The sequence below is a fragment of the Limosilactobacillus balticus genome, assembly GCF_014145615.1.
Classification (GTDB): Bacteria; Bacillota; Bacilli; order Lactobacillales; family Lactobacillaceae; genus Limosilactobacillus; species Limosilactobacillus balticus.
This window is the reverse complement of record NZ_JACIVH010000065.1, coordinates 62,672-120,342: the sequence shown is the minus strand read 5'-3', so window position 1 is coordinate 120,342 and position 57,671 is coordinate 62,672. Positions and strand designations below refer to the sequence as shown.

The following is a 57,671-nucleotide window of genomic DNA, read 5'->3' as shown; positions in this document are numbered from 1 at the left end:
TATGCTTCATTAATCTTCTTAAACTTTTCTTCTGCACCAGGCTCGTGGTTAACATCTGGGTGGTATTTTGCCGCAAGCCGACGATATGCACGCTTGATGTCTTTTTCGGATGCATCCTTAGAGACACCTAAAATGTCATAATAATCTTGTTCTGCCATATAATAAATACCTCATTACTTTATTGCTTGTTTAGTTATACCACAGCCAGCAAACGAAAGTAAAAGCCAAAGTCCTTTTTTCTGGCCTTTGGCTTTTACACTAACATTTTAAGACTGTTTACCGTAGGCTATTTCTTGTCGTCTGGTGTAACATCCTTAAAATCACCATCAACAGTATTGTCATCATTACCGTTGTCATTACCATTTTGTTGGTTATCACCAGGTTGACCATTAGTAGCGCCACCTTGTGCACCTTGAGCTTGTTGGTAAAGCTTTACGCTAAGGTCTTGAATAACTTTATTCAAAGCATCCTTCTTAGCTTTCATTTCATCAAGGTTGCCACTTTCTTTAGCCTTCTTTAATTCGTCACGAGCACTTTCAGCCTTCTTGATATCATCTTCAGGAACTTTACCCTTAACTTCCTTCAAAGTCTTATCAACTTGGAAGAGTTCTTGGTCAACTTCATTCTTCAAGTCAACTTCTTCCTTCTTCTTCTTGTCGGCTTCAGCATGCTCTTCAGCATCCTTCTTCATCCGTTCAATTTCTTCATCACTTAAGCCGGAGTTAGACTTGATAGTGATGTTTTGCTTCTTGTGAGTTCCTTGATCTTCAGCAGAAACATTAACAATACCGTTCTTATCGATATCAAATGTAACTTTGATTTGAGGAACACCACGAGGAGCAGCAGGAATATCAGTTAGTTGGAAGTTACCTAAAGTCTTATTATCTGCTGCCATTGGACGTTCACCTTGAAGAACGTGAATGTCAACAGCTGGTTGGTTATCAGCAGCAGTTGAGAAGATTTGGCTCTTTGAAGTAGGAATAGTTGTGTTACGGTCAATCAACTTAGTGAAGACACCACCCATGGTTTCAATACCAAGTGAAAGTGGAGTAACATCAAGTAATACGACATCCTTAACATCACCAGTAAGAACCCCACCTTGAATAGCTGCACCAAGAGCAACGGCTTCGTCAGGATTAATTGAGTGGTTAGGTTCCTTACCAGTTAATTCCTTAACCATTTCTTGAACGGCAGGAATACGAGTAGATCCACCATTTAAGATAACTTCATCAATGTCATCAAAAGTAAGATCAGCATCTTTCAAAGCATTCAATACTGGTTGCTTTGTCCGTTCAACTAAGTCATTAGTTAATTGGTTAAATTGTGCCCGACTTAATGTCTTTTCCAAGTGTAATGGGCCGTTTTCGCCGGCTGAAATAAATGGTAAGCTGATTTGAGCTTCTTGAACACCTGACAAGTCTTTCTTAGCCTTTTCAGCAGCATCCTTCAAGCGTTGAAGAGCCATCTTATCTTGAGAAAGATCAACACCATGTTCTTCCTTAAAGTCATCAATTAACCAATCCATAATCTTTTGGTCAAAGTCATCCCCACCTAAATGAGTATCACCATTCGTAGAGAGAACTTGGAAGACACCGTCACCTAATTCAAGGATGGAAACATCGAATGTACCACCACCAAGGTCATAAACAAGGATCTTTTCATCTTTGTCCTTCTTGTCAAGACCGTACGCTAGTGATGAAGCAGTAGGTTCGTTAATAATCCGCTTAACATCAAGGCCCGCAATTTTACCGGCATCCTTAGTAGCTTGACGTTGAGCATCGTTAAAGTATGCAGGAACAGTAATAACTGCTTGAGTAACAGTATCACCAATGTAGTCTTCAGCATATTTCTTAAGGTATTGCAAAATCATTGCTGAAATTTCTTGTGGAGTATATTTCTTGCCATCAACTTCAACAGTGTATCCTGCTTCACCCATGTGACTCTTAATTGATGAAATAGTGTTGGGATTAGTAATTGCTTGACGCTTTGCTACTTCTCCAACTTGAGTTTCACCATTCTTAAATGAAACAACAGATGGTGTTGTCCGACTTCCTTCTGGGTTGGTGATAATTTTAGGTTCATTACCTTCCATAACAGCAACCGCAGAGTTAGTAGTACCTAAATCAATACCAATAATCTTATTACTTGCCATAATTTATTTCCTTCTCTCACAAATTTATTGAGCTACAACAACCATTGCTGGGCGTAATACCCGGTCTTTAAGTTGATATCCTGCTTGAAGAACATTAACAACAGTTTCAGGCTTCTGACCTTCTTCGACCGGAACAGTTTGAACTGCCTGGTGAAGAGTAGGATCAAATGTTTCACCATCAGCTTTGATTTCAGTAATGCCATGATCATTCAATGCCTTGACAAGGTGATCATGGACCATTTGAATACCCTTTTTAAGTTGTTTACCATGATCGTCTACAACCTCAATTGCTAATGCCCGCTTAAGGTTGTCAAGCACGGGTAAAATTGACTTTGCTAAATCCTGACCATCATATTTAAGGATTTGAGCCCGTTCTTTATTAAAACGATTAGTCATATTTTGAATTTCTGCTTCTGCTCGCAAATATTTGTCATCTTTATCAGCGAGCTGCTTCTTTAAGTCAGCGATCTCTTCTTTTAATTTAGAAGTTTGATCATCTTTCTTATCTGAAGCCTCTTTTTTTATATCTTTTTTAGGTGCCTTTTCATTTTCAGGCGCAGTTTGTTTTTGTTGATCTTCTTGTTTTTCCTTGGCCAATTAACTCGCCTCCTATGAATCATAATAGTGACGGTAGAAATCTAATAGCCGTTTTGCTAATTCTTGGCGAAAGGCATTTACAATTCCAATCGTCCGTGAATAAGGCATCCTTGTTGGACCAAGAACTGCAATAATTCCTCGTCCATATTGTTCAACATTATAACTTGCAGTAATCAAGCTATAATCATCAAGAAGCTTATTCTTAGAGATTTCTTGACCGATTTTAACATTAACTCCATTATCCGAGGTAAGTGTCGAATCCAAGATATTTGATAAGTTGTCATTCTTATCTAACAAGCCATATAATGATTGGATTGCGTGGGGATCATGAGTACTTGCAAAATCTAGTAAGTTCAATCGACCACCAACGAAAAACCGCTCACGGGCTGCTTGAGATAAGACATTATCAAAAATATCAAGGAAGCCATCAGGACTATGCATATAATGCAGAACCTGAAGTGGAATATCATCCTTCAGTCGCTTTATCACCTCTGATAGTGGCAAGCCAACTAATTGATCATTAATCATTCTAATTACTGCCTGCATTGCATCTGTGTCAATGTCAGGTGGCAAAGTGAACGACTGATTTTCAACCTCACCGCTATCGGTAACCAAGATCGCAATAACCTTATGATTTCCCAACGGTACAACTCGAAAGCCACTTAAACGAACACTTTCTTGCTCAGGCTTTAATGTAAAAGCAGTATATGAAGTTAAGTTTGATAAGATATCTGCAGAGTGTGAAATAATCTCGTCAATTTTTTGAAAGCCGGTTCCAAGTGAGTTTTGAATCACTACCAAGTCATTATCAGTAACTGCTTGTGGATCAAGCAAATTATCAACATAATAACGGTAACCTCGTTTCGATGGAATCCGGCCTGATGAAGAGTGCTCTTTTAAGATCAAATCATTGTCCTCTAAAACCGCCATCTCATTACGGACAGTTGCTGAACTGACCTTAAAAGGCAACTTTTCTGCTAAATGTTTTGATCCAACCGGTTGACCAGTTGATGTGTATTGACGTACAATCGCTTGCAGAATCTTTTTCTGTCGTTGTGTTAGCATCGTATATCACTTCCCCTTTTAGCACTCATTAGGGTCAAGTGCTAAACACACTGTATAATATACCAATTACTACCCTAAAAGTCAAGAAACGTCAAACAATTTTTTAAAGGAGCTTTATTCATGAAACATAAAGAACATCGCTATATTCAACCCCAGAATACTCAAGAAGCAATGTTACTAATTCAGAAGTTATTTAATAAATACCGTAATGCACCCCTAACGAATGAACTACTAGAATACCATAATAACCTAATCTATCGCTTACAGTCAGATATTAAAGACGAAGCCATTAAGGAGAATAATCCTAATCAGCTTAAGGCACTTGCTTCCATGACCGAAATTATGCGTAACTGGACAGCTGTGCGCTTAAACGGCCAGCCTTTTAATGGGAAAATGCGGCATTTCAAATTAGTAACTGATGGCGGATTCAAATTTGAACGAAACATTCATAAGATTAACCAGACTACCAGTCATCGTGGAAGTCGGCATTAAAAAAGAGGTTTGATGAATCTTGACGGCGCAAATGCCACAAAAGATCAATCCAAACCTCTTTTATTTATATTTTTCTAAAATACGACGGGAATTTTGTTCATCTTGTTTCATCTGTGCAACTAATGCATCCGCTCCCGTGAACTTTTCTTCGCCACGAAGGTACTGATACCAACGAACAACTACTTCCTCGCCATACACCATTTGTTGAAAATCAAATAAGTTAATTTCAACCGTTAATTGATTAGCATCCCCAAATGTTATGTTGTGTCCAACACTTGCCATCCCGTCATACCACTTCTTACCGAGTTTAACTTTGACAGCATAGACCCCAATCCCAGGAATTCGCTCCTCTTCCGGATGCTCAACATTGATCGTAGGAAAACCAAGCGTTCGTCCACGAGCTAAGCCATGAACTACTAAGCCAGTTGTTTGATAAGGATACCCTAACGCCTGGTTGGCTGCTTCCACATTACCAGTATCGATTAATTTCCGAATTTCTCGAGAACCGACCTTTTCTTGACTTCCATTCTCAGTAAATTTGGGCACAGTTATAACTTCAAACCGTCCCGCTGCATACTTAGGAAGCAACTTCATTGATGCAATATCTTCTTTTCCATAAGTATGATCAAACCCTGCTACGACCGTTTGAGCATGAAAACCTACCAAATACTCATCAACAAATTGCTGAGGAGAAAGGCTTGCAAATGACGATGTAAAACTTATTAGGTAAACCCGATCGACATCAAGGTCATTTAATAATTCGAGCTTTCTATCGACCGTTGATAAATATTTAAAGCCACCCTTATATTGACGATAAACAATTCCAGGAGCATGATCATATGTCAAAACGACTAACGGCAATCCTTTTTCACAGGCAATTTCGCGGGCACATTTGATTACTGCCTGATGTCCCCGATGAACACCATCAAAAAAACCCATTGCAAGTACAATTGGCCCCGCAGGAATTAGTCTTTTTTCCAAAGGATGGTGAATTTTTATAACTTGCAACTCCTACACTCCTCAATTAACTGCAAACATTTTAGTTGGCTTATACATTTTATTTTTCGGATCAAAATGATATAGTGCTTTTACTTGTTCATCAAATGATAACACAATTTCCTTCTCACTAGTATTAAGTTCACTTGGAGAAAGCCATCCTCCATTTTGAACCTTTTTCCATTGAGCCTCTTGAATCGTTAATTGCGGATAGTCCTTCAAGGCATAATCTAAAGGATACAAGTATTGCTGGAGAGTTTGGGTCGCAACAGCATCGCGAACGTCGTCTAAACTTAGAGTCTGATCAAGCGTAAAGCCTCCACTCTTCAACCGTGTTAACAAACTCATTACTCCTGGATATCCTAGTTTACGTGCAAGGTCAACAACAAGTGTCCGAATGTAAGTACCCTTACTACATTCAACATTAAAGCGGATTCGTTGCTGTTTATTTTCCTCATCATACTTTGAGCTTAGTAATTCAAATTTACTAATAGTTACTTGTCGTTTGGGCCGCTCAACAGTTTCACCAGCTCTTGCATATTCATAAAGTTTTTTTCCATTTACTTTTACCGCCGAATACATCGGTGGGATTTGTATTATTGTCCCCGTTAATAAATTCATGGCTGATAGTATTTCACTAGTAGGGATTTCATTTGCAACTACTCTTTCCTCAATTTTGTCTCCATCAAGGTCTTGAGTAGTAGTCGCAAACCCAATTAAAAGCTCACCTTGATATTGTTTCCCCGATTGCATCAAATAATCAACAACCTTGGTAGCATTTCCAACACAAATTGGCAGAACACCCGCTACACCTGGATCAAGTGTTCCTGAATGACCAATCTTTTTAGTTTTTAAAATTTGTCGTAGTCGACTAACACAGGCAAAACTAGTCATCCCACGTTCTTTATATAAGGGTATTATTCCATCCATCGTTATTCCTCCAAGGGGCTATGATATAAGTCAAGTTACTTTCACAAAAGACAAATAGTGCAGTACAACAATGGCCTCCATCGCTCGAACCGAACGTTGGAGGCCTATATTGTTGCTTGCGGGGGGCTCACAGAGGCTAGCTTCGCGTCGAAAAACGAAGTCACAAGTGGCTTCTGTCTCGCTCCCTTTTGCTAATTATTTTTCTTTTTTGTGTAAGTCGTTAATGAGTTGATCAATTCGACTACCGTAAGCAACTGATGGGTCTCTTACAAATTTGATTTCTGGAGTCTTAAAAATATTAAGACGTGCGCCTAATTCACTCCGAATTAACCCAGTCGCCTTATCTAATCCAGCCTGTGCCTTCTCCGCATCAGAAGCAAGATCTGACAAGATACTGTAATAGATAGTTGCTTGCTGGAGATCACCAGTAACATCCACACCCGTAATTGTAACATTTTGTACACGTGGATCACGAACACGTTTTAACAAGATTTCATCAACATCTTTTTGAATTTCTTGAGCTAAACGATCTACTCGATATTGTTTACTTGGCATCTTTATCTCTCCTCAGCTTTTACTTAACTGGAACTTCCTTCATCTTGTAGGCTTCAATAACATCCATTTCCTTGATGTCATTGTAGTTCTCAATTGTCAAACCACATTCGTAACCTTGCTTAACTTCTTTGACATCATCTTTGAAGCGCTTAAGACTCCCTAATTCACCTTCATAAATAACAACGCCATCACGAACTAAACGGACCTTTGCATCACGGGTGATCTTACCAGAAGTAACCATTCCCCCGGCAATTGTACCAACTTTTGATGCCTTATAGATTTGACGAACTTCTACTTGACCAATTGTTTCTTCTTTGTATACCGGTTCAAGCATCCCCTTCATCGCATCTTCAACTTCTTCAATTGCATCGTAAATAACACGGTGAAGACGGATATCAATACTATTAGAATCAGCTAATGTCTTAGCTACGGCGGTTGGACGAACATTAAATCCAATGATAACCGCATTAGATGCTTCAGCTAAGGTAACATCACTTTGATTAATGGCACCAACGGCTTGGTGAATAATATCAACACGAACACCGTCAACTTTAATCTTTTGAAGGCTTTGACTTAAAGCTTCAACCGATCCCTGAACATCGGCTTTAATAATAATTGGCAAGGTCTTCATTTGCCCCTTCTTCATAGTAGCAAAAAGGTTGTCTAATGTAACGTGAGAAGTCTTTTGGCGTTCCTTGTCCATTGCACGTTTAGCCCGTTCTTCACCTGCTGCACGGGCAGTCTTTTCATCATCAAAGACAACAAACCGGTCCCCGGCTTCTGGTACTTCATTTAGCCCAGTAATCTCAACAGGAGTAGATGGGGTGGCTTCTTTAATCCGACGCCCATTTTCATTGGTCATTGTTCGTACACGACCAAACGTGTTACCAACAACAATTGGGTCCCCCACATGAAGAGTTCCTTGTTGCACTAAAACAGTAGCAACTGATCCGCGACCTTGGTCAAGACGAGCTTCAACAACTGACCCAGCCGCATTTTGTTCTGGATTAGCCTTCAATTCTAGCATTTCAGCTTGAAGTAGAATCATATCAAGTAATTCATCAAGATTCTTACCAAATTTGGCAGAAATCTTAACAAAGATTGTATCTCCACCCCAGTCTTCAGGAATTAAATTGTACTTTGCTAATTCTTCAGTTACACGATCTGGATTTGCACCTGGTTTATCAATCTTGTTAACTGCAACAATAATTGGTGTCTGAGCAGCTTGCGCGTGGTGAATAGCTTCAACCGTCTGAGGCATAACCCCATCATCAGCTGCAACAACGAGGACCGTGATATCAGTAATATTAGCTCCTCGGGCACGCATTTCAGTAAAGGCAGCGTGTCCTGGCGTATCAAGGAACGTAATTAATTGATCATTATAATGAACTTGGTAAGCACCAATTTCCTGGGTAATTCCTCCCGCTTCATGTTCAGTAACATGAGAGTGACGTAACTTATCAAGCAAGGTTGTCTTACCATGATCAACATGTCCCATAACGGTAACAACAGCAGGCCGCGTTACTTGATGTTCAGTATTATTTTGTTCATCTTCAAACATCTTATCAATATCTGAAACATCAACTTGAACCTTTTCCTTAGCTTCAATTCCGTAATCAGTTGCTAATAATTCAATTGTATCCTTATCAAGTGACTGATTTTGGTTGATCATTACACCAAGCATAAATAATTTTTTAACGATTTCTGCTGGTGAGCGGTGTAAGATCTTTCCTAAGTCTTGGGCATTCATTCCATCAGTATATTCTAATACTTCTGGAAGCGGCTTATCTTTTCGTTGGGTTGGTTGCTTATGAGCTACCTCACGTAACCGCTTATTCTTATTATGTTTCTTATTCTTCTTGTTTTTCTTATTAAAGCGTTTACCATTGCGGCCTTGATCGTTATTCAAGCTGCCGCCAAACCGACCACCGTTGTTTTGGTGTTGATTATGATCTTTTTGTCCATTATTTTGCCGGTTATTGTTTTTCTTTTGTGCTTTATCATGATCGTGGTGTTGATTATGATTTTGTGCTTGATGGTTATTTTGTTTATTATGACCATCATTTTTCTTTACTGGTTGGTGTTGATTATTAGTTATTTTTTGTCCACCCTTTGCAAGTTGACGTAATTGTTGTGCTTGATCTGGGGTAACAGAAGACATGTGACTTTTAACTCCCATTCCTTGCCGATTGGCCATATTAACTAAGTCTTTGCTAGGCATTTTTAATTCCTTAGCTAATTCATAAATTCGTTCTTTGGCCATATGCTCACACTCCTTATCTCATAGTTAGTAGTTCCTCAAACTTTCTTGCAAAACCTGATTGCATTACACAAAAAACAGTTCGTGCTTGCCCTGTTGCCTGGCTAAGCTGTTCTCTAGTGAAATCTGTTGAAAAAGGAATGCCATAAAATTTACATTTATCAGTAATCTTTTTTGCACTAGCCTTTCCAGCATCTGAAGCTAGGAACACAAACTTTGCCTTCTTAGTTTGAATATTTTTTAAGACAATCTCTTCCCCGCTTTGAAGTTGCCGGGCGCGCCGAGCGATTCCAAGGAGGTTTAAGACTTGTTCTTTATTTTTGATCATTACCAAATAACTCTTGTCGTGCCTGTAGGTGGTCTGCATACTTGATTAATTCATCATAAAATGATTCATCAAGTTGAACGTGAAAAGCTTTTTCAAAAGTTTTTTCTTTCTTAGCGCGCTTTGCAATATCCACATCTACTGCAACATATGCTCCACGACCAGGCTTCTTACCGGTTGGGTCTAAGGATACCTCATTTTCCTTATTCTTAACTACCCGAATTAATTGCCGTTTGGGCATCATTTCACCGGTAACAATGTCTTTACGCATCGGTATTTTTCTCTTTTTCATTATTTTCACCCCGCTGCTTAATTTTTAGTTATTCTTCGTTATTGTCAGTATTTTCTTCTGAATCAGCTACTTCTTCAGATTCTTGATCATTTTCAGCCATTTCAGATTCAGACTTGATATCAATCTTGTACTTAGTCAAACGAGCAGCGAGACGAGCATTTTGTCCCCGCTTACCGATGGCTAAAGATAATTGATTATCTGGAACAACGACAGTACATGAACGTTCTGTTTGTCCTTCAGTCGTTTCTTCACCTTCGCTCTCCTCGGTTTCGCTTGCTGGCTTGTCTTCGTTAAAGATTACATCAAGTACTTCTGCTGGGTTCAAGGCATTAGCGATAAACTTAGCGGGATCCTTAACGTACTCTACAATATCCATATTCTCGCCATCAAGTTCATTAACGATTGCTTGGACACGAGAACCTCGTGGACCAACGCAAGTCCCAACTGGATCAACATTAGGATCATTTGAGTATACTGCAACCTTAGCACGATCGCCTGCTTCACGAGCAATATTTTCGATTAAGACAGTTCCATCTTTGATTTCAGGCACTTCTCGTTCAAATAATCGTTTCAAAAGTTCTGGAGCAGTCCGGCTAACAAAGATTTGTGGCCCCCGACGATCGTCATTTACTTTCGTTACGTATACTTGAATCCGATCATGGACATGGTAGTGCTCATTAGGCATCTTATCTCTAAAGCCCATGGCACCTTCTACACCATCTCCTAAATCAACATATGTAAAACGCTTATCTTCTCGTGAAACTTCACCAGTGATAATCTCGTTTTCATAAGTTTTATACTTGTCATAAATGATTTTCCGTTCTTCTTCACGAAGACGTTGCATTACCACTTGTTTAGCAGTTTGGGCAGCAATCCGACCAAAATCACGAGGGGTAACCTCTTCGCGAATTTCATCACCAATATCATAACCTTGGCCATGAGGGAGCTTCCGCGCATCAGCTAAACTCATAAATTCGTTGCTATCTGCTTCGACTGCTTCTTCATCATCAGTAATTGTTTTTACAGCGTAGACTTTAATATTACCAGTTAATGAATTGAATTCTACTTCAACATTCTTATCGCCATAGTTTTGCTTGTAGGCTGATTCAAGTGCTTGTTCTAACGCTTCAATAACAATCTCTTTCTTGATACCCTTTTCTTTTTCAAGATAATCAAGGGCGCCAATCATTTCAGTGTTAATTTTTGGCTTACTCACCTTTCGACACTCCTTTAATACTAGAATTTAATTGCTAATCGGGCTTGGGCAATTTTCTGACGATCAATCGTAATTTGCCGATGACGAGTCTTATCTAAATAATCCAATGTAATTTCCTTATCAGATAATTGCGTTAATGTACCCTCATAAACCTTTTGACCATTAATCTGTTGGTAAAGAGAGATGTGAATATAATGGTCAATTGCTCGTTGATAATCTTCCTCTTTCTTTAGTGGGCGTTCAGCACCTGGTGAGGAAACCTCTAAAAAGTAAGCCTGTGGAATTGGATCAGGTTCGACATTATCTAATGCTTCGCTTAATTCATCACTGACAAGTGCGCAATCCTCTAGCGTAATCCCACCGTCTTTATCAATATAAACGCGGAGGTACCAGCTTTTACCTTCTTTTACAAATTCTAAGTCATATAAGTAAAAATCATGGTCCTGTAAAATCGGCGTTACAAGATCTGTTACAGTTTCTACAACACTGCTCAAACGTGTCACCTCCATTATTTGCAATAAAAAGAGCGAGCATCTCTGCTCACTCCCACGAGTTATTTACCATAATCTATTGTAGCATGTAACATGGCCACTGGCAAGCAATGAAGCATGTTTTCGTTAAAACAAGCTAAGCTGATTTTCATCAGGCAACTTATCTAATACGTGATTATCCGTTAAGAAGTCAATTAGCGTTTGCGAAACCTTTCCGCGCTCTGCTAAATCTTCTTTAGAAAGGAATGGTCGTTCTTCACGTGCAGCAACAATTTGCTTAGCAACGTTTAGTCCTAATCCAGGAACTGCTCGGAATGGTGCAATTAATGAATCACCATCAATTAACCAATCGGAGGCATCTGATTTTTCAATATCAACCATCTTAAATTTAAAGCCCCGTTCCAGCATCTCATTAGCTAGTTCAAGAATGGTTAAGAGATTCTTCTCTTTTGCACTAGCATCATTTCCCTTATCATTGATTTCTTTCATCCGTTGCTTAACCGCATCTTTACCATGAGACATCGCTACTACATCAAAGTCATCTGCGCGCACAGAGAAGAATGCACAATAATAAACTAATGGGAAGTAAACCTTAAAGTAAGCAATTCGTAGGGCCATCAAAACATAAGCAGCCGCGTGCGCCCGTGGGAACATGTACTTAATCTTCAAACATGAGTCCATGTACCATTGAGGAACATTAGCTTCGTGCATTTTTTCCTGCCACTCGTCTGGAATTCCGCGTCCTTTCCGTACGTGTTCCATAATTTGGAAAGAAATTTCTGAATCCATCCCATAGTGGATTAAGTCGGTCATGATGTTATCACGGCAACCAATCACATTAGCGATAGTAGCAATTCCCTGTTTGATTAGTTCCTGGGCATTATCTAGCCACACACCAGTCCCATGTGAAAGACCAGAAATTTGTAATAATTGCGAGTAGTTTTTCGGATGAGTATCCTCCAGCATCCCCCGGACAAACCGCGTCCCGAATTCCGGTAATCCTAGCGTACCAGTTTTACTTTGAATTTGTTCTTCAGTTACTCCTAATACCTTAGGACTAGAGAATAGGGCCATCACCCCTGGATCATCCATTGGAATCGACTGAGGATCAATTCCTGATAAATCTTGCAAGGCACGAATCATCGTTGGGTCATCATGTCCCAAAATATCCATTTTAAGAATGTTATCGTGAATCGAGTGGAAATCAAAGTGGGTTGTTTCCCAGGCAGCTGTTTGGTCATCAGCAGGATACTGAACGGGTGTAAAGTCATAAATGTCCATATCATCAGGGACGATAATAATGCCTGCTGGGTGCTGACCAGTAGTTCGCTTAACACCAGTAGCTCCCTTTGCTAAGCGATCCTCTTCTGCCTTTCTAAATTCCTTTTCTGTATCTCGTTCGTAAGCCTTCACATACCCATATGCCGTCTTATCGGCAACCGTACCAATCGTCCCGGCACGGAATACGTTCTTTTCACCGAACAAAACTTTCATATAGTTATGGGCAATTGGCTGGTAGTCACCAGAGAAGTTTAAATCAATATCCGGCACCTTATTACCCTTAAACCCAAGGAAGGTTTGGAATGGAATATCATGACCGTCTTTTACCATTAACGTGCCACACTTTGGACATTTTTTATCTGGTAAATCGAAACCTGAACTATATTCTCCTTGCGTATAGAAGTGGGTAAATTGACAGTTTGGGCAACGATAATGTGGTGGCAAGGGGTTAACTTCTGTAATTCCCGAAAGAGTTGCAACTACACTTGAGCCAACAGATCCCCGTGAACCTACTAAGTATCCATCTTTGTTAGACTTAGCTACTAGTCGTTGAGCAATTAAATAGTGAACAGAGAAACCGTTCTTAACAATACTGTTTAACTCTAATTCAATCCGGTCTTGCACTAGTTGTGGCAAAGGATCACCATACCATTTTCTAGCGGTATTCCATGTCCGATCTTGAATTTCCTGTTCGGCCCCTTTCATATGTGGCGGATAAAGTTTATCTTTTACTGGTCGAATATTGTCATCGATCTCGGCGGCAATCTTATTACTATTCTCCACAACTAATTCGTGAGCCTTTTCTTCACCGAGAAAAGCAAATTCATTTAACATTTCATCAGTCGTTCTAAAGTGAACTTCTGGACGCTCAGTTCGATTTAACGGGTTTGCGCCACCTTGCGAATTAATCAAGATCTTACGGTAAATGCCATCATGCGGATCAAGGTAATGAACATCCCCAGTGGCAACCACTGTTTTTTCCAACTCATCCCCTAGTTTGACCATATTTTTGAGGATATCTTCAAGATGCTCTTCATCTGCAATCACGTGTTGTTCAAGCAACGGTGCATAGTTTGGCTTGGGCTGAACCTCAATAAAATCATAATAACGGGCCTTTTCTAATGCTTGATCGTAACCTTTTTCCATCATCGCGGTAAATACTTCCCCCGATGAACAAGCAGTTCCCAAAAGCAGTCCTTCACGATATTTCGTTAACACCGTCCGCGGGATCCGGGGTACCCGGTAAAAATATTCAACGTTTGATAACGATACTAACTTAAATAAGTTTTTCAAGCCTGCCTGGGTCTGAGCAAAAATCGTTACATGAAAAGGTCGAGCATGACGATAAGCATTATTTTCTTCCATATGCTTGTTTAAATCATCCACATATTTCACATCATAACGGGCTTCAGCATCTTTCAGGAACTTATAAAGTAAGTGTCCTGTAGCTTCCGAATCATAATTAGCACGGTGGTGGTGTTCCAACGCGACTTTGAACTTTTTACTAAGCGTGTTTAATCGATAACCTCGCATGTCAGGATATAAGAATCGCGCCAGTGGTAATGTATCGATTACCGGTTCCGTGATTTTTCCCATTTGATGACGTTCATAGCCAGTATTCATAAAGCCCATATCAAATGAAACGTTATGACCAGCAATAATACAGCCCTTACAAAAGTCCTTGAACATCTGAAAAACTTCTTCTTCAGTTTTGGAACCCTGAACCATTTCAGTAGTGATACTAGTTAAATTAGTTGTTTGTTCTGATAATGGGAAACCAGGATCGATGAATTCATCAAAACGTTCTAAGACATTCCCATCTTGCATTTTAACCGCAGATAATTCAATTACCTTATCGTAAATTGCTGATAACCCTGTCGTTTCCACGTCAAAAATGACATAGGTCTGATGAGCAAGTTCTTCATGATTCTCGTTATATACCAATGGAATTCCATCATCAACAACATTAGCTTCCATCCCATATAGCATTTTAATGCCCGTTTTTTGAGCCACACTAAATGCTTCTGGGAACGCCTGGACATTTCCATGATCGGTTACTGCAATTGCTGGATGTCCCCACTTATGAGCACGAGTTGCAAGCTCAGTAATCGAATTAGTGGCATCCATCTGACTCATTGTTGTATGCGTATGAAGTTCAACTCGTTTATCATCTTGAGGAGCTTTATCTTGACGCGCTGTATGAGTTACTTCATTAACATCATAAGCCGTGATTACTAAGTCTCGCATCCAGGTATCTTCTTGCACCGGTCCGCGAACTTTCAACCACATTCCTGCTTTGATATTGGCAAATTGTGCTTCTTCATCACTGTTACGTGAGAATTTTTTTACAGCAAAAGAAGAAGTATAGTCCGTAATTTCAAACGTTAATAATTGACGACCTGAGCGCAGTTCCCGAATTTCTGCATTAAATACATATCCTTCAACAACCACAGACCGCTCTTCACCCTCAATGTCTTTCATTTGAATAACATTCTGCTTACTATCAATCATTCGGCCAAGTTGGACTGGACCATCGGCAGGTGCGACTGGTGCACTTTTCTTTGCTGTCTTCTTTGCGGCCTCATTTTTCTTGATACGGGCAGCCGCCTTGGCAGCAAGCGCAGCATCCGCCTTCTCATGTTTAGCCTTTAATTCTTCAATTTTTGCTTGCGAGGCTGACTGGTCAACAAATGGGTGAATCCTAAATTTAGGAAAACCTAGCTCTTGGTATGATTTTTCAATCTTATCTAATGCTTTCTGTGCTAGTAAGTCTTTAAGTACCTCATTTTCGACAACCAGCGTCACACGGCCATCCTTAACTTCGGGAGCTGTTTGTAAGCAAGCTTGTTGGAGCATTGGTGTATCACTAATTGCTTTATTAATTATGAACTGCCAATAATTAGCTATCTGTGATTCATCAAGTTCTGTCATGGGAGTACTAATCTTTAAACTAACTTTAGCAATATCTTTGAACCCGAGTTGTAAGCTCTGATTGAACTGTGTAAATAGGTCATACGGCAAAGCTTTATTAAAGATTAAGTGAAACTCCCACTGCCGAGACTTTTTATGAACAATAACTGATTGAACTGCGGCATTTCTGAATGCAGAATTGTCTTTTTCCGGAAAGTGAATTTGTTCTAATAGTTTTCCAAATAATTCTTGGCGACTTAATCCCACGTTCTAATCCTCCTACTTAAAAATGTGGTGCGAGTAACGTTACCTATCTTAACATCGCAGCCACATTAGTTTAAATTATTTGTTTTTTTCTTCGTTCAATTGCTTGAGTAAAATCCCCACCGTATTTACTAATTCTTCCTGTTTAACTTCAACAGTTTCACCAGTTTTACGGATCTTAATTTCAACGATACCATCTTGAGCTTTCTTACCCACAGTAACTCGAATTGGAATACCAATCAAGTCTGAATCAGCAAATTTAACCCCTGCTCGTTCTTTCCGGTCATCTACCAATACCTCATAACCAGCTTCAGTTAATTGTTGATCAATCTTATCAGCCATGGCCATTTGGTCTTCCTTCTTGGCATTAACCGGAATTACGTGAACATCAAATGGAGCGATGCTATCAGGCCAGACAAGACCATTTTCATCAGCATTTTGTTCTGCAACAGCTGATAATAAACGGGTTACACCAATACCGTAGCTTCCCATGATTACGTCTGTCAAACGACCATTGCTATCAAGAACTTGGGCACCAAGTTTGCTTGAGTAATGAGTACCCAACTTAAAGATATGACCAATTTCAATTCCGGGAGTAAATTTAAGTGGTTTACCATCAGGAGCAATTTCTCCTTCTTTAACGTTCCGGAAATCACCAAATTGGTCAACTCGGAAGTCACGATCAATATTGGCATTAACATAGTGATAACCATCTTCATTGGCACCACATGCCATATTAACTAAGACCTTAACGTAATTATCAGCAAGAATCTTAACTTCTTCACCTACTCCTACAGGTCCAAGTGATCCTGGATGAGCATTGAGGTACTTTTCAGCATCTTCTTCTGTAGCTAATTCAAGTTCTTCACAATCAATAGCATTCGTTACCTTTGCTTCATTAACTTCATCGTCACCACGCATCAATACTAAGACTGGTTGGTATTCATCTTCACTCATTTTAGCAATGTAAAGCATAGATTTGATAACTTGATTAGGATCAAGATCTAAACTTTCCGCAGCTTCATCCACCGTATGAGCACCTGGAGTAGCCTTTTTCTCAATTGGTGCAGGAGCAGCTGTTTGTTGTACACCAACAAATTTGCTTTCAGCTTTCTCAATATTGGCAGCATAATCACCATCAGTATAAGCGATTATGTCTTCCCCTACTTCAGCAGGTGCAGAGAATTCTTGTGAGTTCTTACCACCCATTGTTCCCGAATCTGCGAGAATAACTTTATAGTTTAAACCAATCCGATCAAAAATATTCCGGTAGGCCTTTGCTTGATTATTGTAGGCTTCATCTAATCCTTCTTGATCCGCTGAGAAAGAGTAACCGTCAAGCATTTCAAATTCTTTCCCACGAAGAATTCCATAACGAGGGCGATCTTCATCACGGAACTTATCTTGTAATTGATAAACTACTAATGGAAGCTTCTTGTAAGACTTAATACTATCGCGCAATACTTCAGTAAAAGTTTCTTCATGAGTTGGGCCTAAAATAAAGTCACGGTCACGCCGATCTTTAAGTTTGAAAAGATTATCACCATAGCTTTCGTAACGACCTGATTCCTTCCATAAATCAGCTGGAAGAAGACCCGGCATAAGCATTTCAACTGCTCCCGCCTTGTCCATTTCATCACGAATAATATTTTCTACTTTTCGAATAACCCGGTAAGCTAATGGCAAATATGACCACACCCCCGCAGATACTTGGTAAATGTATCCGGCACGAATCATCATTTTGTGACTTAAGGCTTCCGCATCACTTGGGGCCTCTTTTTTTGTTGGAATTAATACCTTTGACTGTTTCATTAAAAAATATACTCCTTTGTTTTATTAAATTACCGAATAAAATATCTTTGAATATCGTTCCATGTTACTAGAACCATAAGTGTTAGTAAGATTAGGAAACCAATCATTGTGATAATTCCTTCAGCTTTTTCAGGAATTGGTCGCCGAATGATCACTTCAACAATATTCAATAATAATTTCCCACCATCCAATGCTGGAATTGGTAATAAGTTAACAATTCCTAAATTAATTGATAAGAGGGCTAAGAAATTTAAAACTCCATTGATTCCCAATGAGGTGGCTTGTGATGTTCCAGCATAAATTGCTACCGGTCCACCAAGGTCATTTAAGCTAAATCCATGAGTAAACATGTGACCAAGAACACTGAAAATTAATGTTCCCGCTTGGATAAATTGCTGCCAGCCAAACTTCAATCGAGCAGCTAAACTCTTTTCTTGCTTTTCAACAATTCCAATTTGCCCAACTTTTTGATGACCTCGTTCAACTGCTTTTGGTGTTAACTTAGTATGAAATGTCTTGTTACCACGCTCATACGTTATTGACACTGTCTTATTAGGCTTATTTGAAATGTTAGTTGAAAGGTCAGTCCAATTATTGATCTTTTGGTTGTTAACCTTAACAATCCGATCGTTTGCTTTTAAGCCCGCTTTGGCAGCTACGGAACCTGTATTAACTTGCCCTAACTGATTGCTATTAGTTGGTACGCCCGTTAAGGTGAAACCAAGGATAATAAATACTACTAAGGACAAAATAAAATTATTCATTGGACCAGCAAAATTGGTCATCATTCGGGCAGGAAGACTTGCTGAACGAAATTGAACATCACGTGGGGCAATCTGTACCTCGGTTCCGTCTCGTTCAATAATCATTGCATCATGGTCAACACTATATACCTTTAGCTGATCTTCGTCCCCATTGACATATCCTTTTATCCATAAGCCATCTTCTAAATCACAAGCAACTAATTGAAGAGGGATCCCCTGAAACAAGGTTGTTTTATCACTAGCATTAATGCTAATAACTTTATCTTGATCATTTAGTTGAATTGTTAGGGGGGTACCTGGCTTTAGCTCATCTTGGTCCTCATCATCAGCCCCTGCTAATCGAACATATCCACCGAGGGGCAAAATTCGAATAGTATAGGTAGTACCATTTTTTCGTTTCCACCAAATTTTTGGACCCATTCCTATTGAAAATTCACGAACCAAAATTCCTGCTCGTTTAGCAAAATAATAATGACCATATTCATGAACAAGGACAAGGATTCCAAAAACAATAATAAATGTAATAATTGTTATTATCAAAAAATCTCTTCCTTACGTTTGATTAAATGATCCCTAATAAATGAAGCATTGGCATAACAATTAACATGCTATCAAACCGATCTAAAATCCCACCATGGCCTGGAAGAATTTTTCCTGAATCCTTCACACCATAGTAGCGTTTTAATGATGATTCAATTAAATCACCAAATTGACCGAAGATTGAAAGAATCAATGTAACGAATATCATTGTTACCCAACCTGCACCAACAGGGATAAAGTAGCAATAAATAGCCAAAATAATAACAGCAGCTAATGTACCGCCAATTGAACCTTCCCAAGTTTTATTAGGACTAATCTTAGGAGCAAGTTTATTTTTACCGAGTTTTCGGCCAATTAAATATGCTCCACTATCTGTAATCCAAACGATTAGCATTCCATATAATAGCGTTTGAAAATTGATTGCCCGAGCAGCAATAAAATAGCGAAATCCCATTCCGATATAGAGCATTGCTAATGTTAAAACCCCGGCGTCGTCGAAAGTAAAGCGTTGTTTTCGAATAACTGTATGTAATAGAAGTAAAACAACTAAAATATAGAAGCCGAACCATCGAGTTGCAACGCTAGGTAAGAAGTCAAGCCAACTATCCGGTAATATTAATAAAGCAACCCCCAGATAACTAATCAAAGCTTCAAATGAAATTACAAACATTTTTTTCATTACCAATACTTCTGACATTGCAACGATTCCTAATGCAACTGCTGCAATTGTTAATGGCCAATGACCATATATAATAAGCGGTATAAAGATTGCAAGTGCAATTACCGCGGTCGTTATTCTTGTTTTCAAAACAAAATCTCCTTATTATTATTGATTTTTTAATCCACCGAACCGCCGATGACGTCCTTGATAGGTAATTATTGCTGATCGCAATGAGTCTTCATCAAAGTCTGGCCAGTGCTCTGGAACAAACTCCAATTCACTGTAAGCAATTTGCCACAGCATAAAGTTACTAATTCGCTCTTCGCCACTTGTTCTGATTAACAGATCAGGGTCTGCAAATTGACCTAGTTGTGCTGACATTAAGTACTTACCAAATGCTGCTTCATCAATATCCGCGATTGCCAAGTTCTCATTTTGAACGTCTTCTGCAATCTTTTTAGCAGCCTGAGTGATCTCATCTCGACTCCCATAGTTCAAAGCAAAGTTGAGAATCATTCCTGTACAGTGGGCTGTATCAGCCATTGCATCTTTAACAGCTTTTTGCGTAGCTTCAGGTAACTGCGTAATATCTCCCATCACTGTTACCTTAACATTATGTTTGACAAGGTCTGGAACAAATGTTGAGAAGAAACGGACAGGCAATTGCATTAAATAACTTACCTCTGAAGAAGGACGTTTCCAGTTTTCGGTTGAAAAAGCATATAATGATAAGACTTTTACACCTAATTCACTGGCAGCAATTGTAATCTTTTTTACCGTTTGCATTCCCTGCTTATGGCCAGCGACCCGTGGAAGGTGCCGTTTCTGCGCCCACCGGCCATTACCATCCATAATAATTGCAATATGTTTAGGAATACGATCCATATCAAGTCGCTGATTTATTTCATCATGTTTACTTTTGGAAAACACTAATTGTTCCTCCATTTTTATCATGTACTTAGGATTAATTACAGACATTTATTAAAAATTCACGTCTGCCAATTAATTATAGCTTTTATTATACCAGAGGCAAATTTCGATTTGTCAATCCGTAATAAATTGTTACATAGTTTTATCATAACAATTCAATTTTAGCCAAAAGAAAAAGGTTGTGGACTTACGCAAAGTTCACAACCTTTTTAATTCTGAAAACTAGCCTTCCATTAATTCCTTTTCTTTTGCACTTGCAATATCTTCAAGGTTCTTAATTCCAGCATCTGTTTCGTTTTGAACTTTCTTTTCAAGATCATGGAATTCATCATCATTAAAGTCGCCGTTCTTGTTACCCTTCTTTAAGTCATCCATCGCTTCACGACGAACGTTTCGAACTGCAACTTTAGCCTTTTCTAACTCAGCCTTAACGTCTTTTACTAATTCTTTCCGCCGATCTTCAGTTAATTGTGGGATGATTAAGCGAATTGAACTTCCGTCGTTTTGAGGAGTTAATCCTAAATTAGATGCATAGATTGCTTTTTCAATTTCTTCAAGCACGCTCTCATCATAAGGAGTAATTAATAATTGCCGTGCTTCTGGAATTGTGATTGATGCAACTTGATTTAATGGAGTTGGTGCTCCGTAATATTCAACTTTAACAGAATTTAATAAACTTGCATTGGCTTGACCAGCACGAATATCAGCAAGTGTCCGTTGAAGTGCATCACCTGATTTTGCCATTTTTTGTTTGGCATCATTTAAAATTTCTTTTCCTGTAGCCATATTATCAGTCTCCTTCAATTGTTGTACCAACTTCTTGACCAGTTACTACTTTCAGAATATTGCCTGATGTGTTCAAGTTGAAGACTACCAATGGAATATGATTGTCCATCGATAGTGAACTAGCAGTAGTATCCATTACATGTAAATTCTTTTCAATGATATCCATATGGGTTAAATGATCAAACTTAGTAGCATCCTTAACTTTATTTGGATCAGCTGAGTAAACACCGTCAACCCCATTTTTACCCATTAAAATGGCATCAGCGTTGATTTCTGCTGCTCGTAATGCAGCAGTAGTATCAGTTGAGAAGTAAGGACTTCCTGTTCCCCCAGCAAAAATAACGATTCGATCTTTCTCTAAATGACGAATAGCTTTCCGCCGAATATATGGTTCAGCAATTTGGCGCATTTCAATTGAAGTTTGTACTCGGGTAGGAACCCCAATTGATTCAAGCGCATCCTGAAGTGACAAGGCATTCATAATGGTTGCTAACATTCCAATATAGTCAGCTTGTGCACGTTCCATCCCTAATTCAGCACCAGTAACACCACGCCACATGTTACCACCACCAACAACAATGGCAATTTGAACGCCCAAATCATGAACTTCTTTTAATTCCTTGGCTACATCTTTTAAAACGGGAGGGTTAATCCCAAAACCCTTGTCGCCAGCTAATGCTTCTCCACTGAGCTTTAAAATTACTCGCTTATATTTAATATCTGCCATATGATATCCTCCTTGAATTTGCAAGTTAATTTTTAAAAAAGGACGCACTACATTGAGTACGTCCTCCTTTTGACCGAACGCTTAGTTCATTTGGTCCTTAACTTCTTGAGCAAAGTCATCTTGCTTTTTTTCGATTCCTTCACCGACTTCGTAACGAATGAAGGACTTCAATTTACCATTCTTACTTGAAACATATTGTTCAACAGTTTGGTCAGAATCCTTAACAAAGTCTTGATCTGCTAAACAAATTTGTGAAAGGAACTTGTTTAAACGACCTTCAACAATCTTGTCAACGATCTTTTCAGGCTTTCCTTCGTTCAAAGTTTCTTCCTTGAAGATAGCACGTTCATGGTCAAGACGTTCTTGAGAAACATCAGCACGAGTCATGAATTCAGGATTGATAGCTGCAACGTGCATTGCAACATCCTTAGCAGTAGCATCATCAGCACCTTCTAAGACAACTAATGCAGCAATTTGACCACCTTGGTGTAAGTATGCACCAAAGCTATCACCGTCATCCTTTTCTACAACAGTGAACCGACGAAGGCTAACCTTTTCACCAGTCTTTTGTGTAGTACTGATAATATCATCATTTAATGTACCATTTTCAGTCTTGATTTCTAATGCTTCTTCAACATTAGCAGGCTTGTTTTCACTAATTAACTTAGTAACCTTCTTCAATAAGTCCTTAAATGGTTCACTAGCAGCAACGAAATCAGTTTCTGAATTCAATTCAACGATTGCAGCTGTATTACCATTAACAGCAATATCAGCTAATCCTTCAGCTGCAACACGGTCACTCTTCTTGGCTGCCTTAGCAATACCCTTTTCACGAAGGTAGTCCATTGCTTTGTCCATGTCACCATCACTAGCAACTAATGCCTTCTTAGCATCCATGATACCGGCACCGGACTTTTTACGTAATTGCATAACTTGAGCAGCTTTAATTTCAGCCATGACGAAATCTCTCCTTTTATAATCTTTTTTTGAAAAAAGGGCTGTTTAGTACTTAGGCCAGAATGGTCCGTACAAAACAGCCCAAGAATTTAATGTTTTTAGTCTTCTTTACCTTCAACGCTGTTCTTCAAGTTCTTTAATGAATCTTCGCTAACAGTTTCGTTAGCAGCGTTATCATCAGCAGTTTCTTGTTGAGCATCGTCTTGACCTTGCTTACCTTCAACAAAAGCATCAGCCATCTTTGAAGTGATTAGGCGAACGGCACGGATAGCATCATCGTTTGATGGGATAACGTAATCAATGTCGTCTGGGTCAGTGTTAGTATCAACCATAGCTACGATTGGAATGTGTAACTTTTGAGCTTCCTTAACAGCGATTTGTTCCTTGTGAGGATCAACGATGAACATAACATCTGGAATCCGTGGCATATCTTCAATACCACCAAGGAAACGTTCAAGCTTTTCACGTTGCTTAGTTAAGACAGCAACTTCCTTCTTAGGAAGAACATCAAATGTACCGTCTTCACTCATCTTCTTAAGTTCCTTCAAACGAGCGATCCGTGATTGGATAGTCTTCCAGTTGGTCAAAGTACCACCTAACCAACGGTGGTTAACGTAGTATTGACCTGCACGAGTAGCTTCTTCTTCAATAGCATCTTGAGCTTGCTTCTTTGTACCAACAAATAAAGCAACACCATCGTTAGCAGCAACATCCTTCATGTAGTTGTAAGCAGTATCAATTAACTTAACAGTCTTTTGTAAGTCAATGATGTAAATACCGTTACGTTCAGTAAAGATGTATTCTTCCATCTTTGGGTTCCAACGACGAGTTTGGTGACCGAAGTGGACACCGGCTTCAAGCAATTGCTTCATAGATACAACAGACATAAATATACCTCCAAATTGTTTTTCCTCCCCAGTTTTCTTCTGGCAATGGGACTATTTAAGCACCCTCACCACCATCATTCTGGGTGTGAAATTGGCGCGTAACACCGAAATATAGTATACAAAAAACCTTGCAAACTGACAAGGTTTTTCACTTAACTTATTTTAAAATTTAACTAGTTTATCTGAGGTGCCAGTTTTAATCAAATCTAGATTAGCAGACAAACTCATCTTAACCATATTTTTGATTGCTTGATCAGTATAGAAAGCAATATGTGGCGTGATTAAAACATTTGGTCGATCAACTAAATCTTTAAATTCATCATAATCGACTTCTTGGAAATTAATTTGCTGGTTAAAAATCTTGGTTTCACCAGTCATTACGTCTAGAGCAGCTCCTCCGACTTTACCGCTATTCAACGCTTCAATCAATGCCTTTTCATCGACTAATGGTCCACGGGCAGTGTTAACCAGTAAGACCCCGTCCCGCATCATTGCAAATGTTTTTTCATTAAGCATTTTATCTGTCGCTGGAACATGGGGCAAATAAAGTGAAATAATTGTTGCTCGTTTATATAATTCATCAAGGCTAACGTATTCAACAATTCCTTCTAGTTCCTTATTTTGATGACGGCTATACGCAATCACTTTTGCACCAAAACCAGCAAAAATTTTAGCTGCTGTGGAGCCAATGTTTCCTGTTCCAACTATCCCGACAACCTGCTTATTCATTTCCTTAGCAAGATGCGGTGCCCAGTTATAATCCCCTTTCGCTAATTTTAAATAAAATTCTTTTGTTCGCCGCAAAAGATTAAGGGCTTGAGTAACTGAAAATTCGGCAATCGCAGCTGGGGAATAAACCGGTACATTAGTAATTTGGAAACCAAGTTTTTGTGCTAATTCATGGTTAAGATTATCAACCCCAACATTTCGCAATGACATCTTTGTAATACCATTAAGCGCTAGTTGACGTAAAGCCTCATCTGAATAAGGCTTTTGCTGGAACACTACTACTCCATCGCTTCCTTTAGATAAATTGACTGTGTTTTCATCTAAAAGTTTCGTTGTTGAGTTTACAGTTACTTCAGGATGTTCCTCTTGCCATTCCTTAATGTAAGGAACTTCATCCTGATAAACACCATACATATAAATCTTCATCTTAATTCCTCCGTAGTTTCAATAAATCGACACCATGGTCTAATAAAAATTTTTCTTTTTGACGGCGGGTTTGATGTTTAAAATAATATTCCGCACTCAAGGCATCATGCTTTGATTCAAATTCTTCTGAATAAATAAGCTTTAGCGGATGACGCTTTTTCACACGAGTATATTTTGCCCCTTGATAAGTTTGATGGGTGTGAAAGCGTCGTTTAACATTGTTGGTAAAGCCACAATAAAGGCTATTATCCGCGCAATACAATACATAAATATAGTATTTCTCACTTGCCATATAATAGCTCCTGAACCGCTGGAGTATACCCGTTATCTTCTCCATGAACAATCAATGGTGGTACTACTTTTACTCCCCCAGGCCGGCCATCCTTAATCACTTCAAGCAGCAAAATATTCGCATCACGATCAGGTTTAGGGTGAATAAACTGAATTCTTTTAGGCGCTAATCTGTTTTCCTGACATACTTGTAAAATCTCACCTAAACGATCTGGACGATGCACAAGATACCCATGACCATTCATTTTTAATAAACCACTCATCTTTTGAATAACTGTCACTAAATCAGTTGCTATTTCATGACGAGCAATCGCTAAAGCTTTATTTGGATTCTTCTGGCTTTGGGCTGTAACTGGGAAATAAGGAGGATTACAAAGGACAATATCAATCGAATCCTTAGAAATATAATCATTAATATTAGCAATATCATCATTAATGACGGTATAACGATCTTGTAAATCATTTAGCAAAATTGTCCGTTCAGCCATATCAGCAATCTGTGGTTGTAATTCAACTTCAGTAAATGTTCCGCCAAGCTTATCGTGGAGAAAAATGCCGATTGCCCCATTTCCAGCGCATAAATCAACAATTTTCAATTTCTGTCGATGATTGGGACGCACGAAATTCGCTAATAAGACAGCATCTAATGAAAACGCAAAATAATGGGGATTTTGGATTATCTGTACATCCTGACTATATAACTGATCAATTCTTTCATCCTTTTTTAGAATATTTTTATTTTCCATTATGTCCTCCATTATTTTTTGTACTTGCAAGATCCACTTTTTTTCGTCATACTGAGGAACGAAAACTTAATTTTGTTATAGATTGGAAGATTGACATGTTGTACACTTTCCTCGTTAAAATCGTTAATCCATTTTTAAATTTGATTAACGGGCGACCTAAAATATACAATCGGGAAAACATCCCTGAAGGCAATTATATTATTATTGCACCTCATCGCACTTGGATGGATCCTGTCTTACTAGCGCTTGCCGTATGGCCCAAAAAATTTAGCTTCATGGCTAAAAAAGAACTTTTTAAGAATCCAATTGCTAGCAAATTCTTAAAAGCGTTGAATGCCTATCCAGTTGATCGGAAAAATCCTGGACCGTCTGCTATCAAAAAGCCGGTTACAATTTTAAAGAAAACTGATTTATCGACCATTATTTTTCCTAGCGGATCACGCTATTCATCTAAATTAAAAGGCGGGGCCACTGTGATCGCTAAAATGGCAAACGTTCCCTTAGTTCCTGCTGTTTATCAAGGCCCCCTAAAATTTAGCCAGCTATTTACCCGTAAACCTCGCCAAATCGCATTTGGAAAGCCTATTTATATTGATCGAAAGCAACGACTTACTCCTGAAGTACAGACTGATTTAGAAAAGCAAATGCAAGATGCTTTTGACCAATTAGATCGACAAATTGATCCTAATTATAAATATATTGTTCCTCCAAAGCCGAAGAATGACGAATTTTAATTTCCAATATAAAAGGATGTGATAAATATCACATCCTTTTATATTATTTACGATTTGATTTTTTAGCTTGTGCTTTCATCGCTTGCATCATTTGATGTAATTTACGACTTGATGGTTTTTGTCCCATTTGAAGCATCATTGTCCGCAGCATCTCTTCCGAAATCGGTGGATTATTGCGGAGGTAGTTTTCCATGTATTTACGTGCACCAAAGAAGCCGATAACCAAACCGACTAATAATGCAAGAATCATTAGCATGATCGTCATACCCACAATTACTTCCTCCTTTGCTCGTTACCTATCCATCTTACACGAAAGAGTAATTTTTGAAAAGAGCAAATCACTGTTAATCGTCACGAAGTCCTTTTTTACGTTGGATTTCACGAACTTTTTCAGGAGTAACTTCTTTCCCTTCTTTATCAAAGATCCGCATCATTTCAATATTACTGCGCATTGCTTCCCTAAAGTTTTTAAGATATTCCTTTCTCAAACGATCTCGTTCTTTTGTTTCTTCTTCAGTTAAGCCTTCTTCTTTATTTTTATGAGCAAGTTCATTAATTCGCTTCAATAAAGCTTCTTGTTCTTTAGATTCAGCCATTATAATCATCTCCTTAGCAAAGTCGATTTTACTTATTTTATAAAATTAATGCAAATCGCGAACGTACGTTTGAAATATGCATCTATCTATGATAAGCTTAACACAATTAATGATAATGAGGTGTCAATATGGCAAAGGTAGCAAAAAATAAACAAATGGCCGTCCTAAATTATATTCACAAACAAGTTGAAGATCATGGCTATCCACCGACTGTTCGTGAAATTTGTAGTGCTGTTGGCCTGTCTTCAACTTCAACAGTCCATGGACACATCTCCCGCTTAATTGAACAAGGATTCTTACAAAAAGACCCTTCTAAGCCTCGAGCACTTGAGATTACACCCAAGGGACTTGATATTTTAGGTGTAAAACCGATTCAAAAAGAAATTCCAATGCTTGGCGTTGTTACGGCTGGACAACCAATTTTAGCAGTCGAAAATGCTACTGAGTTTTTCCCGATACCTCCTTCCATTCAAGATAATAATGATTTGTTTATGCTTACCATTCGTGGAACCAGTATGATTAAGGCAGGGATTTTTAATGGCGACCAAGTAATTGTGCGTAAACAATCCACCGCTAAAAATGGTGATATCGTTATTGCAATGAATGATGATAATGAAGCTACTTGCAAACGATTCTATAAAGAAAAAACACGTTTTCGTTTACAGCCAGAAAATGATACGATGGAGCCAATCTTTTTAGACAATGTGAAAATTCTTGGTAAAGTGGTGGGACTATTTCGTGATCATATTTTCTAAACCTAATAAAAAAGGAGTCCATTTTAGGGCTCCATTTTTTATTTAGCTTCATAAATCCGTTGATGATCCTTTTGCCCTTTAAGAACAAAAGGTAATGGATCATTAGCAACATCAAACTCGATATCCTGGTCATTCATTCCTAATTGACTACTAAATAGCTTTTCGTATTCTGCCACCGAAACCTGGTGACGATGCTTTAGTTCTTCTTGAATATTATTCATATAATGCTCGTAGCCATCTTCTAGGATTCCTGTGTAGAACTCTCCTTCTGCACCAGAACCATAGCTAAATAACCCAATTCGACTTCCAGCTCTTAAGTCACTATTTTGTAACAATGACATTAATGATAAATATAGGGAGCCAGTGTAAAGGTTACCAATTTGGCGCGAAAATAGCTGACTTGCGGTTAATTGTGTTCGTAATCGTTGAGCTACTTCGTCATTACGATCTTTGAGCAACCCTTCTAATCCTTTCTTCCCCATTTTAGTAAATGGCATATGAAATGTAAGAGCAGCAAAATCCGCTAATTCCCGCCCAGTTAATTGTTGATAACGGGTAAAAGTTTGCAGGAAGAATTCAATATAAACATTAGTAGAGTATTTTCCATCTACTAGTGCTTCTGTTGCATATAGCGGTCGCCAAAAATCCATTATATCCTTACTGTAAGCAACAGTTGTATCTTCAAGGGTTAGAATGTGAGGATTCCGCGAAATCAGCATTGCAACTGCTCCAGCTCCTTGAGTCACCTCTCCTGGAGTATTCAATCCATAACGGGCAATATCAGCAGCGATCACCAATACAGTTTCTTGGGGATTAAGCGCCACTACTCCCTTTGCAAATTGGATAGCAGCTGTCGCAGAATAACAAGCCTCTTTCATTTCTACCGTTCGGGTAAAGTCGCTAAGCCCTAATAAGTGTTTAATGTAGATTGCACTTGCTTTTGAATTGTCAATTCCTGACTCAGTTGCCACAATTACTGTTGAAATATTTTTTTCTAATTCAGGAGTAAGCAATTTTTTTGCTGCTGTAGCTCCTAAAGTTACAATATCTTGCGTAGGTGGGATAACTGCCTGTAGATCTTGGCCAATTCCAATGGTAAATTTATTGGGATCTACGCCGCGTTTTTTTGCTAATTCAACAAGGTTTAAATAATCATTTGTTGTTGCAAAAGCCATTTTATCAATACCAATTCTCATTTCTTATCATCCTCTTGTTAAATAATCATAACTGATCCATCGTTTTATTTAGTAATTCATCGACCTTATTATTTCCAGCATTCGTTGCATGACCCTTAGTCCAATCAAAATGTAAATTAGGGAACTGAGGTAAAAGGGCAACAATTTCTTCCCATAGTTCTTTATTTGCTACTGGCTTGCCACCAGCGGTTAACCATCCCCGCCGCTGCCAATTAGTTAACCAGCCTTTCATAATTGGGTCTAGTACGTAATGTGAATCCAAAATCGCTGTAATTGGTTGATCTTGGAGGCCAAGTTCTAATAGTTTAGTTAGTGCTTGGATTAAAGCTGTAATCTCCATTTTATTATTAGTAGCCCCAAATTTGCCAGCAGTTCCTGTATAAGCTTGATCTTTAGTTTGAATAAAATAAGCCCAGGCCGCTTTATCATCTGCCTTAACATGCTGTCCCAACTTATTGCCATGATTACGGGAGCCTCCATCAGTATAAACAAGAATATTATCAGAATAATCAACTGCTTTAGTCGATGGCACAGTATTTCCCGTAGTCTGAAGCCACTCATTAGCACCTTTAAGCGTTAAGAAGCTTTTGAACTTAGCATTTGGATAGCCATTAACTTCCTTCTGACATTCAGTCCAAGTTTTATATATTCCCGGATGACGACCTTTTTTGACTGCATAATATTTTTTTACCATAAAAATCCCCTAATTAAATTTCAAATTACATCATAATATTAGAATATCATATCAGCAAGAAATTATTTCTGCAAAATTATTAAATAGCTATTTCCTTGATGGATATTCTCTTTACGCTTTACATTTTTTTTGTTACAATAATAAAGTTGAAATGGAGACATACTCAAGTGGCTGAAGAGGACGGTTTCGAAAACCGTTAGGCGTGTAAAAGCGTGCAGGGGTTCAAATCCCCTTGTCTCCTTTATCTAAAGTTTTGCTGATATTCAATAGTTGTTAAAACGTTGATATATCAGCTTTTTTATTACACAAAAAAGGACACCCATTAAGTGCCCCACTGTCTTGAACTAATCTTAAGTTATTTAGTTTTATTGATTAGCAATATCGTATGTGGTTTTGCCGTCTTTGGCAGTATACAACGCCTTACTAGAATCACTTGGATTCATAATGCTAATTGAATATCCTTCACCTAATGCTTTTTCTACTTGTCCTGAATTACTTTTAATCGACTTAGTTAAGTTAGGCCAGCCCATTTGTTCAGCCTGACTTGGATCTTGCGCTAAAGCTTTCAATGCTTCAACCGTATTATCATCAGTTGGCGTAATCTGGAATGTCTTACTATCTTCGTTATAGTCAACTGACCCTAGTTTTGAATAACCCTTTTGCATTTGACGCAAAACAGCCATTGTCTTACTTTCTTGTTGCGCTTCATTTGCACTTGAATTGCCAATTGTCAATCCATTTGAAAATGATGAAAAGCTACTGGACCGCGCAACCTGAGAAGATGAAGTACTTTGGCTTGAGCTAGTAGAATTACTATGATGAAAATAAGGTAAATTAATCACACCATAAACAATTGCGATAATACTCAATACAACAATGATTGTCCCACTTTTCCATTCACGGTACTGTTGCCATGAATTAGCAAGATAAAAACCACCCAAAATTAAAAATAGGGCTCCCATTATTACTAAGAAAATCATAAATTAACTGGCTCCTTTTTATCAACGTAATGTTATTGTCCCGCATTCATTGTATATATACAACTATAATTTAAAAAGAAAAAAGGCTAGTATCCCCAGCCTCCTCCTAATTAAAATTCCATTAATGCCTTCATATCGTAATCTTTAAGCTTATCACGACCATGAAGATCTTTTAATTCGATTAAGAATGCACAGCCAACAACAATACCACCCATTTGTTCAACCATATCAATTGTTGCAGAGATTGTTCCACCTGTAGCTAAAAGATCATCCACAACAAGAACTCGTTGTCCTGGTTTAATTGCGTCGGCTTCCATTTGCAAGGTAGCTGTTCCATATTCTAAGTCATAAGATGCACTAATTGCTTTTCTTGGCAACTTACCTTTTTTCCGTGCCGGAGCAAATCCAACACCCAATTCACGAGCAATAGGACATCCAACAATAAAGCCTCGCGCTTCTGGTCCTACTACCATATCTACCTTTTTATCCTTAGCATAATCAACTAATTCGTCAGTAGCTTGCTTAAATGCAGCTCCGTCAGCCATTAAGGGTAAAATATCCCGAAAAATAACACCCTTTTCTGGATAATCAGGAACACTAGCTACGTATTTATAAAGGTCTAAAGCCATGAGATAAATAGTCTCCTTACTCTAAATTTAGATATTCCAATAGCCATTTAGCAACCGTTGCCGCATCATTAAAAAGCAACTGTTGTTCAACTTTGTATTGTGCTAATTGTTTTTGATAACGTTTAGTTTGCGTTAAATCAGTCTTATTAGTTGGCTCATTAAACTTTAACACGTCATCTTTTATTGTAACAAATCCTGCTTCAGAAAACACTTGAATCATTAGATTTAATCGATCCATATTAATCTTTAAATGATTGCTAACTGCTTTAACTTGCATTGGCCATTTTAATTCTTTTTGCTTATAAATAAATCGATAAAGCTGTGCAAAATCATTCCGTGTTGGAAGTCCAGCTAAATAGGCACTTTTTCGCTGATAAAGTAATAAGCGAATAGTTGCCGGCTCTCCTTCATCCTGTGCAAAAATCTGTTTTAGCATTTCTTCACTCGATGGACAATCAACCAGCGTTACTTGTTGCCCAGAAAAATCAGTCTTAATTGCTTCTTCGATCGATAAAGTATAGCCAGGAGCCACATGGGGAGCAATATTTTCTCGCAATCTTGGCTCTCTTACAATGTAATAATCTGAAGAACTAAAAAGCTGAGGAGTTAGTTTATTCGTTCGTTCATCAATAATTACCGTTCCATTAATTTGGAGATCTTCTAACATCAGTTGGACACTTTTTTTACCACGCCACTCATTAAGACTAACTTTAACGGCTAAATTAATTTGTCCGGTCGACGCAGATAATAGTGTTGCCAAATTTCCTTGACCAAAAGCGACAACTGTTAGATTTTCTTTATCACTTACAATCGAAAATTTTAAATGCTGGTGTTCCTGGCCCATTGTTTTGACATCGACAACTTTAACGTTATTTAATTCAAAAACCGGTTCCATATTTCCTGGACCAAATGGAGCAACCCGTTGAATATCGTTATATAACTGTTGGGTGACATCAGTTGGCGCAAGTTTCATTGCGATTGGAAGAGGTTGCTTTACCGTTGGATCAAATTTTTGTTTGACTGCTTCTTCTTCCAAGGCTATTTGCAGAGGTACAATATTTTTCTGATCAAAAGAAAGGCCACAAGCAGCAGGGTGTCCGCCAAATGTCGTAAATAGTTCACGATGAGCCTCTAAGGCATTGAACAGGTTAAAACTGTCAATGCTTCTACCAGATCCCTTTATTAAGGTCGGATTACTTTGATCAGTTGATGCGATAATCGTTGGCTTTCCGGTCTCATTCATAATCCGACTAGCAACAATTCCTAATACGCCTTGATGCCAACCTTTTCCAATAATTAATAGGGTTCTTTTCTGCTGGTTAGCTGAACTCTTGACTTGCTTTTCTGCCTCTTTCATAATATCAGCAACTAGGTTCTGCCGTTCTTTATTCGCCTGATCTACCTCTTTAGCTAATTTTTGTGCCTCATCCTCATCTAAACTCGTCAGCAACTTAACTCCATCATTAGCATCAGCAATTCGGCCAAGTGCATTTAGCCGTGGTGCAATGCCAAAGCCAATATCCTGATCAGTTAGATTGTTAGCTTTAATATCAGCCAATTTCATTAAAGCTACTAACCCCGGACGCATCCCCTGCCGTAAGTGCTGAATACCATAGGAAACTAACACGTGATTTTCGTCCGTAACATTTACTACATCAGCTATTTCACCAATTGCAACTAAGTCTAGTTCTTCAACCGGAAACTCACCAGTTAAAGCCCAAGCTACCTTAAATGCAACACCAACTCCTGACAAATCAGGAAAAGGATAATTACTCCCCGGATAGCGAGGGTGAACGATCGCAACAGCATTAGGCAAGTCAGCTGGTAACTCATGGTGGTCAGTAATTACAACATCTATTCCTGCTTGCATTACCTTATCAATAACATTTTTTCCACTAACGCCATTATCCACTGTAATAAAAAGCTGGGTACCCTTATCAATAAGACGTTGATAAGCATCCATGTTGGGCCCGTATCCATCTGTAAAGCGATTTGGCACATAATAATTAACATTAGCGCCGATGGATAATAACGTTTCATACATTAAGGATGTACTAGTAATTCCATCTGCATCATAATCACCATAAATAGTAATTTGTTCTTGCTTTTCGACTGCTTGCTCGATTCGCTCAACTGCTTTATCCATATCATGCAATAAGTTTGGATCATGGATCTCTTCCAGCGATGGTTCAAAGAATTTTTTTGCCTGTTCGGTTGAATCGATTCCTTGCTGAGCTAATAAGGTTGCTAATATTCTAGAAATGCCTAACTCTTTTTCAAGCTTATCAACAATTGCTGAGGAAGCATTATCGGCAATTCTCCACTTAAACTTTGCATCAATCATTTAAAATTAACCACCATTTCAACGCCAAAATTAAACAAGAGGCTGGGATAAACTCAGTCTCTTTTATTTTCCCCCCTTTTTTGAAAGGAGTTTCTAAATTCTGTAATCCCCAGAGAAGCATATTATAAGTTCTTCTTATCTTGTTGGAAATCAAAAAATTTCTTAATTGCCCAGTCACCTAAACCGGGAATAACTTGATAAGCCCAACCAAGATAAGCCACATATCCTGGAACATTAATTTCCCTTGTTTTGTACCCAACATTATTCCAAATTCGTCGAGCTAAGTCTTCAGGAGAGATAAACATCCACTTTGGTAAATGAGCCCGATAAGTATAGTCATTGTCTGCTTTATCAAAGAAAGGTGTATCAATTGGACCAGGATTAACTGTCAACACTTGGACACCATAATCAGCAACTTCCATTCGCAAAACATTATCAAACTGGATCACTCCAGCTTTTGTTGCTGAATATACAGCGCTATTTGGTGTAGGCAGTTTACCAGCTAACGAACCCATATTAATAATGGCACCATATCCCTGATCCATCATTTGTTTAGCAACACACCGGCTAATATACATTAAAGCTAAAAGATTTGTATGGACCATTTTTTCCATCGAGCTGTAAGATTCCTTAACTACAGGAATAAAGTCACCAAGCCCAGCAGAATTAATTAATACATCGATTCCTCCTACTTCATGCTGAACCTTTGAGAGCACATCATCAATTTGGTCAGGATCGGTGACATCTAATTGATAAGCAAATGCTGGACGACCTGATAAAATCAGACATTTTTTAGCTACTTCTTGCAACTTCTCAAGATTACGAGAAGCCACAACAACGATTGCGCCACGACGAGCAGCCTCAAAAGCCAACTCTTTGCCGATTCCACTTGAACCACCAGTAATTAATACAACTTCATTTCGCAGAAAACGTAACGTCTTTACTCTTCTCAGCATCTTTTGCCATCTCTTTTCATTTTTTGAACGGAATGTCAATTACATCAAAATCATTAACAACTCGAGTGTCAGGAATAATATTACGAACTTGATATGCCAATTGGTAAGCTGCTTTACCAGTGTATCGTGCTGAAATATGATTTAACAATAATTTTTTAACACCAGCTTTTTTCGCAATTTCAGCTGCTTGTTTGCTAGTTGAATGGTAATAATTGTATGCCATCTTTGTCTCATCTTTAGCAAAAGTACTTTCATGCACTAATACATCTGCATTTTGCGCTAACAGAATTGCATTCTTCGTTTGTCTAGTATCACCTAAAATTGCAACAGTACGTCCAGGTTGGGGGGTACCAATAAAGTCATGACCATCTAATACTCGACCATCTGGAAGGGTAACCTTTTTTCCAGCTTTTAGTTGACCATAAACTGGTCCAGATGGTACTTTTTGTTCTCGTAATTTTTCAACCTGTAATTCTCCCGGATGATCCGCTTCTTCAATTCGGTATCCAAAACACGCAATTTTATGATCTAACTTCCGTGCAATCACTCTGAAGCCATGATCATTAAATAGTTCCCCGTCATCTGTTATTTCAACAAAATGCAAAGGATAACTGAGACGTGACTCACTTACTTGTAAAGAAGTCTGAACATATCGCTTTATTCCTACTGGTCCATAGATAGTTAGCGGTTCGGTTCCTCCTTGAAAAGAGCGGGAACTTAGCAAACCAGGTAAACCAAAGATATGATCACCATGTAAGTGAGTAATAAAGATTTTTTCTATCTTTCGTGGCCTAATTGTCGTATTGAGAATTTGATGTTGAGTAGCTTCTCCCACATCAAATAGCCAAATTGCGTTTCGTTCTTCTAACAACCGCAATGCAACACTTGCTACATTACGTTGCTTACTTGGGGAACCAGCGCCTGTTCCTAAAAATTCAAGTTGCATTTATATTTTTCCTACCTTTGCTACGTATAATTTTATTGAATAAATTCAAAAACAAATTTTTCAATTCTTACAAGATCGCCATCTTGTACACCTTTAGCTCTTAACGCGTCATCAACCCCCATATGGCGAAGTTGACGAGCAAAGCGTAATTGACTTTCTTCATGAGTTAAATCAGTCATCTTAAATAACCGAATAAGCTTTTCACCGCCCAATACCCAAGTGCCGTCTTCATCCTTGGTAATGGTAAAGTCCGCTTCATCTTTCTTGTCAGGAGCAGCAGCACGATATTCAGCGACCAATTCTTTATCATGACTTTCACTATCAAATGCTGGCGTCTTATCTAAGAGATCAGCAGTTAATTGCATTAATTGTTGAACACCTTGATGAGTAACCGCTGAAATAGGGAAAATTTCTGGCTGCTTTTCTAAAGTCTTATCTGCTGCCAAATCAGCTTTAAAAGCAGCTAAGTTATCGGCAGAATTTGGCAAGTCCATCTTCGTCGCAACTATAATTTGTGGTCGCTTTAATAGCTCAGGATCATAATTGGCAAGTTCCTTATTAATTTGCCGGTAACGTTCAATCGCTTGATGGGGATCTTCGCTACTCATATCAACCAGGTGAAGAAGAACGCGCGTACGTTCAATGTGTCGTAAGAACTTCAAACCAAGGCCGACACCCTTCGATGCTCCTTCAATTAAACCCGGCATATCGGCCATTGCAAAATCACGACCATCTGGTAACATTACCATCCCCAGATTAGGAGTTAAAGTCGTAAATTCATATGCAGCAATTTTAGGTTTAGCGCCAGTTACTACTGATAATAAAGTAGATTTTCCAACAGAAGGAAAGCCAATTAATCCGACATCAGCAAGCATCTTTAATTCTAATTCCAAGTAATGATCTTCTCCTGGTTCACCATTTTCCGCAATTTCAGGAGCAGGATTTTTAGCACTGGCAAAGTGAATGTTGCCGCGGCCACCACGGCCACCTTTAGCAACTACTAATTCTTGATCTTTTTCAACAAGATCACCAATAATCTCCCCTGTATCAAGATCCCTAACAGTAGTCCCTTGAGGAACAGCAATAATTGTATCTTCTGCACTTGGACCAGTCATCTGTTTACTCATCCCATTGCCACCATTTTTAGCTTTAAAAATTCGGTGATAACGGAAATCCATTAAAGTCCGTAATCCTTCATCAACTTTTAAAATGATGCTGCCACCACGGCCACCATCCCCACCGGCTGGGCCACCATTAGGAACATATTTTTCACGACGAAATGCTACCATTCCATCGCCACCCTTACCTGCATGTACTTCAATTTTTATTTGATCAACAAACATATTCATAATGATTGTCTCCGTTCTTTAGTCTATTATTTAGTATATTTAAAATTTACAAGCCTGTCAAAACTCAATCATGACTACTACCCTTCGCTACCTCAGCATTTTTCTGCAATGAAACCTTGATTAACTGGGCGGTAGGTCGATTAATTCCTAGTGAATGAATTTCATCAACCGATGCCTGAGCGATTTTGGTAATTGATCCATATTTTTTAAGTAATTTTGTCCGAGTCCGCGGCCCTACTCCTTTAATTTCATCCAAACGCGAACTCAAAGAATGTTTGGTATGAACCCGACGGTGGAAAGTAATCGCAAACCGGTGAACCTCATCTTGAATGCGCTGAACTAAGTAAAAGCCTTGGCTACGTGGATTTAAATTAATATGGTGGTCATCATCCCCGAACAATAAGTCAGCTGTTTGGTGTTTATCATTCTTTACCATCCCTATTACAGGAATATCGAGACCAAGTTCATTCTCTAAAATATCTTTAGCCGCGTCCATCTGAATTTCCCCACCATCCATAAAAATCATATCAGGCATTGGCTTGTTTTCTTTTAAGAGACGCGAATACCTCCGCCGAATAACTTCCCGGGTACTGGCAGCTTCGTCAGCATGATTAATCACCGTTTTCAATTTATACTTCCGGTAAAAGTTTTTAGCTGGCTCTCCATTAATAAATACAACCATTGCACTAACAGGATCAGCCCCCTGAATATGAGAATGATCAAATGCTTCAATCCGGTGACCTTCAGGAAGTCCAAGAGCATCCGTAATCTCTTTCATCGCACCCGTAGTTTTACTTTGGTCCATCTCAAGCAGCCGAAATTTTTCATCTAAAGACAACTGAGCATTTTCATGTGCCATTGCTAAAAGATCTCGCTTTTCACCACGAACAGGGGTCCGAACCGGTACTCCTAATATTTCGCTTATTTCCTTATTGGGAAGGCCCTTGGGAAGGAGAATTTCGTGAGGCAAAATATTATTACGACGATTATAAAACTGGAGAATAAAGCTAGTCATTTCTTCAACTGCCGTATCAACAATTGGAAATAGGCGTTTTTCTCGTTTCATTAACCGTGCCTGCCGAATAAAGAAAATTTGAATAGAAAGCCACCCTTTATCCATATAGAAATTGAATAAATCACGAGGGGTCTTATCATTTGAAATAATCTTTTGTTTTTCAACCGTCACTTCAATATAGTGAATCTGATCTCGAATTTCAGCTGCTCGTTCAAATTCCATATTTTCTGCTGCTCGTTGCATCTTTTTAGTTAACTGTTGCTTAACTGTTGCTGTGTTCCCATTCAAAAATGACTTAATTTTCTTAATTTGCTCTTTATACTCACTTGTAGAAACTTCTTTAAAACAAGCACCTAAACATTGTCCCATATGATAATACAAGCAAGGACGTCCTTGATATCCATTACACCGTCGTAATGGGTAGACCTTTTGAATGAAATGCATTGTCTCTTCTGCTGCATAGACATTAGGATAGGGGCCAAAATAATATCCTCCGTCTTTTTTTATTTTACTAACAATTTTAATTTGTGGATCCCGCTCATTCGTTATTTTTATATAGGGGTAACCGGTTCCCTTTTTTAATTTGATATTGAAATAAGGTTGATGTTTTTGAATCAACGTTATTTCAAGCAAAAATGACTCCTTATTAGTCGAAGTCACAATAGTTTCAAAATCTACAACTTCCGAAACCATTTTAGCTACTTTACCGGTATGACTACTCTTAAAGTAAGAGCGAACCCGATTCTTTAAATTTTTAGCTTTACCAACATAAATTATCTGATCATTAATGTTTTTCATCAGGTAGCAACCTGGCTTATCAGGTAACAATGCTAGTTTATGCTCCAAGTGTTCACTGGCCATCGCAAAATCCCTCCGAAAAATTATCTAACAATATATTATATCTGAAAAATCATCATTAAGGCAAAGAAAGTGTTTAGAAATAATTGTACATTTAGTAAAATTTATGCTAGCATTTTGTCAAATATAAAAAAGGAGCTAAAAAAATGGGATTAGTTACTAGAAGAAGCGAACAGCTTGATAAATTATTTGATCAATTTGCGGTTGACCCTAAAAAACCAAAAGCAACTAAAAAAAACGACGACAAAAAAGAAAAAGATAACAAGGATAAAGAAAAGAAATAATGCAAAAGCGGAGATGTGATCACTCATATCCCCGCTTATTTTTAATCTTGTTTTTTAAAACCAGTCGGATAGCGCTGATTTAATTCTTCAATATTTGCCTTGGCAACCTCGTCAAATGGAATATCGGCCCATTCTGCAATTTGAGATAAATACCATAAGACATCACCCATTTCGTGGATTAGTTCCTTACGATCTAATTTTCGACTACGAAAAGTATAGTTTTTTACTAAATCAACGACTTGTCCTGACTCACCAGCTAATCCTAATGCACAATTTGTTAAAACTTGTTCGTTCCCATATAGGGTTCGTTTTGCTGCACTTTGGTATTCATTAAAATCCAACTTAGTTCTTCCCCATTCGCTCTTCAATCCACTGCCAAACATCATCTTTACCCTTTTTCTCTGTTGCTGAAAATAGAATAATTGGTGTTGAATTTTCAACATCAAGGGTCTTTTTGATAAGACTTAGTTGTCGATTCCATGCACTCCGTTTTACCTTATCAATCTTCGTTCCGACGATTAATGTTGGAATATTATAATATTGTAACCAATTATACATATTTACATCATCAGGGGTTGGTTCATGCCGTGCATCAACTAATTGAATAACTCCGCGTAGTTGTTCACGTTGGGTTAAGTATTGTTCAATCATTTTCCCAAATCGTTCTCGCTCTTTTTTCGAGACTTTGGCATACCCATACCCTGGAACGTCGACAAAACATACTTTATCCTCAACGTCATAGAAATTTAACGTCTGCGTTTTACCTGGTTGACTAGACGTATGAGCAAAATTGCGACGATTGATTAGAACGTTTGTCAACGATGACTTCCCAACATTTGAACGACCAACTAAAGCAATTTCTGGAATATTTGTTTTAGGATATTGTTCATCACTTACGGCACTGATTGTTAAATCTACATTGTGAACTTCCATTTGCTTACCTCATTTCATTAAGAAGCTTTTTCATCCTTTAAAACGTAACGAGGTTCTGTATGTTGTGTTACACATCGTTTCTCAATAATTACCTTTTCTACATCTTTACGACTCGGCAAGTCAAACATTACATCCCGCATTACATCTTCAATAATCGAACGTAAACCGCGAGCACCTGTATTCCGCTTGATTGCTAGTTGTGCCATTGCTCGCAATGCACCATCCGTAAAAGTCAGCTTACTTCCATCAAGGCGGATTAGCTCTTGATATTGCTTAACTAATGCATTTTTTGGCTCAGTAAGGATTCGAACAAGGTCATCTTCGTCAAGTTTTTCAAGAGCAGTCATTACAGGTAATCGTCCAATAAATTCTGGAATTAGACCAAACTTAAGAAGATCTTCTGGAATAACATGTTGCAAAATATTTTTATCAGTAACCTCTTCAGCTTCTCGTGAGTCTGTTCCAAATCCAATTGTCTTATCACCTAGTCGTTCCTTAACAATTGTTTCGATTCCATCAAAGGCTCCCCCAACAATAAAGAGGATATTCTTTGTGTCGACTTGGATAAACTCTTGTTGTGGATGCTTACGTCCTCCCTGAGGCGGTACATTAGCAATTGTTCCTTCAAGAATCTTCAAAAGGGCTTGTTGGACACCTTCTCCAGAAACATCCCGTGTAATTGATACGTTTTCACTCTTCTTTGCGATCTTATCGATTTCGTCAATGTAAATGATTCCTTTTTCAGCACGCTCTACATCAAAGTCAGCAGCCTGAAGTAGTTTAAGGATAATATTCTCAACATCTTCACCAACATATCCAGCTTCAGTCAAAGTTGTAGCATCCGCAATTGCAAATGGAACATTTAGAATGCGAGCAAGAGACTGGGCAAGGTAGGTCTTCCCAGAACCAGTTGGACCAATTACGGCAATATTACTCTTCTGAAGCTCTGTATCATTATTATCACCACTCATCATTGCATTAACTCGCTTATAGTGGTTATAAACAGCAACTGCTAATGTTTTTTTAGCGTCACCTTGACCAATTACATAGTCATCCAGTTCATTAACAATCTCTCCTGGAGTTGGCACACGGAAAGCTTTTTTAGCTTCATCTTCTGCTAATTCCTGATCAATAATTTGTTTACAAAGGTCAACACATTCGTTACAAATATAGACGCCAGGACCAGCAACAATTTTTTTCACTTCATCTTGGGACTTTCCACAAAATGAACAGTGAACTGAATCCATACCAGTGGTATCTTCAAACATAAATGAACCTCCTCTAAGACTTATTAGAACATAATAACAAAATTACTGTTTAATTTCGACTAAATTACTCAGTAAATTATTTTCTACTTTCTCTTACTAATATTTGGTTAAAATAGCGAGGCTGGAAGAAAACCACTGTTTTCTCCCAGCCTCATTGATTAGTAATTATTTAACAAATTACTTGTCAGACTTTTTGTCATCCTTAACTTGCTTTGCTGAATCAGCAACTAAGTCAACAGCCTTACGGATCTTAATATCATGCATTAACATGTCTTTAGATAATGCCTTCTTAACAGCATCTTCTTCCATACCGTATTGCTTTGCAAGGTCAGAAATTTCTTTAGCAATTTCTTCATCAGTAGCATCTAAGTTAGCATCGTTAACAATTGCTTCTAAGACAAGGTTAGTCTTTACACGTTGAGCAGCATCATTAGCAAATTGCTTCTTCAAATCTTCTTCCTTTGTGCCAGTAATTTGGAAGTACATTTGAGGACTGATACCTTGTTGTTGCATACCTGCTAAGTATTGTTGCATTTGACGGTTAGTGTCATCATCCAACATTGCTTGTGGAATGTCTTGGATTTCTGCATTAGCAACAGCCTTGTTGATAGCAGCATCTTCAATAGCAGCCTTAGCTTGGTTATCCTTTTCTTCTTGAAGTTGCTTCTTAGTCTTTTCCTTCAATTCAGCTAAAGTATCAACATCTTCGTCAACATCCTTAGCGAAATCGTCGTCGAGTTCTGGCAATTGCTTTTCCTTGATTTCGTGAATCTTAACCTTGAAAAGTGCATCCTTGCCAGCAAGATTCTTAGCATGGTAGTCTTCTGGGAAGGTAACATTTACATCAACATCTTCATCAGCGTTGTGACCGATTAATTGATCTTCAAAGCCCGGAATAAATGATCCTGAGCCTAATTCTAGTGAGTAGTTTTCAGCTGAACCGCCATCAAATTCTTCACCATCAACGCTACCCTTGTAATCAATAACAACAGTGTCACCCTTTTCGGCTGGCTTATCTTCTTTTAATACAAGTTCAGCTTGTTGTTGACGCTTAGTTTCAAGTGCATCATCAACATCAGCATCAGTAACAGTGGTGTCTTGAGCAGGAACTTCCATACCCTTGTATTCACCTAATTTAACTTCTGGCATAACGTCAACTTCAGCAGTTAATACCCATGGTTGACCTTTTTCCATACTCTTGATATCAATCTTAGGTTGATCTACAGGTTGAATATTAGTTTCCTTTACTGCTTCATTATATGCGTCAGGTAATACCTTGTTTAAGGCATCTTGATATAATGATTCTTCACCGTACATTTGGTTAAAGATTTGACGAGGGACACGACCCTTCCGGAAGCCCGGAACAGTGATCTTTTTACGAGTCTCAACGAAAGCTTCGTCAATTCCCTTGTTAATAGTGTCGACATCAATTTCAAATGTCAATGTACCTTTGCTGGCATCGCTATCGCGTTCCCATTTTGCTGACATTTTATTTCCTCCAATAACAAATCAATTTGACTAATTAATATTTATAATTAGTCTTTACATACTATATTAGTTTACCGTAGGAGACCAGTAATTGCAACTTATTGACGGCTGATCCCCAAGTTATTTTCAAATATTTTTGTTAAAGAAAAAAGACTTGGGTTTCCCCAAGTCTTTTAGCACATCTGTACTCAAAAATTAGTCTAAGATGTCGGATACAACACCGGCACCAACAGTGTGTCCACCTTCACGAATAGTGAACTTAAGACCCTTTTCAAGAGCAACTGGCTTTTGTAAGTTAACAGTGAATGTAACGTTATCACCAGGCATAACCATTTCTACACCATCTGGTAATTCGATAGTACCAGTAACATCAGTTGTGTGGAAGTAGAATTGTGGACGGTAGTTTGAGAAGAATGGAGTGTGACGTCCCCCTTCTTCCTTAGTCATAACGTAAACTTCACCCTTGAAGTTCTTGTGAGTTTGGATTGAACCTGGTTCAGCCAAAACTTGACCACGTTGGATTTGGTCGTGTGAAATACCACGAAGAAGTACACCAACGTTATCCCCAGCTTCACCAAGATCAAGAGTCTTGTGGAACATTTCCAAACCAGTAACGGTTGACTTAAGAACGTCTTCAGTTAAACCAACGATTTCAACTTCGTCACCGACCTTAACAGTACCACGGTCAATACGACCAGAAGCAACAGTACCACGACCAGTGATAGTAAATACGTCTTCGACAGGCATCATGAATGGCTTGTCAGTAGGACGCTTTGGAGTTGGGATGTAATCATCAATAACATCCATTAAGTGAAGGATAACTTTTTCTTGTTCTGGGTCACCTTCAAGTGCCTTAAGAGCAGATCCACGAACAACTGGAATATCGTCACCAGGGAAATCGTATTCGCTAAGTAAGTCACGAACTTCCATTTCAACTAAGTCAACTAATTCGTCATCGTCAACTAAGTCAGTCTTGTTTAAGAAGACAACGATGTATTGAACACCAACCTGACGAGCAAGAAGAATGTGTTCACGAGTTTGTGGCATAGGACCATCAGTAGCAGCAACAACAAGGATAGCACCATCCATTTGTGCAGCACCAGTGATCATGTTCTTAACGTAGTCAGCGTGTCCAGGGGCATCGATGTGTGCGTAGTGACGCTTTTCAGTTTCGTATTCAACGTGGGCAGTGTTGATAGTGATACCACGTTCCTTTTCTTCTGGAGCAGCATCGATATCAGCGTAATCTTCTGCCTTTGCTAAACCTTTGGCTGCCAATACCTTTGTAATAGCAGCAGTTAAAGTAGTCTTCCCGTGGTCAACGTGGCCAATAGTACCAATGTTAACGTGGGGTTTTGTACGTTCATAATGTTCTTTTTCAGCCATTAATGAAAACCTCCTGATAATTTACAAGTATAATGCCAGATCATCTAATTCGACGACTGACATACCCTTATACATATTGTACAACTTCTTTTCGCCAATTGAAAGCTTTAATCTTAGGCTCTGAAGAAGAATTCTTAAATATAATATCAACTATCTGTTCATTTGTAAATGTATTTGACTAATGTTTTTCTATTAATTCGTCAATCTGCTTACCTAGTCGTTCCTGCCACATACTAGAAACTGTATCTATTGCGACTTTCTTTCCTTCTATTCTAGTAATTAAAACATTTGTCCACTCATCAACATCTTTAATAATCTGATTAATTCGCGGATACAAAAACATTACCTGTAATTGAAATTCTTGAATTGCCATTTTTTCGGTCTGTGGGTTTTGATTTCCACACTTTTCTGTAATTAATCTCTTACCTTCGCTAACGATTGGCAATGAATTTAAAGGCTGAATATCAGCTGGTACAACTATATATTCTTTCTTATCTAGCCAATAAACAGTAACTGGATCTACAACTTGTAACTTACTAAGCAGTTCAACCAAACTAGACTTGACTAACGGATGAGTGTAAGGGTCACGAAGCAAGAATTTAGCGCCTGTAATAAATTCATTTAAAGGAAGCTTAAAAGCTGCTTGCAGCCTACTTTGCTGCTCTTCAAGAGGATAATCTCCTAAATGGTAAAAGTCTCGCAACCGTGTTTGTAATGTCTCTTGGTACTCTTGACGAGATTTTCCCTCACCTATTGTAACAATTGTTAGCAAATCTTCCTGCCATTGCGAAAGACTACTAATTACCTGTCTTGCTAAAACAAATAATTCGTTTTGACACAGAATTTTAATGGCAATTTGAGCATCCGATAAGCTGTCAAACATTACTTCTAAATATTCAAACAAGTAAGTACATGCCCTTGTATATTGTTGAGAATGATACAAAGCAACAATCGTCAATCGACCAATTTCTGAATCATCAACCTCGCTTATAAGATCTTCCAGAATATCACTAGCTTCTTGCCACTTTTCTTCAGCAATTAATTTTTGGGCCTGGAGATATTGATCTTGTTGGGTCTCATTCATTATTATCACCCTTTTTATTTCATTACCTTATCCAATTATTCGTTAAACAACAGAGGCTGGGAGAAAAACGAAAGTTTTCTCCCAGCCTCCCCTTTACATTACCTATATTAAACAGCTACTTCTTTTCTTTTGTCATTCTTTTTTTGCCACGACCACGATGATGTTCTTTAGTCGAACGTGGTTTTGCAGATTTTCCTTCCTTTTTCTCAGCATTGTTTTTAATCTTCTTTTGATGCTGATTAATCTCCATAATAACTGGCAAAATAACTGGATGCCGTTTAGTTTGATCAAACAAGAACCGGTTTAATTTATCGCGAACATCTTGTTTCAAGTGACTCCAATCAAATTCTTTTTGATCTAGGTTTTCTTGAACAATCTTTTCAACTAAGTCAGCACTCTGTTGCATTAGTTGACGGTTAGTCTTTACAAATACGAATCCTCGTGACGTAATTTGTGGTCGAGCAACGATCTTTTTCTTTTTTCGATCGATAGTTGCCACCACAACAAAAATCCCATCCTCTGACAGGACACGTCGATCTCGCAAAACAATATTGCCGATATCACCGACACCTGTACCGTCAATCATAGTATTACTTACATCAATATGTTCACCAACATGGAATTTACCATTTTTGTAAGTTAGAACATCCCCCTTATTAACGAGGAAAATATTTTCTTTTGGAACCCCTACTTCTTCTGCTAATTCCGCATGACGATCTAACAAACGATATTCACCTTGAATCGGAATAAAGAACTTAGGCTTCATAAAGTTCAACATTAACTGTTCATCATTTTGATTAGCATGCCCAGAAGGATTCAAATCATCAGAAATAAACTTAACCTCTGCTCCCGTACGATAAATCATATCCTTTGTCTTTTGTACCTCAGTCTCCTGAGCATAAGAAGGAGTAGTAGTAACAAAGACAAGATCAGTACTTGTTAACTGTAAATTAGGATTATCACCGTTTGCGATTTGCTGTAATGACTTAATCGGTTCACCCATTTTACCAGTTTCCAGAATAACAACTTGGTTTGGTTCGAGTTTTTCTGCTTCCTTACGACTAATAAATAAGTCATCTGGCAAGTGTAACTTCCCCAAAGACATCGCTGTATCAATAATTTGTTCAATATCTTTACCAGATAAAACAATCTTACGACCAACAGCAACAGCAGCATTGATAATCTGCTGTACACGCATAATATTTGAAGCTACACTAGCAACAATAATCCGGCCGTTTTGGTATTTAAAGGTTTCTTTAATGTAATCTCCAATATCTTGCTCACGAGCAGACGCACCTGTAATTCCGGCACCAGCAGAATCACTTAAAAGCGCTAATACACCTTGTGATCCAATCTCTGCTAAGCGAGCAAGGTCTGTTTGATAGCCTTTTTTAGCTGTTTGATCGAATTTAAAATCACCGGTATAAACAATATTTCCTGCTTTGGTTTCTAAAACAACCCCTAAAGTTTCAGGAATAGTATGGGTTGTCTGGAAGAACGAAACTGTAACATCATTAAAATCAATTGCTGTTGAAGCGTCCACAACATGGAAATCATTGAACTTCTTAACTTCCTTATGGTTTTTAACTGCCAACTTTGCTAAGGCAATCGTCATCTCGCTTCCAAATACCGGGACATTAAAGTCCATCAAGAAATATGGGAGTGCCCCAATCGAATCTGCATGTCCATGTGTTAAGAATACCCCGACTATCTTGTCCTTATGTTCACGAAGATATTCCCAGTCAGGAATGACAACATCAATTCCCATTAATTCATTCTCAGGATACTTTAACCCAGTATCCAAAATGAAGATTTGATCTTCAAACTCAACGGCGTACATATTTTTACCATTTTCGCGTACACCACCAAAAGGAATAATTTTAATATTATTATCCATTGATTTGGCTCCTTTAATATTTAGTTTTGAACCCCTTATCGATTACAATGTGTAGCGATAAGAATTTTATATCGTTCATTATAGTTATAAATATCTTACCACAATCAGTGGAAATAATGGAGTAAAAACAAAAAACACCTTGCCTCCATATAAAAGGCAAAGTGCTTTGATAGTAAAATATTACCGACGTAAACCTAACTTTTGGATAAGTTCACGGTAAGCAGGTAAATCAGTCCGACGTAAGTAAGCTAATAAGTTACGACGGTGACCAATCTTCTTCATTAAACCACGTTGTGAATGGTAATCGTGCTTGTGTGTACGAAGGTGATCGTTCAATTCGTTGATGTCAGCAGTTAAAACAGCAACTTGAACTTGAGTAGAACCAGTATCTCCTTCGTGAGTTGCGAATTCCTTAATAATTTGATCTTTACGTTCTTTTGAAATAGCCATGCTATTTTCCCACCTTTCAATATTAATGCGCCTAAGATCTAAGTATAACGTCGGTGAGGATCGCTAAACTGAGAAGAGGCAATTAAATTACTCGCTTGAAGTAACCTATATAAATATACATAAAATTTATCAATGTTGCAACTATTTCTGTGAAATTTTGACTTGATCGTCGTTAGCTATTGCATTGCTCGCTAGTCTTTTGTATAATGACAAATGTTGAAAATTCTGGTCAACTGAAAATCGGGTAACGGAGGTGAAACTCATGCCAATTATCAAATCAGCAATTGAACGTGTTCGTACTAGTGAAAAAGCTGAAGCACGTAACGCTTCACAATTAAGCCAAATGCGGACTGCTATTAAGAAGTTCGATAAGGCAAAGCTTGCTGGCGCAGATAACCTTGACGACTTGTACAAGGCTGCTATCTCAGCAATTGACCGTGCCCACTCTAAGGGCCTTATCAAGGCTAACAAGGCTGCACGTGACAAGTCACGTCTCTCAGCACGTTACGCTAAGTAATAAAAAAGCAACTATTAATTTAGTTGCTTTTTTATTTTTAACTTTTCACAAAAAGAGGATAAGAAAGCAAATTTTCTTATCCTCTTTTTGTGTATCTCACGCTCCTGCTTTTTTGCTCTGCTGAGAATACTGCAACATAAATAACTGAAACAAAAGTGATGGATCGCGTTGGGTTGTTTTCAAAGATTGTTCAATACGAATCAACCCCAAATAGGCATTCTCCAACGCCTGCATCGAAAAATCACGCACAGTTTTTAATCCTAATTTAATCCGATAAGGATGGACATTAAGCTGACTTGCAAGACTCCCTTGCGTAAGGCCGCGTTTGCTTAATACTTTTATTTGAATCAGCAGCCGAAACTGGCCTACTAGCACCGCATTAATCCTTAACGGTGGCTGTTGGCCTGCTAGTAGCTGTTGATAGAGATCTAAGGCTTTTATTTGATTATGCTTAAGAACCGCAGTGACTAAATCAAAGACATTTTCATCTAACGATTGTGGAACTAGAGCGGCTACCATGTTTTGATCAATCTTTTTTTCATGATAAGCTAAAATCTTTAATTTAGTTAAGCTTGCATCCATCATCCCATAATCCGCATTAGTTCGTTGAACCAACTCATCCAAAGCGGCTTCTGATATTTCAAAACCAGCAGTTGACAGTTGAGTCCTCACTCTTTGACGAGCTGCTGGTTCATCAAGTGGACTAGCATCAACTAAAACCGCTGTCTTCTTTAATTGTTTTACAATCCCTTTTCGTCCATCAAGCTTTTCATAAGGGGCCGCAAAAATTAAAATTGTAGACGGTTCTGGGTGTTCAAGGTACTTTTTTAAGCTGTCCAAATCATGTTCAACTTTTGAATGTTTTTTTTCACCAGTTAAGAAAAACGGTTTATTGATAATAACTAATCGTCGCTCACCAAAAAATGGAGTCGCCATCGCATCATCCAAAGCAACTGCCAATGGTGTGGCTTCCATATCATATCGACCAACATTCATGACCTGTTCATTTTCTGGAATAAGGCTTGTAAAGGCATCAATTGCCTGTTGTTGAAGAACCTGTTGTTTTCCTAAAATTAAATATACCATTGCTGGGGTTTTAGTTTTTAATTGTGTAGATAATTGGGCAATGTCCAACTTGTCTCATCTCCCCTCAAGGTTGTTTTTATTTTTCCATTTTGACCATGGTATACATATTGTATCATCCCAAATTGTTGCGTTGATAAGTAATTAATATTTAATTTTTGAAAATTCCTTATCGTTATTTCATCAGGATGATGGTACCTATTAAATCTTCCAGCTGAAATTATCGCATACTTAGGAGCAATTGTCTGTAAAAATGAATAACTACTAGCAGTTTTACTGCCATGATGCCCAGCTTTTAAGATATCTATTTTTAGTTGTGAATACTTTCGAACAATCTTTTCTTCATTTTCCTGATCTAAATCTCCAGTAAACAGAAATCTTTTTCCGCCAAATGTCCCAGCTAACACTAAAGAATCTTCATTTTTCCCCTCTCCTGGAACAAAAGGATGTAAAATTTGTAATGGAAATGACGGCAACCTAACATCATCAGTCACCGGAACTATCGCTGGCGATGACTTTTCAGCAGTCCTTACTTTATTAAGAAGTGCTGGTTGTTTTTCCATCCCTGCTGGTACAATCAGTCTTTTCACCGCTATATTATCCAAAATTGTTGTTAAATAGCCGATATGATCTGCATCATGATGAGTTAAACAAATATTATCAATCCGCCTGATACCTTTACTTTTCAAATAATTAATGGTTATTCGTTGAGCATCATCTTGAGAGTGCTTTGAAATCGCCCAATTTGGCTTTTTAAAATTTAATTTTCCTCCTGTGTCAATCATTGTTACTCGTCGATTAAAAGGTTCTCTAATAATTATTGAATCTCCCTGCCCAATATCAACAAAAGTAACCTCACCATTAAACGGAAAATGAATTATCCCCCCAGTAATTACATACAATAGGGCTAATATTTTCCATGATTTTAAAGATGTATCTTGAGAAATGACAAGTAACGATGCAGCAAATAATAGAAAGGCCAAAATTAATGGTGGCTTCCCAAAATGAATCATTCCGGGAAAATCAGATAACCAATTTAAAATATATTGAAAGCATTTTAACCCAGTATTAATTAGATAGGTTAGTGACGCAATAAGTCTAAAACTAAGCGCTCCAACCAAGACCGCCGGAAAAACAACTGTAGAAAACAGTGGAATTATTAAATAACTAACCCCAAAGCTCAGAAGATGAACCTCATATACATAGCTCAATAAGGAAGGTAAACTAATTAAATTCAATAATAAAGACTGCTTAAAACCGCGTACTGATTCTGGAAGAACTTGAAGAATAAAAGAAAGTAAATAGCTTAATTGACCGCCTAATGTAAGCAATAGCAACGGGTCAATAACTAATCCAATTAATAAGCTCAGTGCCCACCCATCGAGACGGTCTAAATTTAAATATCGATGAAGAAGACCAAGTTCAGCCATAATGGTTGCTCTTATTAAGCTTGTTGCTCCACCACCAATAATAAGATAAAACGGTAAAATGATAATTAAAAATAAATCAATTGATTCTTTACGCCACCACAAATAAACTAACAATCGCCGGAATAAATCAGTAAAAAGAACAATATGCATTCCTGAAATACAAAAAAGGTGAAGCAGACCAAGCCTTTTGATACTTACCATTAATTCGCCGGAATCGTCATTGCTACTACCAATTATTAATTGTTGGCAATATGCACTAAGAGGAGTCGGTAAGGTTTCAAAGTAGAGGCTGAGTTGTTTTCTTAATGTATGACACCAGCCAATCATTCCTCTTTTTTGCCTAGCTATTTGCCCTATCTGGTTAATTTGAACTTGATTACAAATCCGACGATGGTGGTTATAAGTTAAGTTATCAAATTGATTTTCATTTGTACGGGGAATAATCGGTTTTAACTGCCCCTTAATAAACCATATCGATGGTGTTGTAAGCTTATCAATATTTTTTAGCATCTGGGGTGACTTAAACGACATCGTTATTGTTTCACGTTGTCCGGTTTGAATATCAACTGCAGTTCCTGTCATAAAATTTCCATTAAACTTTAATTCGTCAGGGTAAACTAATATTCTTTTAGTAACTTCCATTTGCTTATTTGCCGTAATCGTTGCCCAATTTTTTTGTAAACCGTAACACAAAATCACCATCAATAAACATGTCAGCACTCCAACTCCAAGTACTACTGGCCTTTTTAATATAGCAATTCGATAAAATAAAGCAATTAAAAGAAAAATCAACCAATATGAACTAAAAAAACTAACTGCTACTAAACTTGCAATTATCGCAGGGAAAAACCAAAAGTGTTGAATAATCTATTTTTGATCTGGATTAATATATTGGTCCAGATCGACCTCTTCTAAAATATCACTATCTAGTTTAATCTGATGAAGCGCAATATTTTTTAATTTAAGTAATTTCATTGCATAATCATCATTGTGATAATTACGGATATAATTTATCTCCTTAATTCCAGTCTGCAATAAACTTTTGGTACATTGTAAGCAAGGAAAATCCGTTACATAAATACTTGCCCCATCAGCAGAGATACCAAACTTAGCACACTGCAATAGAGCATTCATTTCTGCATGAATAGTTCGCACACAATGTCCGTCACGTAAATAACAGCCTTCATCAATACAATGTGCATCGCCAGCAACTGATCCATTGTATCCACCAGCAATTATCCGTTTATCACGAACTAAAACTGCACCTACTGAAAGGCGGTTACAGGTACTTCGCGACGCCAATAAGGCTGCCTGAATCATAAAATATTGGTCCCAATCAATTCTCGATTTCATATTATTTCACTCCTCTATATTCGAAATATAGTATAGCAAATATCTTCATCAAAAAAATAAAAACTAGATAGATAGATGATCTTTTAGTTTAGCAACAGTTTTTTCGCCAAAGCCATTTATTTCTTTAAGTTCATCAACACTCTTAAATTGACCGTGTTCTTGTCGGTATTGTAATATCAAATCCGCTTTTTTATCGCCAATTCCAGTAATTTGACATAGTTGTTCTTTGGTAGCAGTATTTAAATTTATTTTTGCAGAACCATCACTCCCACTTTCATTATTAGCTACTGACGGTTCTGTACTACTAGGAGCTGTCGGAGTTTCGCCTTGAAACGGAATATAGATCATTTGCTGATCTGTTAATTGTTTAGCAAGATTCACCTGGCGCAAGTCTGCATTGGGTAGTGATCCTCCTGCCGCTTTTAGTGCTTCGTTGACACGCTCATCTGCTTTCAACTCATAAACACCTGGTATTTTTACGGCACCCTTTATATCAATTGCAACGGTTCCTTTCATTGTAGTGGTAGAAGTTAGACTGCTTCCTGTTTCGCTACTTGTTAAAACAGCATTGGTATTTGAAATTAAAGCATCGTTATTGTTTTTATTAAGTATCCAATATCCCCCAACCGCTGCAGCAATCACTATCATCAGCACTTGTACTCGATATTTTATCCATAATTCTGATAATTGCTGCATGTTTCTCACCTCCCTATAAATATAAATACGTAAAAAAATCAATTTTGCATTAAAAAAAGCAAGAGGCCTTCATTTTGCCTCTTGCTTTTCAATTTACTTATGCGTTTGTAAATATTTCACTGCTTCGTCAAAGGAAGTGACAGGGACAACCTTCATTCCCGGTGCATATTTCTTAGCTGCTTTTTTAGCCATTTGATAATTAGTCAGATGACCTTCTTCATACTTAAGAATCTCTTTCGTTGGTTTTATATAAGGGGCAAAGAAAATAGTGGCTCCCGCACGGTGCGCAGCGATTACTTTCTTGTCAATTCCACCAATTTCGCCAACGGTTCCGTCTGAATTTATTGTTCCAGTTCCGGCGATTTTACGTCCCCGTTGCAAATCTTTTCCACTAATTTGTTGATATATTTGTAAACTGAACATTAAGCCGCCAGATGGCCCACCATATTGACCAGCATCAACCTTTACTGGAACCTTAGTCTTAACTTGCATATTGTTAGTAAGAATGATCCCAATTCCTGGCTTATTAGTATTGGCAATTTTAACAAGCGGATGAGTAACAGTTTTAGTTTTCCCATCTCGAGTATAAGTAACTGCTAACGGAGTGCCAACTTTTTTAGCACCAATATATTTTTGAAAGCCTTGAGCAGTATTAAAGTGATGGCCATCTACTTTGGTAATCGTGTCTCCAACATGAATATCATGTTTAAATTTAGAATTAGGCTGAACTTGCAATACATAAATTCCTAGATAGCGTCGCGTCACTTTTTGATGAGCGGCATTGTAAGCAACTGCAATTGCTTCATTAATCGAACTATCCATATAAAACTTTTGGACGCGGTCATAAGTTGCACTATTTTGACCACCAGTTACATCCTCAGCACTTTCAATTGACATATAGGGCATCATTTTGGCATATAAATAAGTTGCAGGATGGGCACGTTGAATCGCCACCGATGTCAACATAAAACTCCCCTTATATCGGTCAGGATGTCCTTTTATTTTAACAAAAGACTGCAAATCAGCTGCCGTTCCCGGACTTTCAATATAGGAATTTAGGGGCCAGAATAAAAAGCAGCCCAGTAAGAGGACAAGCCCTAAAACAATCCCTATTCGCCTTAATATTACATTATCTTGCTTTTTCATTATCTTTCTTAACCCGTAACATTTCTCGTTCCATTAAACGCTTTTTTAGTGCTTCATTAATATTAGCGGGAAGATAAGCTGAGATATCTCCCCCAGCCGATGTTACTTCTTTCAGTAAACTACTAGATAAGTGCTGATATTCAGGCTTAGCAAGGAAAAAGACGGTCTCGCACTGATCATCCAAGAAATTATTCATTGCCGCAATATCGCGTTCATATTGAAAATCAGTAGTATTGCGCAAACCACGCATTAAATAATCTGCACCAATGCGGTTCATTAGATCAACAGTTAAGCCTTCTGTTGTAATAACTGAAACATTATCTAGCCCGCTAACAGCTTCTTTAATTTGCGCTACTCGTTCTTCAACAGTAAACAGCGGATTTTTACTTTCATTAGTCATTACCGCTACTGCTAATTGGTCAAATAATGCACTTCCTCGTTTAATTAAATCTAAATGTCCAAGTGTTAATGGGTCAAATGATCCAGGAAAAACTGCAACTTTCATTATTTTGATTCTCCTTCATATTGATAAATTGTTAAAACCGTAATTCCATATTCTTGACGGCGAATAAAGTTAAAATCAGCTAAATCTGTTGGTAATTTTGCATTCTGATCTGTTTCCGCCACAATTATTGCATCTTTAGCTAGCAAATTATTTTTAACCATTTGCTCAACATCATTAACAATTTGCTGTTTAGCATAGGGCGGATCTAAAAAGACCAAGTTAAATTTCATTTTATCTTTTGCGAACAAATTCAATGCTTTGTGAGCATCCATTTTATAAACCTTAAATTGTTCGCTATGTTTTGTAACATCAATATTCTTCTTAATTGTTTTGATTGCTTGATATTGACGATCGACTAAAACCGCCTGACTGATGCCGCGTGATACAGCTTCAATACTTAATCCACCGCTTCCCGCAAATAGATCTAGACTAGTACCGCCATTAAAGTAAGGACCAATTATATTAAATAACGCTTCCTTAACTTTATCAGTTGTAGGACGGGTCGCCATTCCTGGAACAGCACTAAGTTTGCGCCCACCAAAATCACCTGCAACAATTCTCATTTTTTATCATCCTCATCATGTAATTGATAGACCCCCGTTAATTCAAGATCAGCTAACGTCGGATCTAAATCTGGCCGAGCTGATAATTCAACCTTTTTTACTGCGCGTAATCGACTTATCTTCTCTTTTACTTTTTCGACATCACTTTGGTCTACATACATTACCACATAATGCATTCGTCGGGAAATGTAATCAATCTGACCATAATGACGAAGAGCTCGAATCACTCGATTGTTATTAATGTAAATTATCAGGGAACGGCGTGGAATTAGTTTAAACATTCTTTACGCCTCCTGCTTCAGGAACAAACGGTTTTCCCATAACTAAGCGATCCCGATTTTGCTGCATACTAATATTCATTATAATACCTACCGTCGCAGAAAGAATCAACATACTCGATCCCCCATAACTAATAAATGGGAAGGTAACTCCCGTAATCGGTAAGAGTCCTAGAACACCACCAATATTAAAGAGTGTTTCAATTGTAAAGAATGTTGCTGAGCCATAACAGATTAGCGTTTGATATAAACTATCTGCACGAACCCCAACTTGAATAATACGACAAATCAAAAAGAGTAAAGTAACTAAAATTGCCGTTACCCCAACTAGACCCAACTCTTCACTAGTAATTGACATAATAAAGTCGGTATTGGGTTCTGGCAAATACCCCATTTTCTGGATACTATTTCCAAGTCCTACCCCAAATACACCGCCATTACTAATTGCATAATAGGAATTAACCAGTTGGCTTCCTGAACCACTAGCATTTCCAAAAGGATTTAGAAAAGCAACAAAACGCGCAACTTGGTAGCCACCGCCTTGGAGCAAACCACTTTCAACAAGTCGTTCCAACCCAAGATAGCCAAGCGCTGGTAAAACAAGAATTATCCCCAAACCAACGCCCCATTTATAGTCAGCCGCTAACAGCATAATTGCAATAATTGCTCCATTAATCGCCATTCCTCCAATATCTGGTTGAATCATAATCAATCCGAGAAAAACCACAATTATGAGCCAAGGACCTTTAGCATCAGTGGTAAAATGTTGTCCCCGTTGCCTAATTTTAGCCATTCGATCAGCTAAATATAAGATAAAATATAGCTTACAAATTTCCACCGGTTGAATATTAAAGAAACCTAAAGATATCCAACCTTTAGCTCCGTTAACAGCTCGGCTAAAGACTAAAACAATGACAAGTAAAGCACCAACCGCCAATGTTGAATCCCGCAAAAACCTTGGCGTTCGATAATGTCGCAAAGGATAATTTGCCATAAATGCCATTACTGCAACTCCCATTACAACATAGATTGTTTGTTTTATTAAATAACCTAATGGGGTTCCACCATTTTGCATTTCAATTGAAGCACTCGCTGAATAGACCATTACAATTCCTACTAAGCATAAAGCAAGATAAGGAACTAAAATATAATAATCAAGGTAGCGGACGTTATTCCATACAGAACGAATCTTACGGAATCTTAATTTCTTTTTCTTCACAAAGTGCACCTACCTAAAAACAAAATACAATCATTATTATACAACAAAAAAAAGCTCGGAAAGCCAGTTAGCCTCCCAAGCTTTTTTAAATATTTACTTCCGTGAAGCAGCACGACGACGCTTAGCTTCCTTTTCACGAGCATTTGTGTTAAGAGTCTTCTTCCGTAAACGGATGTTTTCTGGAGTTACTTCACAGTATTCATCTTCATTTAAGAATTCGAGTGATTCTTCAAGGGAGAAGTGGGTAGGTGTCTTAATGTGAGCCATTTCATCAGAACCAGCAGCACGAACGTTAGTTAAGTTCTTACCCTTGGTGATGTTAACAGTAATATCATTTTCACGACTGTTCTCACCCACGATCATACCTTCGTAAACTTCCGTACCTGGATCAATCAATAATTGACCACGACTTTCGATACCCATCATTGCGTAAGTAGTAGCCTTACCAGCATTCATTGATACAAGAGTACCCTTTTGACGACCAGGATTCCAGTTCTTGATAACTGGAGCGTACTTTTCAAAGGTATGACTCATAATTCCATAACCACGAGTCATAGTCATAAATTCAGTTGAGTATCCAATCAGACCACGTGATGGTGCCAAGAAGATAAGGCGAGTTTGACCATTTTCGCCTGGTTCCATGTTCTTCATTTCACCCTTACGTTTAGAAAGGCTATCAATAACTGCCCCAGTATATTCATCTGGAGTATCAATTTGAACTTCTTCAAATGGTTCACTCATTACTCCATCAATTTCACGGTAAATAACTTGTGGACGTGATACAGATAATTCATATCCTTCACGACGTAAAGTTTCGATCAAGATAGAAAGGTGTAATTCCCCACGGCCTGAAACGGTCCATGCACCTGGATCATCAGTATCTTCAACCTTTAAGGACACATCAGTTTGCATTTCACGCTTCAAACGATCTTCAAGCTGACGGGCAGTAACAAATTT

The 57,671-nt window shown here is 38.1% G+C and carries 58 protein-coding genes and 1 tRNA gene (2 of these 59 running past the window's edge); 6 read left to right on the top strand and 53 right to left on the bottom strand.

The annotated features are described in order from the left end of the window. From dnaJ to hrcA, 4 genes are all read right to left on the bottom strand, one after another. A protein-coding gene (dnaJ, locus tag H5S10_RS06020) for a molecular chaperone DnaJ (RefSeq protein WP_003665811.1) crosses the window boundary here: on the bottom strand, positions 1 to 158 show its beginning. The gene continues 994 nt to the left of window position 1, outside the view; 158 of the gene's 1,152 nt are visible here — the first part of the coding sequence; it begins with the start codon at positions 156 to 158; its stop codon lies beyond the left edge, outside the window. A gap of 128 nt (positions 159 to 286) precedes the next feature. After that, the gene (dnaK, locus tag H5S10_RS06015) at positions 287 to 2,152 is read right to left on the bottom strand and encodes a molecular chaperone DnaK (protein WP_182589055.1); all 1,866 of its coding nucleotides are present in this window, start codon (positions 2,150 to 2,152) and stop codon (positions 287 to 289) included. A gap of 24 nt (positions 2,153 to 2,176) precedes the next feature. Then, complete coding sequence (gene grpE / locus H5S10_RS06010; protein WP_182589054.1) at positions 2,177 to 2,749, bottom strand: nucleotide exchange factor GrpE; 573 nt, start codon at positions 2,747 to 2,749, stop codon at positions 2,177 to 2,179. A gap of 12 nt (positions 2,750 to 2,761) precedes the next feature. Next, a complete protein-coding gene (gene hrcA / locus H5S10_RS06005; protein ID WP_182586957.1) occupies positions 2,762 to 3,814 on the bottom strand; it encodes a heat-inducible transcriptional repressor HrcA in 1,053 nt (350 codons plus the stop codon). A 120-nt stretch (positions 3,815 to 3,934) separates the two neighbouring features. On the opposite strand from hrcA, the gene H5S10_RS06000 reads away from it, so the two are divergent. After that, entirely contained in the window at positions 3,935 to 4,306 is a 372-nt protein-coding gene (locus H5S10_RS06000; RefSeq protein ID WP_003674316.1) for a hypothetical protein, read from the top strand. 60 nt (positions 4,307 to 4,366) lie between these two features. Here H5S10_RS06000 and ribF read toward each other — a convergent pair whose 3' ends face one another. From ribF to H5S10_RS05900, 20 genes are all read right to left on the bottom strand, one after another. Continuing rightward, positions 4,367 to 5,314: a riboflavin biosynthesis protein RibF gene (ribF, locus tag H5S10_RS05995; protein WP_182589053.1), complete on the bottom strand. Its 948-nt coding sequence runs from the start codon at positions 5,312 to 5,314 to the stop codon at positions 4,367 to 4,369. Positions 5,315 to 5,326: 12 nt separating this feature from the next. Then, positions 5,327 to 6,232: a tRNA pseudouridine(55) synthase TruB gene (gene truB / locus H5S10_RS05990; protein ID WP_182586959.1), complete on the bottom strand. Its 906-nt coding sequence runs from the start codon at positions 6,230 to 6,232 to the stop codon at positions 5,327 to 5,329. Between the two features lie 195 nt (positions 6,233 to 6,427). After that, positions 6,428 to 6,787, bottom strand: a complete 360-nt coding sequence (rbfA, locus tag H5S10_RS05985) for a 30S ribosome-binding factor RbfA (protein ID WP_003665800.1) — start codon at positions 6,785 to 6,787, stop codon at positions 6,428 to 6,430. A gap of 19 nt (positions 6,788 to 6,806) precedes the next feature. Further along, on the bottom strand, positions 6,807 to 9,050 hold the full coding sequence (gene infB, locus H5S10_RS05980) for a translation initiation factor IF-2 (protein WP_182589052.1): 2,244 nt from the start codon (positions 9,048 to 9,050) through the stop codon (positions 6,807 to 6,809). Positions 9,051 to 9,063: 13 nt separating this feature from the next. After that, positions 9,064 to 9,375 carry a L7Ae/L30e/S12e/Gadd45 family ribosomal protein gene (locus H5S10_RS05975; protein WP_003665798.1) on the bottom strand — a complete coding sequence of 104 codons (312 nt, stop codon included), beginning with the start codon at positions 9,373 to 9,375 and terminating at the stop codon, positions 9,064 to 9,066. Continuing rightward, entirely contained in the window at positions 9,362 to 9,664 is a 303-nt protein-coding gene (gene rnpM, locus H5S10_RS05970; protein WP_003668183.1) for an RNase P modulator RnpM, read from the bottom strand. Before rnpM ends, H5S10_RS05975 begins: the two co-directional genes overlap by 14 nt. Before the next feature lie 28 nt (positions 9,665 to 9,692). Continuing rightward, positions 9,693 to 10,880, bottom strand: a complete 1,188-nt coding sequence (gene nusA, locus H5S10_RS05965) for a transcription termination factor NusA (RefSeq protein ID WP_182586961.1) — start codon at positions 10,878 to 10,880, stop codon at positions 9,693 to 9,695. 20 nt (positions 10,881 to 10,900) lie between these two features. Next, positions 10,901 to 11,374 carry a ribosome maturation factor RimP gene (gene rimP / locus H5S10_RS05960; protein WP_003674323.1) on the bottom strand — a complete coding sequence of 158 codons (474 nt, stop codon included), beginning with the start codon at positions 11,372 to 11,374 and terminating at the stop codon, positions 10,901 to 10,903. Between the two features lie 123 nt (positions 11,375 to 11,497). Next, positions 11,498 to 15,829 carry a PolC-type DNA polymerase III gene (locus H5S10_RS05955; RefSeq protein WP_182589051.1) on the bottom strand — a complete coding sequence of 1,444 codons (4,332 nt, stop codon included), beginning with the start codon at positions 15,827 to 15,829 and terminating at the stop codon, positions 11,498 to 11,500. Between the two features lie 75 nt (positions 15,830 to 15,904). Next, positions 15,905 to 17,638 carry a proline--tRNA ligase gene (locus tag H5S10_RS05950; protein ID WP_182589050.1) on the bottom strand — a complete coding sequence of 578 codons (1,734 nt, stop codon included), beginning with the start codon at positions 17,636 to 17,638 and terminating at the stop codon, positions 15,905 to 15,907. A gap of 29 nt (positions 17,639 to 17,667) precedes the next feature. Beyond that, positions 17,668 to 18,942, bottom strand: coding sequence for an RIP metalloprotease RseP (gene rseP, locus H5S10_RS05945; protein WP_182589049.1), 1,275 nt, complete (start codon positions 18,940 to 18,942; stop codon positions 17,668 to 17,670). 22 nt (positions 18,943 to 18,964) lie between these two features. Further along, positions 18,965 to 19,750 carry a phosphatidate cytidylyltransferase gene (locus tag H5S10_RS05940; RefSeq protein WP_086142607.1) on the bottom strand — a complete coding sequence of 262 codons (786 nt, stop codon included), beginning with the start codon at positions 19,748 to 19,750 and terminating at the stop codon, positions 18,965 to 18,967. Positions 19,751 to 19,768: 18 nt separating this feature from the next. Continuing rightward, positions 19,769 to 20,548 (bottom strand): isoprenyl transferase, encoded by a 780-nt coding sequence (locus H5S10_RS05935; protein WP_182589066.1) that lies wholly within the window; start codon positions 20,546 to 20,548, stop codon positions 19,769 to 19,771. 207 nt (positions 20,549 to 20,755) lie between these two features. Next, positions 20,756 to 21,319 (bottom strand): ribosome recycling factor, encoded by a 564-nt coding sequence (gene frr, locus H5S10_RS05930; protein WP_003666863.1) that lies wholly within the window; start codon positions 21,317 to 21,319, stop codon positions 20,756 to 20,758. 4 nt (positions 21,320 to 21,323) lie between these two features. Continuing rightward, positions 21,324 to 22,046 carry a UMP kinase gene (gene pyrH / locus H5S10_RS05925; protein ID WP_182589048.1) on the bottom strand — a complete coding sequence of 241 codons (723 nt, stop codon included), beginning with the start codon at positions 22,044 to 22,046 and terminating at the stop codon, positions 21,324 to 21,326. Between the two features lie 81 nt (positions 22,047 to 22,127). Then, positions 22,128 to 23,003 carry a translation elongation factor Ts gene (gene tsf / locus H5S10_RS05920; protein ID WP_182586967.1) on the bottom strand — a complete coding sequence of 292 codons (876 nt, stop codon included), beginning with the start codon at positions 23,001 to 23,003 and terminating at the stop codon, positions 22,128 to 22,130. A gap of 98 nt (positions 23,004 to 23,101) precedes the next feature. Then, positions 23,102 to 23,890, bottom strand: coding sequence for a 30S ribosomal protein S2 (gene rpsB / locus H5S10_RS05915; RefSeq protein WP_003666860.1), 789 nt, complete (start codon positions 23,888 to 23,890; stop codon positions 23,102 to 23,104). 162 nt (positions 23,891 to 24,052) lie between these two features. Continuing rightward, positions 24,053 to 25,045 (bottom strand): D-2-hydroxyacid dehydrogenase, encoded by a 993-nt coding sequence (locus tag H5S10_RS05910; protein ID WP_182589047.1) that lies wholly within the window; start codon positions 25,043 to 25,045, stop codon positions 24,053 to 24,055. Position 25,046: 1 nt separating this feature from the next. After that, a complete protein-coding gene (locus H5S10_RS05905; protein ID WP_169471060.1) occupies positions 25,047 to 25,337 on the bottom strand; it encodes a GIY-YIG nuclease family protein in 291 nt (96 codons plus the stop codon). Further along, positions 25,327 to 26,082, bottom strand: coding sequence for a tRNA1(Val) (adenine(37)-N6)-methyltransferase (locus tag H5S10_RS05900; protein WP_182589046.1), 756 nt, complete (start codon positions 26,080 to 26,082; stop codon positions 25,327 to 25,329). Before H5S10_RS05900 ends, H5S10_RS05905 begins: the two co-directional genes overlap by 11 nt. A gap of 95 nt (positions 26,083 to 26,177) precedes the next feature. Here H5S10_RS05900 and H5S10_RS05895 point away from each other — a divergent pair, with 95 nt between their 5' ends. Further along, a complete protein-coding gene (locus H5S10_RS05895) occupies positions 26,178 to 26,816 on the top strand; it encodes a lysophospholipid acyltransferase family protein (protein ID WP_182589045.1) in 639 nt (212 codons plus the stop codon). A 43-nt stretch (positions 26,817 to 26,859) separates the two neighbouring features. On the opposite strand, the gene H5S10_RS05890 is transcribed toward H5S10_RS05895, so the two are convergent. Together H5S10_RS05890 and H5S10_RS05885 are read right to left on the bottom strand one after the other, a co-directional pair. Continuing rightward, the gene (locus H5S10_RS05890) at positions 26,860 to 27,087 is read right to left on the bottom strand and encodes a YneF family protein (RefSeq protein ID WP_003666855.1); all 228 of its coding nucleotides are present in this window, start codon (positions 27,085 to 27,087) and stop codon (positions 26,860 to 26,862) included. Between the two features lie 73 nt (positions 27,088 to 27,160). Further along, on the bottom strand, positions 27,161 to 27,412 hold the full coding sequence (locus H5S10_RS05885) for a DUF896 domain-containing protein (RefSeq protein ID WP_029507850.1): 252 nt from the start codon (positions 27,410 to 27,412) through the stop codon (positions 27,161 to 27,163). A 128-nt stretch (positions 27,413 to 27,540) separates the two neighbouring features. On the opposite strand from H5S10_RS05885, the gene lexA reads away from it, so the two are divergent. Continuing rightward, entirely contained in the window at positions 27,541 to 28,167 is a 627-nt protein-coding gene (lexA, locus tag H5S10_RS05880; RefSeq protein WP_003666853.1) for a transcriptional repressor LexA, read from the top strand. A gap of 38 nt (positions 28,168 to 28,205) precedes the next feature. Here the strand turns inward: lexA and H5S10_RS05875 are convergent, their stop codons facing one another. Together H5S10_RS05875 and H5S10_RS05870 are read right to left on the bottom strand one after the other, a co-directional pair. Continuing rightward, on the bottom strand, positions 28,206 to 29,363 hold the full coding sequence (locus H5S10_RS05875; RefSeq protein WP_182589044.1) for a hydroxymethylglutaryl-CoA synthase: 1,158 nt from the start codon (positions 29,361 to 29,363) through the stop codon (positions 28,206 to 28,208). A gap of 25 nt (positions 29,364 to 29,388) precedes the next feature. Next, positions 29,389 to 30,057, bottom strand: a complete 669-nt coding sequence (locus tag H5S10_RS05870; protein ID WP_182589043.1) for a ribonuclease H family protein — start codon at positions 30,055 to 30,057, stop codon at positions 29,389 to 29,391. 153 nt (positions 30,058 to 30,210) lie between these two features. Between H5S10_RS05870 and H5S10_RS05865 the strand changes: the two genes are divergently transcribed. Continuing rightward, a tRNA-Ser gene (locus H5S10_RS05865) sits at positions 30,211 to 30,298 on the top strand. A 124-nt stretch (positions 30,299 to 30,422) separates the two neighbouring features. On the opposite strand, the gene H5S10_RS05860 is transcribed toward H5S10_RS05865, so the two are convergent. The 7 genes from H5S10_RS05860 to uvrC all read right to left on the bottom strand — a co-directional run bounded on the left by H5S10_RS05860 (position 30,423) and on the right by uvrC (position 39,137). Next, entirely contained in the window at positions 30,423 to 31,037 is a 615-nt protein-coding gene (locus H5S10_RS05860; protein ID WP_113896557.1) for a DUF308 domain-containing protein, read from the bottom strand. A gap of 110 nt (positions 31,038 to 31,147) precedes the next feature. Next, positions 31,148 to 31,666 carry an adenine phosphoribosyltransferase gene (locus H5S10_RS05855; RefSeq protein WP_003666848.1) on the bottom strand — a complete coding sequence of 173 codons (519 nt, stop codon included), beginning with the start codon at positions 31,664 to 31,666 and terminating at the stop codon, positions 31,148 to 31,150. Between the two features lie 16 nt (positions 31,667 to 31,682). After that, positions 31,683 to 34,010, bottom strand: a complete 2,328-nt coding sequence (gene recJ, locus H5S10_RS05850; protein ID WP_182589042.1) for a single-stranded-DNA-specific exonuclease RecJ — start codon at positions 34,008 to 34,010, stop codon at positions 31,683 to 31,685. A gap of 122 nt (positions 34,011 to 34,132) precedes the next feature. Beyond that, positions 34,133 to 34,966 (bottom strand): SDR family NAD(P)-dependent oxidoreductase, encoded by an 834-nt coding sequence (locus H5S10_RS05845; protein ID WP_153707173.1) that lies wholly within the window; start codon positions 34,964 to 34,966, stop codon positions 34,133 to 34,135. Positions 34,967 to 34,982: 16 nt separating this feature from the next. Beyond that, entirely contained in the window at positions 34,983 to 35,912 is a 930-nt protein-coding gene (gene rnz / locus H5S10_RS05840; RefSeq protein WP_182586975.1) for a ribonuclease Z, read from the bottom strand. A 32-nt stretch (positions 35,913 to 35,944) separates the two neighbouring features. After that, positions 35,945 to 37,261, bottom strand: a complete 1,317-nt coding sequence (obgE, locus tag H5S10_RS05835) for a GTPase ObgE (RefSeq protein ID WP_182586976.1) — start codon at positions 37,259 to 37,261, stop codon at positions 35,945 to 35,947. 64 nt (positions 37,262 to 37,325) lie between these two features. Continuing rightward, entirely contained in the window at positions 37,326 to 39,137 is a 1,812-nt protein-coding gene (gene uvrC, locus H5S10_RS05830; protein ID WP_182586977.1) for an excinuclease ABC subunit UvrC, read from the bottom strand. A 143-nt stretch (positions 39,138 to 39,280) separates the two neighbouring features. Between uvrC and H5S10_RS05825 the strand changes: the two genes are divergently transcribed. Further along, a complete protein-coding gene (locus H5S10_RS05825; protein WP_003666842.1) occupies positions 39,281 to 39,418 on the top strand; it encodes an SPJ_0845 family protein in 138 nt (45 codons plus the stop codon). Positions 39,419 to 39,459: 41 nt separating this feature from the next. Here H5S10_RS05825 and H5S10_RS05820 read toward each other — a convergent pair whose 3' ends face one another. The 8 genes from H5S10_RS05820 to rpsO all read right to left on the bottom strand — a co-directional run bounded on the left by H5S10_RS05820 (position 39,460) and on the right by rpsO (position 47,924). After that, a complete protein-coding gene (locus H5S10_RS05820) occupies positions 39,460 to 39,759 on the bottom strand; it encodes a nucleoside triphosphate pyrophosphohydrolase family protein (protein WP_182586978.1) in 300 nt (99 codons plus the stop codon). Position 39,760: 1 nt separating this feature from the next. Then, a complete protein-coding gene (yihA, locus tag H5S10_RS05815) occupies positions 39,761 to 40,351 on the bottom strand; it encodes a ribosome biogenesis GTP-binding protein YihA/YsxC (protein ID WP_182589041.1) in 591 nt (196 codons plus the stop codon). Between the two features lie 17 nt (positions 40,352 to 40,368). Continuing rightward, a complete protein-coding gene (clpX, locus tag H5S10_RS05810; protein WP_182586979.1) occupies positions 40,369 to 41,619 on the bottom strand; it encodes an ATP-dependent Clp protease ATP-binding subunit ClpX in 1,251 nt (416 codons plus the stop codon). A gap of 177 nt (positions 41,620 to 41,796) precedes the next feature. Next, complete coding sequence (tig, locus tag H5S10_RS05805; RefSeq protein ID WP_182589040.1) at positions 41,797 to 43,107, bottom strand: trigger factor; 1,311 nt, start codon at positions 43,105 to 43,107, stop codon at positions 41,797 to 41,799. Positions 43,108 to 43,302: 195 nt separating this feature from the next. Continuing rightward, entirely contained in the window at positions 43,303 to 44,493 is a 1,191-nt protein-coding gene (gene tuf / locus H5S10_RS05800; protein WP_134988821.1) for an elongation factor Tu, read from the bottom strand. Positions 44,494 to 44,671: 178 nt separating this feature from the next. Next, complete coding sequence (locus H5S10_RS05795) at positions 44,672 to 45,577, bottom strand: hypothetical protein (RefSeq protein WP_182589039.1); 906 nt, start codon at positions 45,575 to 45,577, stop codon at positions 44,672 to 44,674. A 115-nt stretch (positions 45,578 to 45,692) separates the two neighbouring features. Beyond that, positions 45,693 to 47,474: a ribonuclease J gene (locus H5S10_RS05790; RefSeq protein WP_182589038.1), complete on the bottom strand. Its 1,782-nt coding sequence runs from the start codon at positions 47,472 to 47,474 to the stop codon at positions 45,693 to 45,695. A gap of 180 nt (positions 47,475 to 47,654) precedes the next feature. Further along, the gene (gene rpsO / locus H5S10_RS05785) at positions 47,655 to 47,924 is read right to left on the bottom strand and encodes a 30S ribosomal protein S15 (RefSeq protein WP_003666833.1); all 270 of its coding nucleotides are present in this window, start codon (positions 47,922 to 47,924) and stop codon (positions 47,655 to 47,657) included. 262 nt (positions 47,925 to 48,186) lie between these two features. On the opposite strand from rpsO, the gene rpsT reads away from it, so the two are divergent. After that, positions 48,187 to 48,441 (top strand): 30S ribosomal protein S20, encoded by a 255-nt coding sequence (gene rpsT / locus H5S10_RS05780; RefSeq protein ID WP_003666832.1) that lies wholly within the window; start codon positions 48,187 to 48,189, stop codon positions 48,439 to 48,441. Positions 48,442 to 48,537: 96 nt separating this feature from the next. Here the strand turns inward: rpsT and holA are convergent, their stop codons facing one another. The 10 genes from holA to typA form a co-directional block, all read right to left on the bottom strand. Continuing rightward, positions 48,538 to 49,575 carry a DNA polymerase III subunit delta gene (holA, locus tag H5S10_RS05775; RefSeq protein WP_182589037.1) on the bottom strand — a complete coding sequence of 346 codons (1,038 nt, stop codon included), beginning with the start codon at positions 49,573 to 49,575 and terminating at the stop codon, positions 48,538 to 48,540. Further along, on the bottom strand, positions 49,545 to 51,656 hold the full coding sequence (locus tag H5S10_RS05770) for a DNA internalization-related competence protein ComEC/Rec2 (RefSeq protein WP_182589065.1): 2,112 nt from the start codon (positions 51,654 to 51,656) through the stop codon (positions 49,545 to 49,547). Before H5S10_RS05770 ends, holA begins: the two co-directional genes overlap by 31 nt. A gap of 165 nt (positions 51,657 to 51,821) precedes the next feature. After that, the gene (locus tag H5S10_RS05765) at positions 51,822 to 52,307 is read right to left on the bottom strand and encodes a ComE operon protein 2 (RefSeq protein WP_182586118.1); all 486 of its coding nucleotides are present in this window, start codon (positions 52,305 to 52,307) and stop codon (positions 51,822 to 51,824) included. Positions 52,308 to 52,370: 63 nt separating this feature from the next. Further along, a complete protein-coding gene (locus tag H5S10_RS05760; protein ID WP_182589036.1) occupies positions 52,371 to 53,003 on the bottom strand; it encodes a helix-hairpin-helix domain-containing protein in 633 nt (210 codons plus the stop codon). A 93-nt stretch (positions 53,004 to 53,096) separates the two neighbouring features. Beyond that, entirely contained in the window at positions 53,097 to 54,149 is a 1,053-nt protein-coding gene (locus H5S10_RS05755) for a SepM family pheromone-processing serine protease (protein WP_182586120.1), read from the bottom strand. Then, positions 54,133 to 54,654: a pantetheine-phosphate adenylyltransferase gene (gene coaD / locus H5S10_RS05750; protein WP_003668252.1), complete on the bottom strand. Its 522-nt coding sequence runs from the start codon at positions 54,652 to 54,654 to the stop codon at positions 54,133 to 54,135. The genes H5S10_RS05755 and coaD overlap by 17 nt, the downstream gene beginning before the upstream one ends. Continuing rightward, positions 54,654 to 55,217, bottom strand: a complete 564-nt coding sequence (rsmD, locus tag H5S10_RS05745; protein WP_182586121.1) for a 16S rRNA (guanine(966)-N(2))-methyltransferase RsmD — start codon at positions 55,215 to 55,217, stop codon at positions 54,654 to 54,656. Before rsmD ends, coaD begins: the two co-directional genes overlap by 1 nt. After that, on the bottom strand, positions 55,214 to 55,498 hold the full coding sequence (locus H5S10_RS05740; RefSeq protein ID WP_134988813.1) for a YlbG family protein: 285 nt from the start codon (positions 55,496 to 55,498) through the stop codon (positions 55,214 to 55,216). The genes rsmD and H5S10_RS05740 overlap by 4 nt, the downstream gene beginning before the upstream one ends. Next, positions 55,491 to 56,714, bottom strand: coding sequence for an FtsW/RodA/SpoVE family cell cycle protein (locus H5S10_RS05735; RefSeq protein ID WP_182589035.1), 1,224 nt, complete (start codon positions 56,712 to 56,714; stop codon positions 55,491 to 55,493). The genes H5S10_RS05740 and H5S10_RS05735 overlap by 8 nt, the downstream gene beginning before the upstream one ends. A gap of 93 nt (positions 56,715 to 56,807) precedes the next feature. Next, a protein-coding gene (typA, locus tag H5S10_RS05730; RefSeq protein WP_019252617.1) for a translational GTPase TypA crosses the window boundary here: on the bottom strand, positions 56,808 to 57,671 show its 3' portion. Its footprint extends 981 nt past the window's final position; only the last 864 of its 1,845 coding nucleotides appear in the window; its start codon lies off the right edge, out of view; it ends in the stop codon at positions 56,808 to 56,810.

Bases quoted from the DNA above. Each gene is read 5' to 3' on its own strand.
- dnaK (WP_182589055.1), bottom strand. From the start codon at position 2,152: ATGGCAAGTAATAAGATTATTGGTATTGATTTAGGTACTACTAACTCT.
- hrcA (WP_182586957.1), bottom strand. From the start codon at position 3,814: ATGCTAACACAACGACAGAAAAAGATTCTGCAAGCGATTGTACGTCAA.
- H5S10_RS06000 (WP_003674316.1), top strand. From the start codon at position 3,935: ATGAAACATAAAGAACATCGCTATATTCAACCCCAGAATACTCAAGAA.
- truB (WP_182586959.1), bottom strand. From the start codon at position 6,232: ATGGATGGAATAATACCCTTATATAAAGAACGTGGGATGACTAGTTTT.
- rbfA (WP_003665800.1), bottom strand. From the start codon at position 6,787: ATGCCAAGTAAACAATATCGAGTAGATCGTTTAGCTCAAGAAATTCAA.
- infB (WP_182589052.1), bottom strand. From the start codon at position 9,050: ATGGCCAAAGAACGAATTTATGAATTAGCTAAGGAATTAAAAATGCCT.
- H5S10_RS05975 (WP_003665798.1), bottom strand. From the start codon at position 9,375: ATGATCAAAAATAAAGAACAAGTCTTAAACCTCCTTGGAATCGCTCGG.
- rnpM (WP_003668183.1), bottom strand. From the start codon at position 9,664: ATGAAAAAGAGAAAAATACCGATGCGTAAAGACATTGTTACCGGTGAA.
- H5S10_RS05950 (WP_182589050.1), bottom strand. From the start codon at position 17,638: ATGAAACAGTCAAAGGTATTAATTCCAACAAAAAAAGAGGCCCCAAGT.
- H5S10_RS05935 (WP_182589066.1), bottom strand. From the start codon at position 20,548: ATGGAGGAACAATTAGTGTTTTCCAAAAGTAAACATGATGAAATAAAT.
- frr (WP_003666863.1), bottom strand. From the start codon at position 21,319: ATGGCTACAGGAAAAGAAATTTTAAATGATGCCAAACAAAAAATGGCA.
- pyrH (WP_182589048.1), bottom strand. From the start codon at position 22,046: ATGGCAGATATTAAATATAAGCGAGTAATTTTAAAGCTCAGTGGAGAA.
- tsf (WP_182586967.1), bottom strand. From the start codon at position 23,003: ATGGCTGAAATTAAAGCTGCTCAAGTTATGCAATTACGTAAAAAGTCC.
- rpsB (WP_003666860.1), bottom strand. From the start codon at position 23,890: ATGTCTGTTGTATCTATGAAGCAATTGCTTGAAGCCGGTGTCCACTTC.
- H5S10_RS05910 (WP_182589047.1), bottom strand. From the start codon at position 25,045: ATGAAGATTTATATGTATGGTGTTTATCAGGATGAAGTTCCTTACATT.
- H5S10_RS05905 (WP_169471060.1), bottom strand. From the start codon at position 25,337: ATGGCAAGTGAGAAATACTATATTTATGTATTGTATTGCGCGGATAAT.
- H5S10_RS05900 (WP_182589046.1), bottom strand. From the start codon at position 26,082: ATGGAAAATAAAAATATTCTAAAAAAGGATGAAAGAATTGATCAGTTA.
- H5S10_RS05895 (WP_182589045.1), top strand. From the start codon at position 26,178: ATGTTGTACACTTTCCTCGTTAAAATCGTTAATCCATTTTTAAATTTG.
- H5S10_RS05885 (WP_029507850.1), bottom strand. From the start codon at position 27,412: ATGGCTGAATCTAAAGAACAAGAAGCTTTATTGAAGCGAATTAATGAA.
- lexA (WP_003666853.1), top strand. From the start codon at position 27,541: ATGGCAAAGGTAGCAAAAAATAAACAAATGGCCGTCCTAAATTATATT.
- H5S10_RS05875 (WP_182589044.1), bottom strand. From the start codon at position 29,363: ATGAGAATTGGTATTGATAAAATGGCTTTTGCAACAACAAATGATTAT.
- H5S10_RS05870 (WP_182589043.1), bottom strand. From the start codon at position 30,057: ATGGTAAAAAAATATTATGCAGTCAAAAAAGGTCGTCATCCGGGAATA.
- H5S10_RS05860 (WP_113896557.1), bottom strand. From the start codon at position 31,037: ATGATTTTCTTAGTAATAATGGGAGCCCTATTTTTAATTTTGGGTGGT.
- H5S10_RS05855 (WP_003666848.1), bottom strand. From the start codon at position 31,666: ATGGCTTTAGACCTTTATAAATACGTAGCTAGTGTTCCTGATTATCCA.
- recJ (WP_182589042.1), bottom strand. From the start codon at position 34,010: ATGATTGATGCAAAGTTTAAGTGGAGAATTGCCGATAATGCTTCCTCA.
- H5S10_RS05845 (WP_153707173.1), bottom strand. From the start codon at position 34,966: ATGCTGAGAAGAGTAAAGACGTTACGTTTTCTGCGAAATGAAGTTGTA.
- rnz (WP_182586975.1), bottom strand. From the start codon at position 35,912: ATGCAACTTGAATTTTTAGGAACAGGCGCTGGTTCCCCAAGTAAGCAA.
- obgE (WP_182586976.1), bottom strand. From the start codon at position 37,261: ATGAATATGTTTGTTGATCAAATAAAAATTGAAGTACATGCAGGTAAG.
- uvrC (WP_182586977.1), bottom strand. From the start codon at position 39,137: ATGGCCAGTGAACACTTGGAGCATAAACTAGCATTGTTACCTGATAAG.
- H5S10_RS05825 (WP_003666842.1), top strand. From the start codon at position 39,281: ATGGGATTAGTTACTAGAAGAAGCGAACAGCTTGATAAATTATTTGAT.
- yihA (WP_182589041.1), bottom strand. From the start codon at position 40,351: ATGGAAGTTCACAATGTAGATTTAACAATCAGTGCCGTAAGTGATGAA.
- clpX (WP_182586979.1), bottom strand. From the start codon at position 41,619: ATGTTTGAAGATACCACTGGTATGGATTCAGTTCACTGTTCATTTTGT.
- tig (WP_182589040.1), bottom strand. From the start codon at position 43,107: ATGTCAGCAAAATGGGAACGCGATAGCGATGCCAGCAAAGGTACATTG.
- tuf (WP_134988821.1), bottom strand. From the start codon at position 44,493: ATGGCTGAAAAAGAACATTATGAACGTACAAAACCCCACGTTAACATT.
- H5S10_RS05795 (WP_182589039.1), bottom strand. From the start codon at position 45,577: ATGAATGAGACCCAACAAGATCAATATCTCCAGGCCCAAAAATTAATT.
- H5S10_RS05790 (WP_182589038.1), bottom strand. From the start codon at position 47,474: ATGGATAATAATATTAAAATTATTCCTTTTGGTGGTGTACGCGAAAAT.
- rpsO (WP_003666833.1), bottom strand. From the start codon at position 47,924: ATGGCTATTTCAAAAGAACGTAAAGATCAAATTATTAAGGAATTCGCA.
- rpsT (WP_003666832.1), top strand. From the start codon at position 48,187: ATGCCAATTATCAAATCAGCAATTGAACGTGTTCGTACTAGTGAAAAA.
- H5S10_RS05770 (WP_182589065.1), bottom strand. From the start codon at position 51,656: ATGGTGATTTTGTGTTACGGTTTACAAAAAAATTGGGCAACGATTACG.
- H5S10_RS05765 (WP_182586118.1), bottom strand. From the start codon at position 52,307: ATGAAATCGAGAATTGATTGGGACCAATATTTTATGATTCAGGCAGCC.
- H5S10_RS05760 (WP_182589036.1), bottom strand. From the start codon at position 53,003: ATGCAGCAATTATCAGAATTATGGATAAAATATCGAGTACAAGTGCTG.
- H5S10_RS05755 (WP_182586120.1), bottom strand. From the start codon at position 54,149: ATGAAAAAGCAAGATAATGTAATATTAAGGCGAATAGGGATTGTTTTA.
- coaD (WP_003668252.1), bottom strand. From the start codon at position 54,654: ATGAAAGTTGCAGTTTTTCCTGGATCATTTGACCCATTAACACTTGGA.
- rsmD (WP_182586121.1), bottom strand. From the start codon at position 55,217: ATGAGAATTGTTGCAGGTGATTTTGGTGGGCGCAAACTTAGTGCTGTT.
- H5S10_RS05740 (WP_134988813.1), bottom strand. From the start codon at position 55,498: ATGTTTAAACTAATTCCACGCCGTTCCCTGATAATTTACATTAATAAC.